Source organism: Streptomyces sp. NPDC059850 (genome assembly GCF_042731515.1).
Lineage (GTDB): Bacteria > Actinomycetota > Actinomycetes > Streptomycetales > Streptomycetaceae > Streptomyces.
The window spans coordinates 1-57,671 of record NZ_JBHWJI010000012.1 but is presented as its reverse complement, the minus strand read 5'-3'; the positions used below and the strand labels follow the sequence as shown (position 1 = coordinate 57,671).

The 57,671-nt window shown below is 71.2% G+C and carries 37 protein-coding genes and 1 pseudogene (1 of these 38 running past the window's edge); 20 read left to right on the top strand and 18 right to left on the bottom strand.

Annotation, left to right across the window (positions count from 1 at the left end):
- Window positions 1-1,295, top strand: partial view of an aldehyde dehydrogenase family protein gene (locus ACFV9T_RS12390; protein ID WP_385439096.1) — the 3' portion only. Its footprint begins 208 nt before the window's first position; only the last 1,295 of its 1,503 coding nucleotides appear in the window; its start codon lies off the left edge, out of view; its stop codon occupies window positions 1,293-1,295.
- Window positions 1,296-1,300: 5 nt separating this feature from the next.
- Window positions 1,301-2,098 carry an SDR family NAD(P)-dependent oxidoreductase gene (locus ACFV9T_RS12385; protein ID WP_385439092.1) on the top strand — a complete coding sequence of 266 codons (798 nt, stop codon included), beginning with the start codon at window positions 1,301-1,303 and terminating at the stop codon, window positions 2,096-2,098.
- A gap of 80 nt (window positions 2,099-2,178) precedes the next feature.
- On the opposite strand, the gene ACFV9T_RS12380 is transcribed toward ACFV9T_RS12385, so the two are convergent.
- From ACFV9T_RS12380 to ACFV9T_RS12370, 3 genes are all read right to left on the bottom strand, one after another.
- The gene (locus ACFV9T_RS12380) at window positions 2,179-3,756 is read right to left on the bottom strand and encodes an amidase (protein ID WP_385439089.1); all 1,578 of its coding nucleotides are present in this window, start codon (window positions 3,754-3,756) and stop codon (window positions 2,179-2,181) included.
- 48 nt (window positions 3,757-3,804) lie between these two features.
- Window positions 3,805-6,072, bottom strand: coding sequence for an arylsulfatase (locus ACFV9T_RS12375; RefSeq protein ID WP_385439086.1), 2,268 nt, complete (start codon window positions 6,070-6,072; stop codon window positions 3,805-3,807).
- A gap of 160 nt (window positions 6,073-6,232) precedes the next feature.
- Complete coding sequence (locus ACFV9T_RS12370; RefSeq protein WP_385439084.1) at window positions 6,233-7,216, bottom strand: formylglycine-generating enzyme family protein; 984 nt, start codon at window positions 7,214-7,216, stop codon at window positions 6,233-6,235.
- A 375-nt stretch (window positions 7,217-7,591) separates the two neighbouring features.
- On the opposite strand from ACFV9T_RS12370, the gene ACFV9T_RS12365 reads away from it, so the two are divergent.
- Entirely contained in the window at window positions 7,592-8,812 is a 1,221-nt protein-coding gene (locus tag ACFV9T_RS12365; RefSeq protein WP_385439081.1) for a metallophosphoesterase, read from the top strand.
- Between the two features lie 247 nt (window positions 8,813-9,059).
- Window positions 9,060-10,514 carry an NADP-dependent phosphogluconate dehydrogenase gene (gndA, locus tag ACFV9T_RS12360; RefSeq protein ID WP_385439079.1) on the top strand — a complete coding sequence of 485 codons (1,455 nt, stop codon included), beginning with the start codon at window positions 9,060-9,062 and terminating at the stop codon, window positions 10,512-10,514.
- Window positions 10,515-10,565: 51 nt separating this feature from the next.
- Here gndA and ACFV9T_RS12355 read toward each other — a convergent pair.
- Both ACFV9T_RS12355 and ACFV9T_RS12350 read right to left on the bottom strand, forming a co-directional pair.
- Window positions 10,566-11,906: pseudogene (locus ACFV9T_RS12355) on the bottom strand (MFS transporter).
- A 78-nt stretch (window positions 11,907-11,984) separates the two neighbouring features.
- Window positions 11,985-13,136 (bottom strand): XdhC family protein, encoded by a 1,152-nt coding sequence (locus ACFV9T_RS12350; protein WP_385439077.1) that lies wholly within the window; start codon window positions 13,134-13,136, stop codon window positions 11,985-11,987.
- Window positions 13,137-13,186: 50 nt separating this feature from the next.
- Here ACFV9T_RS12350 and ACFV9T_RS12345 point away from each other — a divergent pair, with 50 nt between their 5' ends.
- The 5 genes from ACFV9T_RS12345 (at window position 13,187) to ACFV9T_RS12325 (ending at window position 18,654) form a co-directional block, all read left to right on the top strand.
- Window positions 13,187-13,783 (top strand): (2Fe-2S)-binding protein, encoded by a 597-nt coding sequence (locus tag ACFV9T_RS12345; protein ID WP_385439073.1) that lies wholly within the window; start codon window positions 13,187-13,189, stop codon window positions 13,781-13,783.
- Window positions 13,780-14,781 carry an FAD binding domain-containing protein gene (locus ACFV9T_RS12340; RefSeq protein WP_385439070.1) on the top strand — a complete coding sequence of 334 codons (1,002 nt, stop codon included), beginning with the start codon at window positions 13,780-13,782 and terminating at the stop codon, window positions 14,779-14,781. The genes ACFV9T_RS12345 and ACFV9T_RS12340 overlap by 4 nt, the downstream gene beginning before the upstream one ends.
- Window positions 14,778-16,952: a xanthine dehydrogenase family protein molybdopterin-binding subunit gene (locus ACFV9T_RS12335; RefSeq protein ID WP_385439068.1), complete on the top strand. Its 2,175-nt coding sequence runs from the start codon at window positions 14,778-14,780 to the stop codon at window positions 16,950-16,952. The genes ACFV9T_RS12340 and ACFV9T_RS12335 overlap by 4 nt, the downstream gene beginning before the upstream one ends.
- A 10-nt stretch (window positions 16,953-16,962) precedes the next feature.
- Window positions 16,963-17,583 carry a TetR/AcrR family transcriptional regulator gene (locus ACFV9T_RS12330; protein WP_385439065.1) on the top strand — a complete coding sequence of 207 codons (621 nt, stop codon included), beginning with the start codon at window positions 16,963-16,965 and terminating at the stop codon, window positions 17,581-17,583.
- A 174-nt stretch (window positions 17,584-17,757) separates the two neighbouring features.
- Window positions 17,758-18,654 (top strand): lysozyme, encoded by an 897-nt coding sequence (locus tag ACFV9T_RS12325; protein WP_385439063.1) that lies wholly within the window; start codon window positions 17,758-17,760, stop codon window positions 18,652-18,654.
- A 46-nt stretch (window positions 18,655-18,700) separates the two neighbouring features.
- Here ACFV9T_RS12325 and ACFV9T_RS12320 read toward each other — a convergent pair whose 3' ends face one another.
- From ACFV9T_RS12320 to ACFV9T_RS12310, 3 genes are all read right to left on the bottom strand, one after another.
- Window positions 18,701-19,333 carry an extensin gene (locus ACFV9T_RS12320; RefSeq protein ID WP_385439060.1) on the bottom strand — a complete coding sequence of 211 codons (633 nt, stop codon included), beginning with the start codon at window positions 19,331-19,333 and terminating at the stop codon, window positions 18,701-18,703.
- Window positions 19,334-19,457: 124 nt separating this feature from the next.
- Window positions 19,458-20,708 (bottom strand): acyltransferase family protein, encoded by a 1,251-nt coding sequence (locus ACFV9T_RS12315; RefSeq protein ID WP_385439058.1) that lies wholly within the window; start codon window positions 20,706-20,708, stop codon window positions 19,458-19,460.
- On the bottom strand, window positions 20,705-23,077 hold the full coding sequence (locus tag ACFV9T_RS12310; RefSeq protein ID WP_385439055.1) for a glycosyltransferase: 2,373 nt from the start codon (window positions 23,075-23,077) through the stop codon (window positions 20,705-20,707). Before ACFV9T_RS12310 ends, ACFV9T_RS12315 begins: the two co-directional genes overlap by 4 nt.
- A 623-nt stretch (window positions 23,078-23,700) precedes the next feature.
- Here ACFV9T_RS12310 and ACFV9T_RS12305 point away from each other — a divergent pair.
- Window positions 23,701-24,876, top strand: a complete 1,176-nt coding sequence (locus ACFV9T_RS12305) for an FAD-dependent monooxygenase (RefSeq protein ID WP_385439052.1) — start codon at window positions 23,701-23,703, stop codon at window positions 24,874-24,876.
- A gap of 39 nt (window positions 24,877-24,915) precedes the next feature.
- On the opposite strand, the gene ACFV9T_RS12300 is transcribed toward ACFV9T_RS12305, so the two are convergent.
- Together ACFV9T_RS12300 and ACFV9T_RS12295 are read right to left on the bottom strand one after the other, a co-directional pair.
- Window positions 24,916-25,785, bottom strand: a complete 870-nt coding sequence (locus ACFV9T_RS12300; protein ID WP_385439049.1) for an ABC transporter permease — start codon at window positions 25,783-25,785, stop codon at window positions 24,916-24,918.
- Complete coding sequence (locus tag ACFV9T_RS12295; protein ID WP_385439046.1) at window positions 25,782-28,574, bottom strand: alpha/beta fold hydrolase; 2,793 nt, start codon at window positions 28,572-28,574, stop codon at window positions 25,782-25,784. Before ACFV9T_RS12295 ends, ACFV9T_RS12300 begins: the two co-directional genes overlap by 4 nt.
- A gap of 164 nt (window positions 28,575-28,738) precedes the next feature.
- Between ACFV9T_RS12295 and ACFV9T_RS12290 the strand changes: the two genes are divergently transcribed.
- On the top strand, window positions 28,739-31,846 hold the full coding sequence (locus ACFV9T_RS12290) for a CHAT domain-containing protein (RefSeq protein WP_385439044.1): 3,108 nt from the start codon (window positions 28,739-28,741) through the stop codon (window positions 31,844-31,846).
- Window positions 31,847-31,902: 56 nt separating this feature from the next.
- Here the strand turns inward: ACFV9T_RS12290 and ACFV9T_RS12285 are convergent, their stop codons facing one another.
- Window positions 31,903-32,433 carry a TerD family protein gene (locus ACFV9T_RS12285; protein WP_385439041.1) on the bottom strand — a complete coding sequence of 177 codons (531 nt, stop codon included), beginning with the start codon at window positions 32,431-32,433 and terminating at the stop codon, window positions 31,903-31,905.
- Between the two features lie 287 nt (window positions 32,434-32,720).
- Between ACFV9T_RS12285 and ACFV9T_RS12280 the strand changes: the two genes are divergently transcribed.
- Window positions 32,721-33,089, top strand: a complete 369-nt coding sequence (locus ACFV9T_RS12280) for a BlaI/MecI/CopY family transcriptional regulator (RefSeq protein WP_385439039.1) — start codon at window positions 32,721-32,723, stop codon at window positions 33,087-33,089.
- The gene (locus tag ACFV9T_RS12275; protein ID WP_385439036.1) at window positions 33,086-33,997 is read left to right on the top strand and encodes a M56 family metallopeptidase; all 912 of its coding nucleotides are present in this window, start codon (window positions 33,086-33,088) and stop codon (window positions 33,995-33,997) included. The genes ACFV9T_RS12280 and ACFV9T_RS12275 overlap by 4 nt, the downstream gene beginning before the upstream one ends.
- A gap of 21 nt (window positions 33,998-34,018) precedes the next feature.
- Here the strand turns inward: ACFV9T_RS12275 and ACFV9T_RS12270 are convergent, their stop codons facing one another.
- From ACFV9T_RS12270 to ACFV9T_RS12260, 3 genes are all read right to left on the bottom strand, one after another.
- Window positions 34,019-34,651, bottom strand: a complete 633-nt coding sequence (locus tag ACFV9T_RS12270; protein WP_385439034.1) for a DUF305 domain-containing protein — start codon at window positions 34,649-34,651, stop codon at window positions 34,019-34,021.
- A gap of 72 nt (window positions 34,652-34,723) precedes the next feature.
- Window positions 34,724-35,131 carry a DUF6153 family protein gene (locus ACFV9T_RS12265; protein ID WP_385439031.1) on the bottom strand — a complete coding sequence of 136 codons (408 nt, stop codon included), beginning with the start codon at window positions 35,129-35,131 and terminating at the stop codon, window positions 34,724-34,726.
- A 48-nt stretch (window positions 35,132-35,179) separates the two neighbouring features.
- Window positions 35,180-35,659, bottom strand: a complete 480-nt coding sequence (locus ACFV9T_RS12260) for a general stress protein (protein WP_385439029.1) — start codon at window positions 35,657-35,659, stop codon at window positions 35,180-35,182.
- A gap of 112 nt (window positions 35,660-35,771) precedes the next feature.
- On the opposite strand from ACFV9T_RS12260, the gene ACFV9T_RS12255 reads away from it, so the two are divergent.
- On the top strand, window positions 35,772-38,729 hold the full coding sequence (locus tag ACFV9T_RS12255; RefSeq protein WP_385439028.1) for a SpoIIE family protein phosphatase: 2,958 nt from the start codon (window positions 35,772-35,774) through the stop codon (window positions 38,727-38,729).
- 13 nt (window positions 38,730-38,742) lie between these two features.
- Here the strand turns inward: ACFV9T_RS12255 and ACFV9T_RS12250 are convergent, their stop codons facing one another.
- Complete coding sequence (locus ACFV9T_RS12250; RefSeq protein WP_385439026.1) at window positions 38,743-39,630, bottom strand: dihydrodipicolinate synthase family protein; 888 nt, start codon at window positions 39,628-39,630, stop codon at window positions 38,743-38,745.
- Between the two features lie 129 nt (window positions 39,631-39,759).
- Here ACFV9T_RS12250 and ACFV9T_RS12245 point away from each other — a divergent pair, with 129 nt between their 5' ends.
- Complete coding sequence (locus tag ACFV9T_RS12245) at window positions 39,760-40,752, top strand: 2-hydroxyacid dehydrogenase (protein ID WP_385439024.1); 993 nt, start codon at window positions 39,760-39,762, stop codon at window positions 40,750-40,752.
- Entirely contained in the window at window positions 40,749-42,092 is a 1,344-nt protein-coding gene (locus tag ACFV9T_RS12240; RefSeq protein WP_385439021.1) for an MFS transporter, read from the top strand. The genes ACFV9T_RS12245 and ACFV9T_RS12240 overlap by 4 nt, the downstream gene beginning before the upstream one ends.
- A gap of 77 nt (window positions 42,093-42,169) precedes the next feature.
- On the opposite strand, the gene ACFV9T_RS12235 is transcribed toward ACFV9T_RS12240, so the two are convergent.
- Complete coding sequence (locus ACFV9T_RS12235; protein WP_385439303.1) at window positions 42,170-42,454, bottom strand: hypothetical protein; 285 nt, start codon at window positions 42,452-42,454, stop codon at window positions 42,170-42,172.
- Window positions 42,455-42,591: 137 nt separating this feature from the next.
- Here ACFV9T_RS12235 and ACFV9T_RS12230 point away from each other — a divergent pair, with 137 nt between their 5' ends.
- Window positions 42,592-42,960 carry an arsenate reductase family protein gene (locus ACFV9T_RS12230; RefSeq protein WP_385439019.1) on the top strand — a complete coding sequence of 123 codons (369 nt, stop codon included), beginning with the start codon at window positions 42,592-42,594 and terminating at the stop codon, window positions 42,958-42,960.
- A gap of 90 nt (window positions 42,961-43,050) precedes the next feature.
- On the opposite strand, the gene ACFV9T_RS12225 is transcribed toward ACFV9T_RS12230, so the two are convergent.
- Complete coding sequence (locus ACFV9T_RS12225) at window positions 43,051-44,682, bottom strand: AMP-binding protein (RefSeq protein WP_385439016.1); 1,632 nt, start codon at window positions 44,680-44,682, stop codon at window positions 43,051-43,053.
- Window positions 44,683-45,004: 322 nt separating this feature from the next.
- Between ACFV9T_RS12225 and ACFV9T_RS12220 the strand changes: the two genes are divergently transcribed.
- A complete protein-coding gene (locus tag ACFV9T_RS12220) occupies window positions 45,005-47,017 on the top strand; it encodes a M6 family metalloprotease domain-containing protein (protein ID WP_385439013.1) in 2,013 nt (670 codons plus the stop codon).
- A gap of 72 nt (window positions 47,018-47,089) precedes the next feature.
- Here the strand turns inward: ACFV9T_RS12220 and ACFV9T_RS12215 are convergent, their stop codons facing one another.
- On the bottom strand, window positions 47,090-48,478 hold the full coding sequence (locus ACFV9T_RS12215; protein ID WP_385439010.1) for a M28 family metallopeptidase: 1,389 nt from the start codon (window positions 48,476-48,478) through the stop codon (window positions 47,090-47,092).
- A gap of 201 nt (window positions 48,479-48,679) precedes the next feature.
- Here ACFV9T_RS12215 and ACFV9T_RS12210 point away from each other — a divergent pair, with 201 nt between their 5' ends.
- Window positions 48,680-49,276 carry a hypothetical protein gene (locus ACFV9T_RS12210; protein ID WP_385439008.1) on the top strand — a complete coding sequence of 199 codons (597 nt, stop codon included), beginning with the start codon at window positions 48,680-48,682 and terminating at the stop codon, window positions 49,274-49,276.
- A 47-nt stretch (window positions 49,277-49,323) separates the two neighbouring features.
- Window positions 49,324-57,671: type I polyketide synthase (locus tag ACFV9T_RS12205; RefSeq protein ID WP_385439007.1), on the top strand; the 8,348-nt coding region annotated here is incomplete at its 3' end.

Below are 57,671 nucleotides of genomic sequence, written 5' to 3'. Positions count from 1 at the left end.
TCCGCGGGCAGGTCGGGCGGCTCCCCTCGCACACCCGCAGGGCCGCGCTGCTCGCGACCCATGAGGCGATCGCCTCCCGGCGCGCGGACTTCGAGCGGCTGCTGGTACTGGAAACCGGCAAGCCGCTGGTCGACTGCCGCGTCGAGGTGGACCGCACCCTGCTGACCCTGCTGACGGCGGCCGAGGAAGTGGCCCGGCTGCACGGGGAGACGGTGCCGCTGGACCTGCTGCCGTCGGGTGAGGGGCTGCTCGGCTTCTGGACCCGTAAGCCCATCGGCGTGGTCGTGGGCATCTCGGGCTTCAACTACCCGCTGCTGCTCGCCGCGCACAAGATCGCACCCTCGCTGGCCGCGGGCTGCCCGGTCATCGCCAAGCCCGCCCCGCAGACCCCGCTGGCCACCCTGTGGCTGGTGCACCTCCTCCGCGAGGCCCTGCGCGCCGAGGGCGCGCCGCAGGCCGCGGTGCAGCTGGTGACCGGGGGCCCCGAGGTGGGCGTCACGCTGACCACCGACCGCCGGATCGGGGCGGTGTCCTTCACCGGCTCCGCCGCCGTGGGCCACCAGATCGCCCGGGACGCGGCACCCACCAAGGTGCTGCTCGAACTCGGTTCCAACGCCGCCCTGGTGGTGGCCGCCGACGCCGACCTCGACGCCGCCGCCGACGCGGTCGTGCGCGGCGGCTTCTACGCGTCGGGCCAGGCGTGCATCAGCGTGCAGCGGGTCATCGTGGTGGACTCCGTACGGGAGGAGTTCGTGGCCCGCCTCACGGAGCGCGTACCCCAGGTGGCCGTGGGCGATCCCCGCGATCCGCTGACCCGCGTCTCGGCGCTCATCGACAAGCGGTCGACCGAGCGGGTGCGCGCGTGGCTGGCGGAGGCGGTGGAAGCGGGGGCGTCCCTGGCGGCCGGAGGCCGGGTCGTCGACGGGGTGATCGAGCCCACCGTGCTGCTCGACGTGGACCGCCCCGTCGCCGTCTGGGACGAGGAGGTGTTCGGGCCCGTGGTCGCGGTGCGCTCCGTGCCCGACCTGGATACGGCCTTCGACATCGTCAACGACTCGCGCTACGGACTGCACGCGAGTGTCTACACCAGCGCCCTGGACACGGCGTTCACCGCTCTCGACCGCCTGGAGGTGGGCGGAGTGGTCGTCAACGAGGTTCCCGGCTTCCGTTCCGACGTCATGCCCTACGGCGGCGTGAAGGACTCCGGGGCCGGAAGGGAGGGCCCGAGGTTCGCCATCGAAGAGCTGACCGTGACCCGTATGGCAGTGATCCGCCCGACGACAACGAAGCCGTGAGGACCATGCAAGCAAAGGACCGCAGCGATGCGGTGGAAGCGTACTCCCGCCTGTTCAGGCTCGACGGCCGCAAGGCCGTCGTGGTGGGCGCGGGCAGCGGAATCGGCCGCGAGAGCGCCCTGGCGCTGGCCGCGCACGGCGCCACCGTGGTGTGCGCCGACCGTGATCTGACGGCGGCCGAGGAGACGGCGTCGATGGGGCCGGGCCTCGTCGCGTACGCCCTCGATGTGCTCGACGGGGAGGCGGTCGCACGTGCCGCCAAGGAGCTCGAGGCCGTCGACGTGCTCGTCTTCACCGCCGCGACGAACGTACGCAAGAGCCTGCTCGACTACACCTCGGAGGAGTTCGAGCGGGTCGTGGCGCTGAATCTGCGCGCGTCCTTCGACCTGGTGCGGGCGTTCGGCCGTGGCATGGCCGAACGTGGCGGCGGAAGCATCATCGGCTTCAGCTCGATCCGCGCGGTGGCCGTCGAGCCGGGGCAGGGAGTGTACGCCGCCACGAAGGCCGGGCTCGTCCAGATGCTGCGGACCGCGGCCGCCGAGCTGGGCCCGTCGGGCGTGCGGGTGAACACCATCGCCCCGGGCATCGTGGACACACCACTGACCTCGCAGATCAGGGCCGTACCGGAATGGTCGGAGGCATACGCGACCAAGAGCGCCCTGGGCCGCTGGTCCCGGCCGGACGAACTGGCCGGCGCCGTCGTCTACCTCGCGTCGGACGCTTCATCCTTCGTCACGGGGAGCCAGCTCTTCGTGGACGGAGGGTGGACGGCGATCGACGGACGCTACACACCGCCCAACTGACCGAACGCACCGCCGCCGGCATCGCGATCACAGCGATGCCGGCGGCGGTGGCGTGTGGGTAAGCCGACGGATGCGCAGCGTCAGGCTCGGGCGGGCGGGGCGTCGGCGCCGTCTTCCGCTCGCCCGGACCGAACGTCCGGCAGACCGTGGTCCAGCTCCAGTGCGTGCGCCGCGCCGATGACCACCCCGTCATGACCGTGGCCGCCCACGAGCATCATGCCGACCGGTAGACCGTCGACCAGACCGGCGGGGACGTTCAACGCGGGGTGCCCGGTGTGGTTGAACGCACACGTGTTCGCGATGAGTCCGGGGTCGAGGGCCAGTTCGGTCAGCTCGACCGCCGAGGCGTCGGCATCGGGCAGCGGCGGCGCTGTGGTGCGGACGGTGGGCAGGACGAGGACGTCGACGTCCTCGAGCAACTGGTCGTACTGCTGGCGCAGGCGTATCGCCAGGTTCTGCGCCTTGGCGTAGTAGTGGCCGCCGTAGACATCCCACAGGTAACCGCCGACGGTCGCCGCGTATTTGACGCTGGCGAACAGCAGATCGGAGTGGAGCACCCGGCCGCGGGCCGCCGCCAACGCCACCTCGGCGTCGTAGAAACCCTTGCCGGGCAGCCCGATTCCGTTGCCCTTCAGCATGAACTGCGCCCCACCCTGGAGCAGCACCGAGGAGTGGATGTCCATCGCGTAGGAGTGCAGCGGTGCCGAGACGTCGACGATCTCGGCACCGAGCGAGGCCAGCAGCGCCACGCGCGCCCGTACGGTCTCATCAACGGCGCTCTGCGCCTCATCAGCGGTGAATCCCTCCGCGAGCACGCCCACCCGCAGCCCCCGCAGCGAATCCCCCAGCATTTCGCCGTATGCCGGTACGGTGGTCTGCGCCCGCTGGCGCGGGTCGAGGCCGCCGTCGAAACCCGCGATCACTTCGAGCAGCGCCGCGAGGTCCCGGGCGGTCCTCGCCATCGGCCCGACGTGGTCGACGCTGGGATCAATCGGCAAGCAGCCGGTGTACGGCACCAGACCGTAGGTGGGCTTCAGTCCGTAGATTCCGCACTGCGCCGCCGGGATCCGGATCGAACCGCCCTGGTCGGCGCCGATCGCGATGTCACAGGCACCGCTGGCGACCAGTGCCGCGACGCCGCTGGAGGAGCCTCCGGCGGATCGGGAGGTATCCCATGGGTTGCGGACGAACCCATCGACGGAGGAGACGCTCGCACCCGACAGGCACAGGTCTTCTGTCGTCCCGATCCCGGTGATCCGGCCGCCGGCGTCAAGTACCCGGGTGACGATGGTCGCGTCGTAGGAGGGTGTGTGTCCCCGCAGCAGCTGGGACCCACCGCCCATCGGAACGCCGGCCACCGGGATCATGTCCTTCAGCGCCACGGTCCGGCCCGCCAACCGCCCGGTGGCGGCTCCTCGCACATCGCAGCGGACCGCCCACGCGTTCAGCGGATTGTCCTCCGCGTCCGGCCGCTGCGAACCCGCCCTGGAGTAGCGGACCGGCGGTTGGTGGCCACTCACCTCATCCAGCCTCTCGCACGCCCGGAGCGCGCCCTGTCCGAGGGTGAGCATCATCCGAAGCTCGTCGTCGTCCATCGTGAGCCCGGCGTTCTCCGCGGCCCGCCTGACCGCGTCGAGGGAAAGCGGCGGAAGTGTCATCTCTGCTCCTTTGGGTGCGTGGGACGGGAGGAGGCGAGCGGGAGCGAATCAGTCGATTCGCTCGAAGGGTGCCTCGCTCTCTTCGTCCGGCGCGACCGTGAAGACGACCTTCTCGAACTTTCCGGTGAACGCGAATTCGCCGTCATAGCTCGGCGAGGAGGGCGACAGGGTGTCCCGGCCGACGTCGAGGCCCTGCCATCCGAAGAAGTGCGGAAGGACCCGCGGAATGTCCGCGGTACCCACCGGCCTTCCTGACACGTACAGGTGTCCGACCCCCTGCATGTCACCGGTCTTGACGAATTCGAAGGTCAGCTCCGCCGGGCCGGTCGGGAGTTCTTCCTCCGAGGTCACCGTGTACCGGGTGCCGAGGAAGTTGTACTCGTAGACCAGCCGGTTGTCCTTGACGTACAGGACGTATCCGCTGCTGATGTTGCCCAGGGACACCAGGACACCCTCGTCCGACGCGGTGGCCCGGTCGACGAACGCGGTGATGCGGTGCGCGCGGTTCATCACCGGTGGCACCGCGGCACCGGGCAGATGGGCCATGCCGGGGTAGTAGGTGAAGGTGGTGCGCTTGCGCGGAGAGCCGGGACGCGGAATCTTCGCCCGGGGAGCGAATCCTTGGTCGTCCAGCGGCAGCACATCGTATTTTCCTGCTTCCACCCAGAAGCGGGAGATCATCTTCTGTAGTTGTTCGGGCCGCGCCTGCGCCAGATCCTTGCATTCCGAGAAGTCGGTGTCGTGGTGGTACAGCTCCCACTGGTCCGCGTCGAAAGAGGATCCGCGTTCGTGGTAGGCGACGGCCTTCCAGCCGTCGTGCCAGATCGCGCGGTGCCCGAACATCTCGAAGTGCTGGGCTTCCTTGCGCGTGGGCGCGGTCGGCGAGTCGAAGGTGTAGCCCATGCTGACACCGTGGATCGGCATTTGCGGGATGCCGTTGTAGACCTCGGGAGCTTCCAGGCCGAGCAGTTCGAAAAGGGTCGGCGCGATGTCGCTGACATGGTGGAACTGCTGCCTGACCTCGCCGGTGCGCGGCAGCCCCCGGGGCCACTGCACGATGAGCGGGCAGCGGACGCCGCCTTCGTGGGTGTTCTGCTTGTAGCGCTTGAACGGCGTGTTGCCCGCCTGCGCCCAGCCCCAGGGGTAGTTGGCATGGGCGCGCGTGGTGCCGATCTCGTCGATCCGCGCGAGCATCTCCTCGAAGTCCTCGGGCAAACCGTTCTGATAGGCGGTGGGGTTGATCGAACCCTGCTGCCCGCCTTCCTGGCTGGCCCCGTTGTCCGAGAGCAGGATGGTGATGGTGTTCTCCATCCGCCCTATCTGCTCCAGGAACTCCATGAACCGGCCGATGTGATGGTCGGTGTGGTCGACCATGGCCGCGTAGGCCTCCTGGAGGCGTGCGGCCAGCTTCTTCTCGTCGTCCGGCAGCTCGTCCCAGGGAAGGACCCCGGGGTTGTGCGGCGCCAGTTCGGTGCCCTCCGGCAGGATGCCCCGTTCGATCTGGCGGGCGTGCCGGGTGGCGCGCTCGGCGTCCCAGCCGTGGTCGAACCGACCCCGGTACTTCTCCAGGTATTCCTGGGGGGCCTGGTGCGGGGCGTGCGCCGCACCGAAAGCCATGTACATGAAAAAAGGCTTCTCCGGAGTGACCGACGTCTGGTCGCGCACGAATTCGATCGCCCGGTCGGCGATGTCCTCACTGAGGTGATAGCCGTCTTCCGGGGTCTTCGGCGGGTCCACGGCGTGGTTGTCGTAGAACAGCTCCGGATAGAAGCTGTCCGTCTCGGCTTCCAGGAATCCGTAGTAGCGCTCGAACCCGCGGGACAGCGGCCACTGGGTGTACGGCCCGGACGCGGTGGTCTGCTCCATCGGCGCCAGATGCCACTTGCCCACGGCCATGGTGTTGAAGCCGTTGTCACGCAGCACCTCGGGCAGTATCGCCGCGGCCTTGGTGATCTGTCCGCGCCCGCTGGGGAAGCCGGTGTCGAAGTTGGACAGCATCCGCATACCGACGGAGTGGTGGTTCCGGCCGGTCAGCAGGGAGGCACGGGTCGGCGAACACAGCGTGGTGGTGTGGAAGTTCGCGTAGCGCAAGCCGCCGGTGGCGAGGGCGTCCATGGCCGGGGTGTCGATGTCCGAGCCGAAGCAGCCGAGGTCGGAGAAGCCGACGTCGTCGAGCACGATGACCACAACATTGGGCGTGCCCTCGGGAGGCGTTTGTTGCTCGGGCCACCACGGAGTCGACTCCTCGTACGTGGTACCGATCTTGCCTGGGAAGGTCCCGCTCGCGGACGGCGGGGGCGGAGAGGCGTTGGTCATCCAGAACGCTCCTTTGCGCGGCCGGCAGGCCCCTGGAGACTCCGGGACGGCGCCCAGGTTAACTGGCCTTACCAGTAATATGCGCGTCAGTCTCACCCGCTCCCGTTGCCTGTGTCAACCACCGTGCCCCCCTGCCGGGGGCCGGAGGAGCGTGTGTTTGTCAGCCGGTTCCGGACAGGTCCGCGGCGCAGCGGAATCCCATGTGTCCGGTGCTGCTGTCGGGTGTGTTGGAGGTGCGGGCGGCGACGCGGTAGCGGTTGCAGTACGACGCGTGGCACAGATAGGAGCCGCCGCGGATCACCTTCGCCTCCCCGGCGGGAGGCCCGGCCGGGTCCTCGCGGGTCTCCGGGCAGTCGGCCGCGTGCCAGGTGGTGCTCCACCAGTCGGAACACCACTCCCACACGTTGCCCGAGGTGTTGTACAGGCCGAAGTTGTTGGCCCGGTAGGACTTGACCGGCGCGGTCCCCAGATATCCGTCCTCACCCGTGTTGACCTGCGGGAACTTCCCCTGCCAGATGTTGCAGCGATGCTGTCCCCGGGGCAGCAGCTCGTCCCCCCAGGGGTAGCGGGACCGCTCCAGCCCGCCACGCGCCGCCCTCTCCCACTCCGCCTCCGTGGGCAGACGCTTACCCGCCCAGGCCGCGTACGCGGACGCGTCGCGCCAGGAGACGTGGACCACGGGGTGGTTCGCCAGCTCGGTCCATGACGACCCCGGCCCGTAGGGAGCCCGCCAGCACGCCCCGTCCACCGCGAGCCACCAGGGCGCCTGCGCCACCGTGGCGTCGCGCACCATGCGCCGGGCGTCGGGGTGGACGGCCGCGTAGAACACGAAGGACCAGCCGTGGCGCTCGGCGTCGGTCTGGTAGCCGCTGCCGCGCACGAACGCCGCGAACTGCCGGTTGGTGACGGTGGTCGCGTCGATGAGGAACGGCGACAGCCGCACCTCCCGGACCGGGCCCTCCCCGTCCTCGGGAAACGCGTCGGCGTCCTCGCCGCCCATCAGATACGTGCCTCCGGGGATGCGCAGCATGGCGCGCAGGGCTTGCGCCCGGTCCCGCTCCGGGGCCCGGAGCCCCGGAGCGATGGGCGGCTCGGGGTTCTCGTGGTCGCCCCCTGACGTGGGAGCGCAACATGCGCCTGACATCGTTCCTCCAACTGCGGCCGCGGTTCCGTGGGCTCGAGCGTACGACCCCGGTCACCGCACCCAGGCGGGTGTCCAGGCCCCGGCGCCGGAGTGGCCGAACCGTCCGGAGCCAAAGTGATCGCGGAGGGCGGCCAGGGCCGTCGATGGTGAGCTTCGCTCCCCGCGCGGTGCGGGTGAACAGCCGCATCCCGAGGATCGGCGCTGGCCGCCGCGGGGCGGGCCGTGGGCCCGGTGACGACTGTCGTGGCCGATCGAGGTCGGCCAGCTGGACTTGCTCCGCGACGGAGACACCGCCTACGTCACCAAACTCAGCCGCCCGACCCGAGGCCACCGGATACAGTGCGCGAGACGGCAGCCCGGCCAGGGAGGGGAAGCGTGACCGACACCAGCAGCACCCGGTCCGCCGGGGGCGAAGCACAAGCGCCGCGGCAGAGCCGACTGCACCGCCTGATGCGCTACATCCCCCTGATCGCCCCCGTCCTGCTGTGGGCCGTGCCCTGCTGGGTGCTCCTGCACACCAGCCAGCACTGGCCGCTGCCCGTCACGCTGGTCGGCACCGCCCTGTTCGCCCTCGGTCTCATCGGTATGCCGCTCGCGATGGTGCGCGGCCACGGCCGGCGCCAGCAGGATCGGGCGGCGATCATCGGCGACACCCTGCTGGGCACGAGCTGGACTCTGTTCACCTGGTCCGTTCTGCTCGGCGTCCCCTTGCGGCTCGCCCTGACCGTGGCCGATGTCGGCGAGAGCCAGGACCGGGCCCGTATCGCCACGTGGGCCGTCCTCGGCATAACCGCCGTACTGCTCGGCTGGGGGTACGCCGAGGCCCGCCGCGTGCCACGCGTGCGCCAACTCGACGTGCGACTCCCCCGGCTGGGACCCGGGTTGGACGGCATCCGCGTCGCCCTCATCACCGACACCCACTACGGCCCGCTCGATCGCACGCGCTGGTCGGCGCGGGTATGCGAGACGGTGAACACTCTGGAAGCCGACCTGGTCTGCCACACCGGCGACATCGCGGACGGCACGGCCGAACGCCGCCGCGCCCAGGCCGCCCCGCTCGGTACCGTGCGGGCCACCCGGGCCCGTGTGTACGTCACCGGCAACCACGAGTACTACAGCGAGGCCCAGGGCTGGGTCGACCTGATGGACGAGTTGGGCTGGGAGCCGCTGCGCAACCGCCATCTGCTGCTCGAACGCGGAGGCGACACCCTCGTGGTCGCCGGCGTGGATGACGTCACCGCCGAGTCCTCCGGCCTGGCAGGCCACCGCGCCCACCTCGCCGGAGCCTTGAACGGCGCCGACCCCGACCTACCCGTTCTGCTCTTGGCACACCAGCCCAAGTTCATCGACCGGGCAGCAGCGGTCGGCATCGACCTCCAGCTCTCCGGCCACACCCACGGCGGCCAGATCTGGCCCTTCCACCACCTCGTCCGCATCGACCAGCCCGCCCTCGCCGGCCTCAGCCACCATGGCCCCCGCACCCTCCTCTACACCAGCCGCGGCACCGGCTTCTGGGGCCCGCCGTTCCGTGTCTTCGCCCCCAGCGAGATCACCCTGCTCGTGCTCCGCTCCCCGCACCTGCCCACCTCGATATAGCACGCGGCACTGCCCACAGCACGCCTCAGCGTCGCCTTGTGGATATCCCACAAATCCGGCGCATGCCCGGGCAGGAGAAGAGGTGACACACTCCGGCCGCTTTCTCCGGACACACATCCCGGCGTCGAGCACATCGTGTAACTATGACCGGGCGACGCCGGGACGACCGGGAGGGAAGATCCCCAGCCCTCTCGTCGCTGCCGCCTCGCGCAAGTTCTCGATGCGTGCGACAGGAGTGGAACACCGTATGCCCAGCCCTTCCGCCACCCAGCCCACCGCCCAGATCGGCGTCACCGGGCTCGCCGTCATGGGCAGCAACCTCGCCCGCAACTTCGCCCGCCACGGGCACACCGTCGCCGTGCACAACCGCTCGTCCGCCAAGACCAAGGCGCTGATCGAGGAGCACGGCCACGAGGGGAGCTTCGTCGCGGCCGAGACCGCCGCCGAGTTCGTCGCCGCCCTGCAGCGGCCGCGGCGGCTCGTCATCATGGTCAAGGCCGGGGCGCCCACCGACGCCGTCATCGAGGAGTTCGCACCGCTCCTCGAAGAGGGCGACGTGATCATCGACGGGGGCAACGCACACTTCGAGGACACCCGGCGGCGGGAGGCGGCGCTGCGCGAGCGCGGGCTGCACTTCGTCGGCAGCGGCATCTCCGGTGGCGAGGAGGGCGCGCTCAACGGGCCCAGCATCATGCCCGGCGGATCGGTGGAATCCTACAAGTCCCTCGGGCCGCTGCTGGAGAGCATCTCCGCCAAGGTGGACGGCACCCCGTGCTGCACCCACATCGGCCCGGACGGTGCCGGCCACTTCGTCAAGATGGTGCACAACGGCATCGAGTACGCGGACATGCAGCTCATCGCCGAGTCGTACGACCTGCTGCGGCGCGCGCTGGGGCTCACGCCGGGCGAGATCGCGGAGGTGTTCCGCACCTGGAACGGCGGCCGCCTGGAGTCGTACCTGATCGAGATCACCGCCGAGGTGCTGGCGCACACCGACGCCGCGACCGGCAAGCCGTTCGTGGACGTGGTGCTGGACCAGGCCGAGCAGAAGGGCACCGGCCGCTGGACCGTGCAGACCGCGCTGGACCTGGGCGTTCCGGTGAGCGGCATCGCCGAGGCGGTGTTCGCCCGCTCGCTGTCGGGCCACGCCGATGTGCGGGACGCCGGGCAGGGGCTGCCCGGGCCCGTCGCCGAGCAGCTCACGGGCGAGGCGGCGGAGCGGTTCGCCGACGAGGTCGAGCAGGCGCTGTACGCGTCGAAGATCGTGGCGTACGCGCAGGGCATCCACCAGATCGAGGCGGGCAGCCAGGAGTACGGCTGGGACATCGACCCCGGCGCGGTGGCCCGGATCTGGCGTGGCGGCTGCATCATCCGGGCCCGCTTCCTGAACCGGATCACCGAGGCCTACGGCAAGGAGCGGAAGCCGGTCACGCTGCTGACCGACGACTACTTCGCGCAGGCGCTCGGCGAGGCGCAGAACGCCTGGCGGCGGGTGGTGGCCATTTCCGTCGAGCTGGGCGTGCCCGCGCCCGGTTTCTCGGCGGCGCTGGCGTACTACGACGCGCTGCGCTCGGAGCGGCTGCCCGCGGCGCTGGTCCAGGGGCAGCGGGACTTCTTCGGCGCGCACACCTACCGGCGCACCGACCGCGACGGCTCGTTCCACACCTTCTGGGGTCAGGACCGCAGCGAGCGCGAAGCCTGAGCCCTGCTGCCCGTGCGCGCGCCCGCATACGGGTGCGCGCACGGGCGGCCGTCAGGCCGTGTAGCGCCGGAAGTCGGGCACCGCGACAGCCAGGCCGAGCATCAGCACGGCGACCAGCACCCCGCCCGCGGCGACCGCCGTGCGGGGCCCGAGCAGCGAGCCCGCCGTGCCGTGCAGCAGATCGGCGACCCGCGGGCCGCCCGCCACCACCACCGTGAACACGCCCTGCATCCGGCCGCGCATCTCGTCGGTGGCCGCGGACTGGAGGATCGCGCCACGGAACACCATGGACACCATGTCGGCCACACCGGCGGCGGCGAGGAACGCGGCGGCCCACCACAGGCTGGCGCTGAGGCCGACGCCGCTGATGGCCACACCCCAGGCCACCACCGCGCCGCTGACCATCAGGCCGTGGCGGCGGGCCCGGGAGAAGGTGCCCGAGAGCAGTCCGCCCGCCACCGCGCCGAGCGGGATCGCGGCGAAGAGCAGACCGAGCGCGAAGCCCTCGCCCCAGGGCGCGTAGGTGTGAGAGGCGAGCTGCGGGAAGAGCGCCCGTGGCATGCCGAAGACCATGGCGATGATGTCCGCGAGGAACGACAGCAGCAGCACGCGGTGGGCGGTGATGTAGCGGAAGCCGTCGGTCACGTCCCGCCATCCGGCCCGTTTCCTGCCACCCGCGCCGTCCGACGACGGCAGGGGCGGCAGCGCGGGAAGCCGCCAGACGGCCCACAGGGTGACGCAGAGCGCGATGGCGTCGGCCAGATAGAGGGCGGGCAGGCCGACGACGGGTATCAGCGCGCCCGCCAGCAGCGGGCCGACGATCATGCCGGTCTGGGCGACGGTGGACTGCAGGGCGCCCGCGGCGGGCAGCTCATGGGCGGGGACGAGCCGGGCGACGGAGGCGTTGCGGGCCGGGGAGTTCATGCCGAAGAACCCCTGCTGGGCGGCGAGCAGCACGATCAGCAGCGGCACCGAGTCGAGACCGGCGAAGGCCTGCGCCCAGAACAGCACCGAGGTGACGGCGATGCCCGCGTTGGTGACCAGCATCAGGGTGCGCCGGTCCATCCGGTCGGCCACCACACCGCCCCACAGCGCGAACACCACGAGCGGCAGGAGTCCCGCGAAGCTCGCGTAGCCGACTCAGGCCGAGGAGCCGGTGATGTCGTAGATCTGCTTGGGCACGGCGACGGCGGTCAGCTGGCTGCCCACGGCGGTGACCGTGGTGGACGTCCACAGCCGGCGGAAGGGGCGGTGGCGCAGTGGCCGGGTGTCCATGACCCAGCGGCGCCAGCCGGTCTTCGGCGGTGCGGCCGTGCCGCCAGCCGGAGCGGCGGTCCGGTCGTCCTGACGTGGTTCACCGGCGTCGTCGTCGGTGTTGCGCGCGGTCTCCACGGCTGTTGTGGTCCCCTCCTGTGCCCGCTTCGGTCGGGGACCATGATGGCGGTCCGCGGCCGGGACCGGGGTCCCGTCTCAGCCCTCGGCCGCCGGGCGCACCGCGTCGGGCCGGTGGATACGGCCGGTGAGCGAGGTCAGTCGGGCGCCGCTACCGTCCCAGCGGTCGGCGATGATCTCGGCGGCGATGCTGACCGCGGTCTCCTCGGGGGTGCGGGCGCCGAGGTCCAGGCCGATCGGGGAGGCGAGCCGGGCCAGCCGGTTCTCGTCGATACCGGTGTCGCGCAGTCTGCGCAGCCGGTCCTCGTGGGTGCGGCGGGAGCCCATGGCGCCGACGTACGCGAGCGGCAGCCCCAGCGCCTCCTCCAGCAGCGGCACGTCGAACTTGGGGTCGTGGGTGAGGACGCAGACCACGGTCCGCTCGTCCACCCGGCCCGCCTCGGCCTCGGTGCGCAGATAGCGGTGCGGCCAGTCGGCCACCACCTCGTGGGCCTCGGGGAAGCGGCGCTTGGTGGCGAAGACGGGCCGCGCGTCGCAGACGGTGACGTGGTAGCCGAGGTACGTGCCGATACGGGCCATGGCCGCCGCGAAGTCCACGGCGCCGAAGACCAGCATCCGGGGCGGTGCGGCGTGCACCGACACGAACAGGGTCAGTTCCTCGTCGGTGCGGGTGCCGTCGTAGCCGTAGCGCAGGGTGCCGGTGCGCCCACCGGCCAGCAGGCCGCGCGCGTCCTCGGCGACCGCCGCGTCCAGCCGCTCCGAGCCGAGGGAGCCGGTGGCGGTGTCCGGCCGGACCACCAGCCGTCGGCCGAGGCGTCCTGCCGGGTCGGGGCCGTCGACCGCCACGCAGATGACCTCGGCCACCGGTTCGCCCGCGCGCACCGCCGCGGCCACGTCGTCGTATTCGGGGAAGGCGGTGCGGTCGATGCGCTCGACGAACACATCGATGACTCCCCCGCAGGTCAGGCCGACCGCGAACGCCTCGTCATCGCTGACCCCGTAGCGCTCCAGGACCGGGGTGCCGCTTTCGGTGACCTCCTGGGCCAGTTCGTAGACCGCGCCCTCGACACAGCCTCCGGAGACGCTGCCGACGGCCGAGCCGTCCGGCCCGACCAGCATGCTCGTGCCCGGTGGCAGCGGTGAGGAGTGCCAGGTGGCGACGACCGTGGCCCGGGCGAAGGGCTGCCCGTCGCGCCACCATCGGTGCATCTCCGCTTCGACGTCTCGCATGGAACTCCATTCCCCTCGCCACGAATGTAAGAGGTTGATACATTCAATGTATGAGCCTCTCACATCGCTCTCCGAGTAGCGACATCCGCTTGCGGATCAATGGCACGACCCACCCCCTGACCATCGACAACCGGACGACGCTGCTCGATGTGCTGCGCGAGCGGGTTGGCCTCACGGGCACCAAGAAGGGCTGTGACCACGGGCAATGCGGCGCCTGCACGGTGCTGATGGACGGCGAGCGGGTGAACAGCTGCCTGATGTTCGCGGTGGCGGCCGAGGGGCGGGAGATCGTCTCGATCGAGGGCGTGGCGGAGCTGGCGGATACCGAGGGGCTGCACCCGGTGCAGCAGGCGTTCCTCGACCATGACGGCCTTCAGTGCGGCTACTGCACCCCGGGCCAGATCTGTTCGGCGATCGGTGCGCTCGGCGAGGCGCGGCGCGGCTGGCCGAGCCATGTCACCGAGGACACCGCGGCCGGTGTGCCGGGCGCGGCGGAGCTGGACGAGTCGGAGGTGCGCGAGCGCATGAGCGGCAATCTGTGCCGCTGCGGCGCCTACGGCGGGATCGTGGACGCCGTCATGGAGGCGGCCGGTGCCGAGGGCGCCGAGGACACCCGGTCCGCGAGCACCGCCGGAGGTGTGCGGTGAAGGAGTTCGCCTACGCCCGCGCGGGCGACGCGGCCGAGGCCTCCGCGCTGATGGCCGAGCGGCCCGACGCCACGTATCTGGGCGGCGGGACCAACCTGGTGGACCTGATGAAGCTCGGGGTGACGGACCCGGGGCTGCTCATCGACGTGTCCCGGCTGCCGTACGACCGGATCGAGCACCGCGACGACGGTTCGGTGCTGATCGGCGCCACCGTGCGCAACGGCGCTCTGGCGGGCGACCCGGGTATCCGGGAGCGCTTCCCGCTGCTGGCGCAGGCGCTGCTGGCGGGCGCGTCCGGGCAGCTGCGCACGGTGGCCACGGTGGGCGGCAACCTGCTGCAGCGCACCCGCTGTGTGTACTTCCAGGATGTGTCCAAGCCCTGCAACAAGCGTGAGCCGGGGTCGGGTTGTCCGGCCATCGGGGGCGCGCACCGCGATCTGGCCGTGCTGGGCACCTCCGACCACTGCGTGGCGTCCCACCCCTCCGACATGGCGGTGGCGCTCGTCGCGCTGGACGCGGTGGCGCATCTGCGGTCGGTGGACGGCGCGACGCGCACCGTCCCGGTGGCCGAGCTGTACCGGCTGCCCGGCGACACTCCGCACCAGGAGACCGTGCTCGGCCACGGTGACCTCATCACCGCCGTCGAGCTGCCCGCGCCGCCGGCCGGCGCGGGCATGCGGTACCGCAAGGTGCGCGACCGCTGGTCGTACGCGTTCGCGCTGGTGAGCGTGGCGGCCTCGGTGTCGGTCGCGGACGACGGCACGCTCGCGGACGTACGGATCGCACTCGGCGGAGTGGCGCCGCGCCCGTGGCGCGCCGGGGCCGCCGAGGAGCGGCTGCGCGGCCATCGGCCGGACGAGGAGACGCTGCGGGACGCGGCGCGCGCCGAACTGGCGCCCGCGCGCCCGCTGCCGGACAACGCGTTCAAGGTGGACCTGGCCACCGATCTCATCGTCGCGGTCATCCGCGATCTCGTCGTGAGGAAGGACCGCGCATGACCACCGCCACCACCACCCGGCCGACCGTCGGCACGCCGATGACCCGCGTCGACGGCCTCGACAAGGTGACCGGCGCGGCGACCTACGCGTATGAGTTCCCGACGCCGGACGTCGGCTATGTCTGGCCGGTGCAGGCCACCATCGCCCGCGGTCGGGTGACGGAGGTCGACGGCGCCCCGGCGCTGGCCCGGCCCGGTGTGCTGGCGGTGCTGGACTCCGGCAACGCGCCGCGGCTGAACACGGAGGCACCGGCGAGCCCCGATCTGTTCGTACTCCAGTCCCCCGAGGTGGCGTACCACGGCCAGATCGTGGCCGCGGTGGTGGCCACGTCGCTGGAGGCGGCGCGCGAGGGCGCGGCGGCGGTGCGGGTGAGCTACGAGCGGGAGCCGCACGATGTGGTGCTGCGCTTCGACGACGAGCGGGCCAAGGTCGCCGAGACGGTGACCGACGGCAGCCCCGGGTTCGTCGAACACGGCGACACCGAGGGCGCGCTGGCGGCCGCTCCGGTGCGGACCGAGGCCATGTACACCACCCCCGTCGAGCACACCAGCCCGATGGAGCCGCACGCCACCATCGCCGCCTGGGACGAGGACCGGCTGACGCTGTACAACTCCGACCAGGGCCCGTTCATGTCCTCCCAGCTGCTGGCGGCGGTGTTCGGGCTCGAAGAGGGCGCGGTGGAAGTCATCGCGGAGTACATCGGCGGCGGTTTCGGCTCCAAGGGCATTCCGCGCTCCCCCACCGTGCTGGCGGCGCTCGCCGCGAAGCACCTCGGGCGGCCGGTGAAAATCGCGCTGACCCGGCAGCAGATGTTCCAGCTGATCCCGTACCGGGCCCCCACCATCCAGCGGATCCGGCTCGGCGCCGAGCGCGACGGCAAGCTGACCGCGATCGACCACGAGGTGGTGCAGCAGCGCTCCGCGATGGTGGAGTTCGCGGACCAGACGGGGGCGTCGACGCGGGTGATGTACGCGGCGCCCAACATCCGTACGACGGTGAAGACGGCGCCGCTCGATGTGCTGACCCCGGCGTGGTTCCGCGCGCCCGGCCACACACCGGGCATGTTCGCGCTGGAGTCGGCCATGGACGAGCTGGCAACCGAGCTGGAGATCGACCCCGTCGAGCTGCGGATCCGCAATGACACCGGCGTCGACCCCGACAGCGGCAAGGCCTTCAGCAGCCGCGGGCTGGTGGCGTGTCTGCGGGAGGGCGCCGCGCGCTTCGACTGGGCGCTGCGCGACCCGAAGCCCGGCATCCGGCGCGAGGGGCGCTGGCTGGTGGGCACCGGAGTCGCCTCCGCGCACCACCCGGACTATGTGTTCCCCTCGTCGGCGACGGCGCGTGCCGAGGCCGACGGGACGTTCACGGTGCGCGTTGGCGCCGTCGACATCGGGACCGGCGGGCGCACCGCGCTGACCCAGCTGGCGGCGGACGCCCTCGGTGTGCCGATCGAGCGGCTGCGGCTGGAGATCGGGCGCGCCTCGCTCGGCCCGGCGCCGTTCGCGGGCGGCTCGCTGGGGACGGCCTCCTGGGGCTGGGCGGTGGACAAGGCGTGCCGTGCGCTGCTGGCGGAGCTGGACACGTACGGGGGCGCCGTGCCGGACGGGGGCCTGGAGGTGCGGGCGGACACCACCGAGGACGTGGAGCTGCGGGCGTCGTTCTCCCGCCACTCCTTCGGCGCCCACTTCGCACAGGTCCGGGTGGACACCGACACCGGCGAGATCCGGGTCGACCGGATGCTGGGCGTGTTCGCCGCCGGGCGGATCGTCAATCCGAAGACGGCCCGTTCGCAGTTCCTGGGCGCCATGACGATGGGTCTGTCGATGGCGCTGCTGGAGATCGGCGAGGTCGATCCGGTCTTCGGCGACTTCGCCAACCACGACTTCGCGGGCTACCACGTGGCGGCCAACGCGGACGTCCCGAAGCTGGAGGCGGTCTGGCTGGACGAGCGGGACGACAACCCCAACCCGGTGCGCGGCAAGGGCATCGGGGAGCTGGGCATCGTGGGCGCGGCGGCGGCGATCACCAACGCGTTCCACCATGCGACCGGGCAGCGGGTGCGCGATCTGCCGATCCGCGTCGAGCGCTCGCGCGAGGCCCTGCGTGCTGCGGACGCCGAGGCCCAGAAGCGCGGGCCGGGCGCGGCGGAGCAGGGGAAAACGGTCGGGTAAGGTCGCCCGGATGGCACCCACCTGCAAGGGGCGCGCCACGTACCACCACGGCGATCTCGCCGCCGCGCTGGTGCGGGCGACGCTGGAGATCGTCGACGAGGTAGGGGTGCGCGGTTTCTCCGTCGCGGAGGCCGCGCGCCGCACCCGCGTCAGCCCCGCCGCGCCCTACCGCCATTTCGCCGACCGGGACGCGCTGCTGGCGGCCGCCGCGCTGGACGTCTCGCGGCGACTGCGGGCCATCTATCTGGAGGCGGTGGCCACGGTCGAGTCGCCGCAGGAGCGGCTGGCCACCATGGCGGGCAGCGTCGTGCGCGCGGCCGCCCGTATCCGGGGCGGATGCGAACTGCTCTACGCCCCCGGTGTACGCACCGCCCATCCCGAGGTGCTGACCGCCAAGCGGGAGTTCGTGGACCTGCTGCTGCCGAGCGCCTTCGAGGTGGTGCCGGAGGAGCGGACGGCGGCGGTGGCGCTGCTGGAGGCGCTGCAGGCGCTGGCCCGCGGGTACGCCACCCTGCTGCTCGACGGCGTGTTCGGGGATCCCGACGAGGTGGTGGAGGAGGTCGCCACGCGGGCGACGCGGTCGGCGCGGGCCATGGTGGCGGGGTATGCCGCCGCGCCCGCGGAGGACTGATTTCCCGGGAAATTCAAGGCTTTCCACTTTATCGCCACTCATATCGCCAACGTGTCGGTGGTGAAACGGAGTTGGACCCAAGGAATTTCCAAAATCTCTTCCGCGCGTTTCATCTACGCGCGTACCTTCAGTGCGGACTGCTCTCCCCACGGAGCACCAATTCCGGAGGAACAGATGTCCTTAAAGGCCGGAAAGGGCGCACACCGGGCCCCCTCGCGCTGGCGCTCGCCGTATGCCATCGGCGGTTTGGGGGCCGCGGTCGGCGCCGCCGTCCTCGCCACTCTCGTACCGGCGATGGCGTCGACGACCGATTCCGACACCGACTCCGCCGCCGGCCCCGCCCCGTCCTCGTCCGTCCCGCACCCCGAGCGCGACTGGATGGGCTCGACCCTCTCCACGCACGAGGCGGCCCCGAAGGCGGCCCCGGCGGCCACCCCGCGCGCCGGGACGGTGGAGGGCGTCGACGTCAGCAACCACCAGGGCTCGGTCAACTGGACATCCCTTTGGAACAAGAACGTCCGGTTCGCCTACGTCAAGGCCACCGAGAGCACGACGTACAAGAACCCGTCCTTCTCCTCCCAATACAACGGCGCCTTCCAGAAAGGCATGATCCGCGGCGCGTATCACTTCGCCCTGCCGAACAAGTCCGGTGGCGCCGCGCAGGCGGACTTCTTCGTACGCAACGGGGGTGCCTGGTCGGACGACGGCAAGACGCTGCCGCCCGTGCTGGACATGGAGTACAACCCGTACGGCACGCCCTGCTTCGGCAAGACGAAGGCGCAGATGGTCAGCTGGATCAAGGACTTCAGCGACCGGGTGAAATCGCGGACCGGCCGCGATCCGGTGATCTACACGACCACCAGCTGGTGGCGGTCCTGCACGGGGAACAGCGGCGCCTTCGCCTCGAAGAACCCGCTGTGGGTGGCGCGCTACGCGGCCACGCCGGGGGCACTGCCGTCCGGCTGGAAGACCCACACCTTCTGGCAGTACACGTCGACCGGACCGGTGGTGGGTGACCACAACCGGTTCAACGGCAGCCTGGCCGCGCTGAAGGCGCTGGCCAAGGGATAGACCCCACAGTCCACCCCGCCCCGGTCCGGGGCGGGGTGGCGAGCGGTCAGCCGCCGAGTGCGCCGGTCAGGCCGCCGACCACACCGTCCAGAGTGTCGCCGAGGCCGTCCACGACACCGCCGACCACGCCCCCGTTGCCGCTGCCGTTCCCCGGCTGCGGCGACTGACTGGGCTGCCCGCTCGGGGTGCCGGGAGCGGTCGGGTCGTCGCTGGGCGTCCCGGCGGGCGACGAGGGGTCGGTGGGGGTCTGGTCGGCACGCTGGGCCGGCGAGGTGACCACATCGGTGTGCGCGGGCGCGGAGGGTGTGGACGGGTCCGCGCTCGGCGTCTGCGAAGGGGTGGCCGCCGCGGCGGGCTCCGTACCGCCACCGCCCGAACCGCCGCCGTCCGCACCGCTCGTGCTGTCGGTGTGGTCCGTCCGGTCCGCGATCGGCCGGGGCTTCGCAGACTGGGAGGGCGAAATATGGCTGCCCGTGGGCTTGTCATCGGCCGTGGGCTCGATGTCCGGTGCCTGCTCCTGCGCCGCGTGGACATCGGAGCGGGCCTCGGTGGACTTGTCGCCCCCGACCGACGAGTGAAGGCCGAAGGCTATGGTCCCGGCCACGCCGAGGGCTGCGGCCGCCTTGAGGGATGTGGCTCGGGCCTGCTGGGCAGGAGTGGGGCGGCTGTGTCGGCCCATATCGCTGATGTCTCCCCGTTATCACGTCAAGAACAAGCCAGATCATAGTCATGGGGCCCCGGTGTGCGAAGAGCCGCACACCGGGGACAACTCATGACACACCGGCACTTACGGTGGCACCTCGCTAGCGCGCCACTTCGGGATAGAAGTCCCGCGGCCGCCCCTTGGCGTCCTTCAGCCGCCCGAGCAGGCTGGCCGGGTACTCGATGACCCAGTAGCTCAGCAGCGCCGCGGGCACCGCCACCACCAGCACGGTCAGTACGGCGAGCGGGAAGCCCTCCTGGCCCGCGGAGGGCAGCACTCCGGCCTCGTAGAGGCCGAGCATGATGGGCTCGTGCCACACGAAGAGGCTGTAGCTGGCGAGCCCGATCGCGGTGAGCCACCGGGCCGACAGCCACGCCTCCAGCCGCCCCTGCTTCCGCACATGGAGCGTGGTGAACAGCAGCACGGTCCACATCAGACCCGAGAGCGGGTGGTAGAAGGTGGTGGCGAAGTCCTCCGGGTCCGCGCTGACCAGCGACAGCACGTACAGCGCCACCAGCGGCGCCACCCGCAGCGGGATCGCCACCTTCGGGCCGAGCCGTCCGCGCTCGCCGAGGGCGACGGTCAGCACCGCGAGAGCCATGCCCGCCGCGAACCCGCCGAAGCGGGCCTGCGGCCCGAAGTACACCGGCCATTCGGTGTGCGGCACCTCGAACCCGTAGTGCGCGACGGCGATCCAGACCATCGGCCCGATGTACAGCAGCGCGCATCCGGCGGCGCACACCGCCACCCGCGCACCCCGGCTGCTCAGCCGTCGGCAGATCCGGGCGGCAAGCGGGCCGAGCCCGACCAGCGCCAGATAGAACATGATCTCCAGCGACAGCGACCAGGTCGGGCCGATAGTGTAGAAGATCTGTTCCTTGTCGAAGACCTGGGTGAAGGTGAGATGCCGGAGCAGGTCGCCCCAGTCCCCGGGCAGGGACGGATTGCGGGTCGCCCAGATGAACGTGATGGCGAGGAAGTACAGCGGCACGATGCGGATGGCGCGCCGGAAGAGGAACACCCGGGCGGGCTTGGTCGAGCCGCCGTCGATCGCGGCCCGCGCGTACGACAGGGTCAGCAGATACGCGGACAGGACGAAGAAGAAGTCGATGACCTCGAGCGAGACGAGCGCGTTCGCGTAGGGGTTGGCCACCGGCGGATGGGAGCCGTCCGCGTCATACGTGAAGTACTGCTGCCACACGTGATAGACGACCGTGGCCATCGCGGCCAGCCCCCGGTAGCCCTGGATCTCGGCGTTGCGGCGGCGGGCGGTCGTAGCCTTCGCGGACTTCACGGCGGTGGCCGCGGCGGGGTGGCCGTGGTGGTTGTTGACGGTGGACAGGGTGCTCATGCGCCGGGCACCGCCTTGTCGCCGCCGGAGCGCGGGGTGACCCGCCACTGGTGGTCCCGCAGCACCTCCTTGAGAAGCGCCTGACGGGCCACGATGTTCTTGAAGTGGCTGTAGAAGAACGTCGACACGAGGAGATACCGCCAGAACCACGCCTTGCGGCGGCGCAGTTCGGGTATCGCCAGCCGCCAGGCGAACAGCGCCTGCACCACTCCGGCGGAGAGGGTGAACAGGGTGGCCAGCAGGCAGATCGGCACCGCCCAGTCGAGTTCGCCGGGGCCGCCCGAGCGCCACGCCGCGTACAGCAGGACGGGCAGGATCTGCAGGGTCAGCCACGGCTGCACCTCACGCCAGCCGAGGAGCACGAACAGCCCGGCCTTCTGGCGGAAGGTGAAGTCCGGTGAACGCATCGCACGCCACAGGTACGTGAGCGAGACCTGCAGCCAGCCCTGCGCCCAGCGCGACCGCTGGTTCCACAGCGCCTTGACGGTGGTGGGGGCCAGCTCGCGGGAGACGAGGGTGCGGTCGGTGGCGATTTTGGCGCCCTCGTGGAGCGCGCGCATCGTGGCGTCGATGTCCTCCGTGAGCATCGAGCCGTGCATCCGGGTGCGGGCGAGCAGATCGGTGCGCCAGAAGCCGTTGGAGCCGCCGAAGACACCGAAGGTGTAGAGCCGGGTGCGGCCGGGGTGGCTGACGGCGTAGATGGCCTCGAACTCCACGCCCACCAGCTTGGCGACCCAGGAGCTGTCACCATTACGGATCACGCAGTGGCCCTGGACCACGTCGTAGCCGTGGGACAGCCAGTGCCAGGCGTGCCGGAAGGCGTCGGGGGCCGGGTGGTGGTCGGCGTCGAAGATGCCGACCATGTCGCCGCGCACCCGGGTGACCGCGGCGTTGATGTTCTGCGCCTTGGAGGTGGAACCCGCCACCGGCAGCAGCACCAGCCGCGGATCGCGGCGGGCCATGTCCCGGAGGGTGTCCTCGACGGGCATGGGATGCGGGGTGTTGTAGGCGAGCACGATTTCGAGCTCGTTGGGGTAGTCCAGCCGCAGAAACGATTCGACAGTGTCGACGATGGTCGCGGCCTCATTGGGGAGATAGGCGGCGATGACGGCGCTGGCCGGTGGGTACGGCTGTGCGGGCCGCTCGGGGCGGGACTTCGCGTCGAGGGAGAAGAGGCATTCCAGCACGATGAGCACCGCGGAGACGATGAGGCCCCCGACCACCACCCAGTAGGCGGCCGATCCGACGTCCCAGCCCAGTTCGTACATCTGCTGGTAGAACACGAAGGGGATGGCGACGCCGAGTACGAGGACGAATAAGGGCGAGAGCGCCGAGAGCAGGGCCTGCACCGCCATGGTGAAACGGCGCCGCCCACGGGGCGTACCGCGCATCCAGGCCGCGTACTTGACCGGGCGCAGATCCCGGTGGCGGATCGACTCGGCCACCGCGTCCCGGGCCTGGTCCACGGCCTGGTGGCGGTCGGGGCAGTCGGCGAGCGGGGTCCAGCCGATGGCCGGGGTCAGCCGGACGTTCTCGTCGGCGACGACGAAGCGGGTCCCGGCCACGGTGTTCGCGAACTTCCGCAGGCCGCGGAGCGCGGTGTCCTCGTCGACGCCGGGCATCAGCATCAGCAGCCGCCCGTCCTCGTCCCAGCCGAGCCGGTCGCACACCCCGCCCAGCTTCTCCGCCACACCGGCCAGCCGCTCGGCGACCTCGCGGCGCACCCGGGGTCCCAGCCGGGCCTCCAGCGCGGCCATCTCGGCGACGCCGACCATGGCCACGACGCCGCCGCTGCGGCTGTCGTCGGCGCGCTTCAGCTCCCGGTCGAGTTCGCCGAGGAAGTGCGGCTGGGAGTAGAGGCCGGTCCGCGGGTCCAGCAGCAGGTTCTCGACCGGCACCGGGACCCGGCGCAGCTTGGCCTCGATGCGGGCGGACAGTTCGACGGGGTCGGAGGTGTCCGGTACGCAGTCGTCGGCGCCACCGCGCAGCATGTCGGCGACGCCGGTGGGCGCGGGGTCCGTGGCGACCATGAGCAGGGGCAGTGCCCGCCCGGCGGGGGCGGCGCGGACCTCGCGGATCACTTCCAGCCCGTCGTGGCCGCCGTCGAGGGCGACGATCGCGTCGGGCGGGGTCTGCCGGAGCCGCTGGTCGACTTCGCCGGGCCGGGCGTGGCTCACCTCATGGCCCGCGGACACCAGGGTCCGGGTCAGCCGGTCGATTCCCGGGCCGGGCGCGCCGACCGCCAGCACATGTCCGCTCGGGCCGTCGGCTGTGGCCTGGGGCGGCGTACCGGACTCGCCGGTTTCGGACGATCCTTCGGGCGGTTCTCCGGATGATTCGAGTGACCGCGGATGGTGCGAAATGAGCACCTGAGGAGTTCCTTCCTTGCCAGGTCGTGCGTCACCGAACGGGACACCTGGGCACGGTGCCGGGCACGCGGACATCCCGTCCGCGCGGGGCATGCCGAGCGTGGCCGTCTCTCTGCCCGAGGGGGCTCGTGGAATGGCGAATCGCCGTTGGTGAGGCTTCGCGTGAGGGATTTTCTAGGGTGCTACGCGCGAGGCTGCTACGCGGAAGCCGTGGCCGGTCCGCTGCTGCGGAAGCAGGGTCTCCGGCGCCGCCCGGGACAGGCGCTTACCGCTCTTGCCGGGCCGCGGGACACGCGAGCGTGCTCCAGCGAAGTGTGCATGGGTCCCATCCTTGTTCGGATCGTGGGGGGAGGACCGAACGTCACCAGTGCGAACCAACCGGCTTTTTGTACGGGCCAGTCGGAAGCCCCAGTCTCTTCGATGACAACAGAACCGCACAACACCATCAGGTAACACTCTCATTAATCGATCACTGCGCTCTGGTGGTTCGCGCGGTGTTCGGCCTTGTCGGCGACCTGTCGGTGCCGCGTAGGCGGTGCGTCGGTGGAGCGTCGGTGCGATGTCGGTGGCTTCGCTCACTCTTACGAGAAGAAGCGATTCGGGGGAACGAAAGGGAGTTCGCGATGCGGAATATGAGAGTCCTGATTTCCGGGGCCAGTGTGGGCGGACCGGCTCTGGCGTACTGGCTGAACCGCTACGGTTTTGAGGTCACCGTGGTGGAGCGGTACGCGGGGCTGCGGCCCGGCGGGCAGGCCATCGACGTCCGGGGCACGGCGCTGGAGGTGTGTGAGCGCATGGGGGTCCTGGCGGAGATCCGGGCCCACAGCACCGGTCTGCGCGGTATGTCGACGGTGGACGGCGACGGAAAGGAACTCTCCAGCACCACCGAATGGACCGCGAGCGGCGGTCGGCTCGACCGCTCCGACGTCGAGATTCTCCGCGACGATCTGGCGACGGTTCTCGTGGGCGCGGGCGGCACGGACGGAAAGGGCGTCGAATATCTCTTCGATGACTCGATCGCCGCACTCGCCCAGAGCACCGGCGAAGTGGCCGTCACCTTCCGCAGCGGTCTGTCGCGCACCTTCGATCTCGTGGTGGCCGCCGACGGAGTGCACTCCAGCACCCGTCGGCTCGTGTTCGGCCCGGAGGAGAACTTCCTCCGTCCGCTGGGGGGTTATCTGGCGGTGTGGACCGTGCCGAACTATCTCGGTCTCGACCGCTGGCAGATGGCCTACCTGATGGAGGGCGACGGCCCGTGGGGCGCGATGGTGATGAGCGTCCGCGACAACGCCGAGGCCCGGGTCTACGTCGGGTTCGACTCGGACGAGCCGCCCGCGCGGGTGCTGGGCGACCGGACCGTCTCGGAGCACAAGCGGCTGGTGGCCGAGGTGTACGCGGACGCGCGCTGGGAGATGCCACGGCTGCTGGAGTACATGTGGGGCGCCCCCGACTTCCACTTCGACGCGATCGCCCAGATCCACATGGACTCCTGGTCCCGTGGCCGGGTGGCACTGCTCGGCGACGCGGGCTACTGCGGCTCCCCCGCCTCCGGCCAGGGCACCTCGATGGCCCTGATCGGGGCGTATGTCCTGGCGGGCGAGCTGAAGGCCGCGGGTGGTGACCACACCACGGCCTTCGCCGCCTACGAGCGCGAGCTGCGCGACTTCGTGACCGCCAACCAGAACCTGGCCCTGACCAACCGGGAGCGGATGGAGGCCGAGGTCAGCGAGGGCGACCAGGACGCGTACACCGACGACTTCTACCAGGTGGTCAACTCGCTGGCCCTCAAGGACTACTGACCGGGGTGTCGGTCACGGCGGTGTCCGCCACAGTCCGGGCTAGGACACCACGTCCTTCCGCCCGAAACCGCGGAAGGCCAGGGCGAAGAGCACCAGGGCGAACGTCACCGACACCGCCGTCCCCTTCAGCATTCCGCCCCACTCCAGCTGGGGCTGGAGTGCGTCGGCCCAGGCGAACTGCCAGTGCGCGGGCAGGAACTCACGCCAGGAGCCCAGCGCCGTGACGGCGTCCAGCACATTGCCCACGATGGTCAGCCCGACCGCGCCGCCCACCGCACCCAGCGGTGCGTCGGTGACGGTCGACAGCCAGAACGCGAGGGCGGCGGTGACCAGCTGGGACAGGAAGATGTACGTGACCACCAGGGCGAGCCGGACGAGCGCGTCACCCGTCCCCAGCTCGCCCCCGGTGGGCAGCCGCAGCGGCCCCCAGCCGTACGCCACCGTGCCCACCAGCAGCGCGACGAGCGGCAGCAGCACCATCGCGGCCGCGCTGAACGCCAGCGCCACGGCCAGCTTTCCGGCCAGCAGCCGGGCCCGGGGCACGGGCGCGGCCAGCAGATAGCGCAGCGAGGACCAGTTGGCCTCCGAGGCGACGGTGTCACCGCAGAACAGCGCCACGGGCACGACCAGCAGGAAGGCCGCCGAGACGAAGAGCGCGGTGGCCGCGAGGTTGGCGGCCGAGGAGGTGGCGGTCTCCATCAGAGTGACCCGGTCGTCCCGCCCCTCCGGCGTGCCGCCGATCGCGAACGCGGCGACGAGGACGAGCGGCAGCCCGGCCAGCACCACGCCCATCACGAGGGTGCGGCGCCTGCGCAGCTGCCGTACCGCCTCGCCCCGCAGGGGCAGGGTGTGGCGCGCCCGGTAGCCGGGCGCCGCCTCCGTCACGGGCCGCGCCACAGGCGTGCTCATGCGGATCCTCCTTCGATCAGCGTCAGAAACGCGTCCTCCAGGCGCCGGTTGGGCCCGAAGCTGGTCACCGGGATCTCCAGCCGCACCAGCTCGGCGAGCAGCCGCGCCGGGGTGGCGCCGTCGACCAGGACGAGCAGCCCGGCGTCGGTGCGCGCGGCGGAGGTGATGCCGGGCAGGGCGCTCACCTTGTCGACCAGGGCGTCGCTCAGCTCGCCCTCGTGGCCGACCAGCAGGCTCTCCCCGGTGCCGGTGATCTCGCCCACCGGGCCCGCCTGCACCAGTCGCCCTCGGTCCATGACGACCAGATGGGTGCAGGACTGTTCGACCTCGGCCAGGAGATGGCTGGAGACGATCACCGTGCGCCCTGCGGCCGCGTACCGGATCATCACCTCGCGCATCTCGCGGATCTGGGGCGGGTCGAGGCCGTTGGTCGGCTCGTCCAGGATGAGCAGATCCGGCAGGCCCAGCATGGCCTGGGCGATGGCCAGCCGCTGCCGCATGCCCTGGGAGTACGTACGTACCGCGCGCTCCAGCGCGTCGCCGAGCCCGGCGATCTCCAGCGCCTCCTCCAGGTGCGCGTCCTCGGCGGGCCGTCCGGTGGCGCGCCAGTACAGCTCCAGGTTGGCGCGTCCGGTCAGATGCGGCAGGAAGCCCGATCCCTCGACGAAGGCGCCCACCCGGGACAGGACGGGCGCGCCGGGCCTGATGGCCTGGCCGAAGACGCGGATCTCGCCGCCGTCCGGGCCGATGAGCCCCATCAGCATGCGCAGCGTGGTGGTCTTTCCGGCGCCGTTCGGCCCGAGCAGCCCGAGCACCTGCCCCTTCTCGACGCGGAAGGAGAGGTCGCGTACGGCGTACCGGTCGGCGGACTTGGCGTAGCGCTTGCTCAGATCGGTGATCTGCAGGGGTACGTCGGCGAGTTCGGGGTCGGCCGGCGGCGCGGACGTCGGCCGCCTGCCGGTCAGCAGCAGGGCCAGCGCCACCACGGCGCCGCCCAGCGGCAGCCCCCACACCCACCACGGCAGCGAGGCGGGCTCGGTGTGCACCCCGGGGGCGGTCGGCACGGTGAGGCCGTCGTCCTCCAGCGCGACGCGGTACGTGGCGGGCTGGTCCGGGGAGGCGTAGCCGAGGTCGGTGGAGGCGAGCACGAGCCGCAGCGAGTGGCCCGCGATCACCTCGTGGTCGACGGCGGGCAGCCGGAGCGTGACGGTCTTCCCCTGCTTCGCGCCGGTCACGCGGACGGGGGTGACGAGCTGGGAGGGCAGTGTTTGCTGGCCGTCCGGCCCGACGTCGTACACCTTGGCGAACAGCACGGCGTCGTCGCTGTCCGCCCGCACCCGGACCTTCACCTCAGGCGTCCCGGTGATCCGCAGGGACTGCTTCAGCGGTGCGGAGTCGAAGCGGGCGAACTGGCCGGGGATGTCGAGGGAGACGCCGATGCCGAAGGAGGACGCCTGGGACAGCGCGGCGATGCCCGGCACCGCGGAGACCGAGGGCGGTCCGCCGCCGGGCGGGTTCGCGAACGACTGCTCGCGGCCGCGCAGCGCCACGGTCTGCTGTCCGTCCTCCAGGCCGGGGTAGCGCTCCCCGGTGGCGCCGCGCATCTGGAGGGTGCCGTCGGTGGAGTCGACACCGCCGGTGCGGGTGACGCGGAAGGCGGGCCCGGTGTCGGTGCCCCGGTCGCCCTTGAGGTAGCGGTCGAACCAGTCGCGGGTGCGGGACTGGACGCGCCCGGTCTCGCGGTCGCCGCCGTCGTGGCCCCCGTCGGTCCAGTCGACGTCGACCGGGGCGCCGTTGGCCTTGACCGCCTTCGCCATCTCATCGGCCTGGCCGAGCGGGAAGAGGGAGTCGGACTGGCCCTGGAAGATCAGCGTCGGGACCTTGATCCGGTCGGCCACGGCGGAGGGGCTGCGCTCCTCCAGCATGCCCCGGGCGGCGTCGTCCGGCTTTCCGGCGACCGCGACGCGCTCGTACATCGCGCACAGCTGCTTCTCGAAGCGTCCGCAGCCCTGGTCGCGGCCGCCCGCGGCGGGCGGGGCGCCCGGAGCGGCCTGGCCGCCCCCGCTCCCCTGGCCGCCTCCGCCGCCCTGCGGTCCGGGCGCGCCCCCGGAGCCCTGGCCCTCCTGGTCTCCCTGCTGGCCTGCTGGCTGTCCTCCTTGCTGGCCTCCGAGATCGGCCGAGCCGGTGGTGAAGAAGAGCCCGGCCCACAGCTTCTTGAAGACGCCGTTCGGGAAGAGCGCGTCGGCCAGGTTCCAGTAGGTGATCTCGGGCGCGATGGCGTCCACCCGCCGGTCGTACCCCGCGGCGAGCAGCGACAGCGCGCCGCCGTACGAGGCACCGGCGACGCCCACGCGCGGATCGCCCCGGGCGTCGAGCCGTACCTCGGGCCGCTTCGCCAGCCAGTCGATCAGCCGCCGGGCGTCGGCCACCTCGTGCTCCGGGTCGTTGAGCCCGATCTTGCCGGTCGTTTTACCGAAGCCGCGCGCCGACCAGGTCAGTACGGCGTAACCGTCCCGGGCCAGCTGCTCGGCCTGCTCCCGTACGTCCTCCTTGCTGCCCCCGAAGCCATGGGCGAGCAGCACCGCGGGGCGGCGGCCCTGACCCGCGGTGAAGTACGAGGTGTCGAGGCGCGTCCCCGGCATGTCCAGCACCCGGTCCGCACGGTGCACGGCCGGCCCATCGTCGGCGGTTGCGGCGGCCGCCCAGGTGCCCGCGCCCGCGAGAACGGCGACGGCGGCCACCGTCGCGAGCAGCCGACGCCCGCGCAGCCGGGTCTTTCGGAGATCCATGAAAGAACCCTAGGCATGAGATACCGACGCCGGAGCTGACATCAGACGGATTCCGTCCCCCTTCTCAGGGTGTATCCGGCGACGCGACGTACACCCGGTGCGGTACGCGGCGGATCACCCTGTTCCGCCCACGCGCGGCGGCGAGGCACGTCACAATGACGCCCATGGGGGACTATCTGGACGAAAATGTACGCCGCATGATCCGCGAGGCGATGGCCGATCCGGACCGTAAGCTCCTGTTCTCCGGCGACAGCCGGGAGTCGGTGCTGTCTCCGGAGACCCTGCGCAATATGGCCGGGATCGTCGACCGCGCCCGGGACCGTTTGACGCCCGAGCGGGCCGGGGCGGCCTCGGTGGACATCGAGGCGGTCTATCTGGCGGCCTGCTTCCACCTGGCGCGCGCTCCGCTCGCCCCCGAGTGCGAGGCCGCGGAGGACCGTCTCGCGTCGGGCTTCCTCTTCTCGGTCGTGCACGCGCTGCGGCCCGCCGCCCTCCCCCGGCCGCTCAGAGTGGGGCTGGCCGGTACGGCCCCGCAGGTGGCACCGGCCTGGAAGATGCTGCACGCGATCGCCGTCGTGCTGTTACGGCGCGGCGCGTCCGCCCGGGACGAGGCCGGGCTGTGGCGGGCCGCCGAGATGTTCCATCACACGCGGGAGATGGCGCCCGGGAAGGACATGCCGGGGATCCTTTTCAACGAGGGCTCCACGCTGGCCACGCTCTTCGATCTGACCGGCGATCAGGCGCTGCTCACCGCGGCGGTCGCGCTGATGCGGCAGGCGGTGGCGGCGTTCCCCGACGACGCGCCGCCGCCTGCCGAGGCGCTGGCCGCGCTGGCGGAGGCGCAGGCCAAACTGGCCGAGGCGCAGGCCGAGACGGCGCCACCCGGCCCCACGGCCCACGATGTCACGCCGGGCGGGCGCATGGTCCGGTACAGCGTGGCGGGGGCGCCGGGCGACCTGGAGACCTCCATCGCCGACGTGCGGAAGGAACTGGCCGCCACGGCCGACGGCGCCCCCGCGCGCGAAGGCCACCGGATCAGCCTGGGCAATCTGTTGCGCATGCGCTTCGAGGCCACCGGCCACCTCGGCGACCTCACCGAGGCGATCGGCGTCCTGCGGGTGGCCGTACGGGCGACGACCGACGACGACGCGCTGCGGTGCCCGGCGTACTCCCTGCTCGGGCTCGCCCTCCTCGACCAGTTCGTCACCACGCACGAAGCAGCCGACCTCGACGCCGCGACCGAGGCCGCCCGCAACTCGATGGCGGGCAGCGCACCCCTGTCACCCCACTACGGCCAGACGCTCACCAATCTGGCCGCCGTGCTGTACGCACGCTTCGAGACATACGGAGACTTCGCCGAACTGGCCGAGGCCATCCGCCACTTGGAGCACGCGGTGGCCGCCACCCCGCCCCATCAGCACGACCACCCGGTGATGCGGATCAAGCTGGCGGTCGCCCTCGGAGCGCGCGGAAAGCACACCGGGCGGATCACCGACGTCGACCGTGGCACCGAGCTGCTGCGGTCGGTCCTCGACACGGTTCAGGCCACCAGCCCGCACTGGCAGGTGGCGAGCCTGGAGCTGGGGGCGCTTCTGACGGCCCGTTCGAACATGACACGCGCCCCGGGGGACCTGCTCGCCGCCATGGGACAGTTCCGCGCCACCGCGCTCGCCCCGGGCGAGGACATCCGCTCCCGGCTGAGGGCGGCCTTTCTGTGGGGGCTGAACGGCGCGTACAGCGGCGATCTGCCCACGGCCACGGAGGCGTTCGGGCTCGCGCTGGACGATCTGCTGCCCAAGCTCACCGGCCGGGCGCTGGACCGGCGCTCGCGGGAGGTGCGGCTGCGTGAGCTGCCGTCGCTGGCGTGTGTCGCCGCCGCCGTCGAGATCACCGCGGGCCGTCCCGAGGAGGCGCTGGTACGGCTGGAACGGGGCCGTGGGGTGTTGCTCGCCCAGGCGCTGCGGCTGCGCGGCCGCCACGGTGAGCTGGCCGAGGCGGCTCCGGAGCTTGCCGGACGGTTCGAGCGGGTCTGTGACGCGCTGATCGAGGAGCGCGGCACCGCCGAGCAACGGGCCGCCCTCACCGCGGAGTTCGACGCCCTGCTGGCCGAGATCCGGGGGCTCGGCGGCTTCGAGCGGTTCCACCGGCCGCTCGGCTGGGCGCGGCTGCGCACGGTGGCCGCGCAGGGGCCGGTCGTGGTGCTCAACGTCTCCGAGCTGCGCTGCGACGCCCTGCTGCTGCACACCGAAGCCGAGGGTGGGAATGGGGTCGAGGTGCTTCCGCTCGCCGGGGTCACCCGGGCCGAGGTCAGCCGCCGCGCCGAGGGCTTCCACGCCGCGGTCGCGGCGCTGTCCTCGGCCGCGGCCCTGACCGATGGGGACACTCACCAGCAGGCCATGGAGGAAACCCTGGAGTGGCTGTGGAAGCACATCGCCGGGCCCGTGCTCACCCGGCTCGGGCTGGACCGTCCGGTGAGTCCGGAGGCCGAGGAGCGGGAGTGGCCACGGCTGTGGTGGTGTCCCACCGGCCCTCTGGCCCTGCTGCCGCTGCACGCGGCGCGCTGCCGCTCGGACGGCAGCCATGTGCAGGACCGGGTGGTGTCCTCGTACACCCCCACGCTGGCTGCCCTGCTGCACGCCCGGGAGCGGGCGGCAGGGCCAAGCGGGCCACCGACACTGGCCGCCGTGGGCGTGTCCGCGCCACCGCCCGGCGCGGACGGGGCCGCCCTTCCGCCGCTGCCCGCGGTCGGCGCCGAGCTGGCCGCCGTGGCCGGGCTGCCGGTCGGGCAGTCCCGGCTGCAGGACGCGGATGCCACTCCCGGGGCCGTACTCGCCGCGCTGCGCACCCATCCGTACGCGCATCTGGCGTGCCACGGTTCGTACGACCCCGAGAATCCGTCGGCCGGTGGGCTGGTGCTGCACGGTGGCGAGCTGACGGTGCACGATCTGACCACCGAGCGGATGGGCGAGGCGGAGTTCGCCTGTCTGTCCGCCTGCCACACCGCCGCGCCCGGCACCGCGCTGGTCGACGAGGTGATCACGCTCGCCTCGGCGTTCCAGCTGTGCGGCTACCGCCACGTGATCGGCAGCCTGTGGACACTGAAGGACGCGGTCACACCCGCGCTCGCCCGGGACCTCTACGGGGCGCTGGGCGCGGCGCGGTCGACGGCGGGCTCGGCCCGCGCGCTGCACCGGGCGGTCCAGCGGCTGCGTGCTGAACGGCGCTACGCGAGACCGCTGTTCTGGGCGTCAATGATTCACATCGGCCCGTAGCGAGGTGCGCCCGGGCAACGACGAAAGCACGCAGCCACGGTCAGGAACAAGGATGGTCAGGAATAGTCCTTACCCATCACAGACGTAAAGTCCTCCGGGTCGACCGTGAATCCGCGGATGGCGCTGTGGATTCCCCATTCCCCCGATTCGTCCCGGGTGAACTCCGCTACCGTGGCTGCTGTGGCTCCGGAGACACCGGTGAAATCGCCTTCCATCAGCTCGGTATATCCCTCGACAATCCGGACGCTGGTGTTCCGGACATCGCCGAAGGTCTTCCGCCCGCTGTTCTGCTGGATGGCCACACCCACCACGACGCGGGAGTACTCCTCGGACAGCCGCTCGAACTCCAGGGTCATCGCCTCGTCGGTGCCCAGCCCCTGGCCGGTGCGGCTGTCCCGGTTGAGGTAGATGACGCCATCGGGCGACCGGCTGTCGAAATGCACCAGATACGCGGGTTCCCCGTACGGATCGGTCGCCCGGTAGGTCCCGGCGACGATGTCGAGGTCATTGGCCGCCTCACCGCTGGGGCTGGGGTCCCACTTGAGCGCCACCTCGATTTTCCCGAGTCCCTTGCTCAGACCACTCATCCAGACTTCCCTTTCGCCTTACCCGGGTTGAATACGCGTCCGGTCAATCCTATCGTGCGCAAGGCCAGTTGAGGCTTTGGCCAGGGGCGGAGCACCCGGCGCTCCGCATGATCGGCGGCCTCTCGGCGCCCTGTCGACGATCTCCTCGGCGATCTCCTCGGGGATCTCCTCGGGGATCTTCTGTGGCCGCCCGGCATTCCCCCCGCTGTCCCTCCCCGGAGGACGGCTCTCTACTATGGGCCTCCGTACTAACGGAGGTAAGCGTCTGACGGCGGAAGGAAGCGTCCATGCGGCGGCTGGGGGATCTCGAGGCGGAGATCATGGACCGTCTGTGGACGTGGCGGCGCCCGGCGACGGTCCGGGAGATCGTCGACGACATCAACACACAGCGTCCGGTCGCTTACACCACGGTGATGACCGTGGCCACCATCCTCTACAACAAGGGCTGGCTGCAGCGCGGCAAAGAGGGCCGCGCCTGGCTGTACTCTCCGGTACGCAGCCGTGAGGAGTACTCCGCCGCGCTGATGGAGGACGCGCTGGGCACCAGCCAGGACCGGCCCGCGGCACTCGCCCATTTCGTCGAGCAGATGGGGCCCGACGAGGTCAGCGCGCTGCGCAAGGCGCTGCGCGCGGCCGGGCGGCGGACCCAGGAGTGATCCCGGCGCTCGCCCTGGCCTGCTACGCGGCCGCGGTCGGCACCCTGGCCCCGCGGGCCCTGCTGCGCAGCGCCTGGCCGCACCGCTCCCCCGCGCTCGCCGTGGCCGCCTGGCAGGGGCTGGCCGTGTCGTTCACGGTCGCGCTGGCCCTGGCCGCGTACCACCTCGCCATTCCGACCGGACACCTTGACGCGGGAATGTCCGGCTTAGTCCACTTCTGCGGGCTGACCTGGCACGCCCGCATCCCGGTCCCCGGCCCCTTCGGTGTCCCGGCCGCCGTGCTGCCACTCCTCGTTGCGCTGCTCGCGCTCGCCCGCGTCGGCCACGAGGTGCTGCGGGCGCGGCGGGCCCGCTCCCGCCACCTGGGCGTCCTGGACCTGGTCGGCCGGCGCTCGGCGCGGCTGCGCGCCACCGTCCTGGACCATGAGCTGCCCGCCGTGTACTGCCTGCCGGGGCGCTGCCCGCGCGTGGTGGTCAGCACGGGTGCGCTGCGTACGCTGTCCGGCGCCCAGCTCGACGCCGTACTGGACCACGAGCGCGCGCACATCGCGGGCCGCCACCATCTGGTGCTGGCCGCCGCCGAGGCGTTCGCCCGGGCCTTCCGGTGGCTGCCACTGGCGCGCGCCGCCCGGGAGCAGACGGCGATGCTGCTGGAGATGGCGGCGGACGACCGCGCGCTGCGCCGCCACTCCCGCGAGACGCTCGCCACGGCGCTGTACGAGATGGCGGCGGGCCGTACCCCCGTGGGGGCCTTCGCGGCCGGTGGCCCGGGCGCCCTGGTCCGGCTGCGCCGCATGCTGGGCCCGCACCGCCGCCCGCATCCCGCGCTCCGGCTCGCGGTGGCCACGGCCGCCACGGCCCTCCCGGTGCTTCCCGTGGTGATCGGCTGCGCCCCGGGGATGATGTAGACACCCCCGGGGCGCTGCTACTCAGAGCCGGTCGAGGATCTTCCGCAGGGTGGTCACCTCGGCGGACTGGTTCTTGATGACGTCCTCGGCGAGCTTCTTGGCCTTGGCATCGCGGCCGCTCTTCCGCTCGTCCTCGGCCATGGTGATCGCGCCCTTGTGGTGGTCGATCATCATCTGCGCGAAGGCGCGGTCGAAGTCGGCACCCTTGGCGGTCTTCAGCCGGTCCATGTCCTTCTTGGACATCATGCCGTCCATGCCGCCCGAACCGTGATCCATGCCGGGCATGCTCTCCGAGGAGGGCGAGACCGGCTTACCCCAGGCCTTCAGCCACGACTTCATGGTCGTGATCTCGGGGTCCTGGGCCTTTTCGATCTTCCCGGCCAGGGAGGCGATCTGCCGGTCCCCGGCCCGGCCGTCCGCCAGCTTCGCCATTTCCAGCGCCTGCTGGTGGTGCGGGATCATCATCTGCGCGAAGGAGACGTCCGCGTCGTTGAAGCCACCCTTCGTCGCGGAGGCGGAGGGCGAGTCCTTGCTTCCGTGGTCCATGCCCTTCATGTCGTCGTTCCCACCGCAGGCGGTGAGCAGCAGTGCGCCGGTGGCGACGATGCCCGCCACCGCCAGGCGGCGGCGCGGTGCGTGCGTGTGATTGGTCATGCCGATGTACCTCATGCCGTGTGTGATGTCGGTGTTCGTGTTCCGTGTTCTGCGGAGTGGCCGGGGTACGGCCTATATCCGCAGGACCGACAGGGTCGTGAGGTCATGAACCGGCGAGGGAGGGACGGGCCGCGGCACGGCGGCCACCGGGGCGCGCCGGGGCGGGGGCGGGCCACGGCGCCGTACGAGGGCGGCCCGCAGCACGGCCGTGAGCACCCACGCACCGAGCACCGCCACGCACAGCGAGGCCATGTCCATCCCCGCCATGGGCGCGGTCGGAGTGTCTTCGTGCGCGGTCGCGGCGGGCGGCATGGCCTGGTGTATCCCACCGGCCGCGTGGGAGGAGGCGTGTACGGAGGTGCCCGAGCCCATGCCGGAGCCGCCGTCAGGGTGCCCCATGGAATGCATCATCAGCACACCGAGCGCGAGCGCGACGACGAACAGGACACCGCCCACACGTCCGCGCCCGTTCTCGTTCATACCGATCACTCTACTGCTAAGGGAATTAGTACACGACAGCGACCCCGGTCAGCCTTCCGGCCAATCCAGTTTGATCAGCATGTTCTTCGCCTCCTCGGCGACCTCGGCGTCGGCGACCACGTCATAGCGGGCGGCCACGATCTGGCTCCGGGAGGAGAAGTCGTGGCGTCCACCGGTCATGGCGTGTCCGACGAAGCCGGCGATGGCGCCGAAGACCGCTCCGTAGACGATGCCGCTCAGGATCAGCACGAGCACACTGTGGGACCCCTGTGCGAACACCGACAGCAGCAGGCCGATCAGCAGCCCGAACCAGGCGCCGGTGCCCATCCCGGCGAGCGCGGCCCGGCCACGGGTGAGCCGCCCGAGCACCGTCTCGACCATGCGCAGGTCGGATCCGATGATCGCGGTGTGCTCGACGGGGAACTTGTTGTCGGACAGGAAGTCGACCGCGCGCTGGGCGGCGGCGTAGGTCGCGTACGAGCCGACGACCGGACGGTCGACCACCGTCGACGGCAGTTGCTGGGTCATCGCAGATCTCCCTCCGCGGCGAAATGGATGTCGCCACAGAGGGTGAAACGCTTGAAAATGCGGACATATTCTTATAGAGAGACTGACCCGGCGAGCAGGTGATCGCGTGGGTGTGAACGAACGATACGGCCCGGCCCGGGAGGCGGAGCGGGCCCGGCTGAGCCTGCTCGAAACCGCGAGTGGCGGCCTGGGCGACGCGGAGCTGTTGCGTCTGGCGCTCGACCATCTGGTGGCCGGACTGCAGGGCCTGGGCGGCATGGCGCATCTGCGCAGGCCGGACGGGCTGGGGCTGCGGCTGGTGGCCACCAGCGGCCTCAGCGGTCCGCTGCTCAGGGCGTGGCAGACCCTCGAGTGGGGCGAGCCGGTCGCCCCGATGACCGCCTTCCACGGTGGCGCCGCCCTGTGGGCCGACGACCCGGCCGACCGTGGCTCCCTCGCCCGGAGCATCCCGGCCGGTGTGTGCATGGCGGCCATCCCGGTGCCGATGAACTCCGGTCCGCCGCTCGCGGTGCTGTCGGTGCTGACGTCCACGCCACGGGCGGGGGACCCGGCCCAGCGCGACCTGGCCCGCACGGTCACCGGCTGGCTGGCCCAGCGGCTGCGGCTGCTGGCGACGGCCACACCGGACTCCGGCCGGGACCAGCTGCCGAAGGAGCCCCGGTCCAGCCCCTGGCTCCAGCAGGCGCTGCGTACGGCGCGGATCGGCGCCTGGGAGTGGGACCTCCACGGCGCCACGCTGACCTGCGACGATCAGGCGCAGACCCTGCTGGGGTTCGCGCCCGGCACCTTCGACGGCCAGGTCAACACCTGGCTGGGCGCCATCCACCCCGAGGACATGCCCTGGGTGCAGGCGGTGTCCAGCGCCGAGTCGCTGCGCGGCCGCAACGAGTACAGCGTCGAATACCGGGTGCGGCAGCCCGGCGGGGCGTATCGCTGGGTGCAGGCCCGTGGGACGGTGGCCGCCCGGACGGACGGTGTTGCGGACCGGGTGGTCGGCACGCTGTGGGACATCACCGAGACCCGCCGCTCGCGGGACGCCTTCAGCCGCGCCCTCCAGTACATGGGCGACGGGTTCCTGGTGGTCGACGAGGACGGGCGGATCACGTTCGGCAACGTCGAGGCCGAGCGTTTCCTCGGGGCCTCCGGGGAGCTGCGCGGCCGGGTGCTGTGGGAGCTGCCACGGGCGCGGGCGATCGGCGTGGAGCCCCGGTTCCGGCGGGCGGCGGCGGCCAGGGCGCCCATCGACTTCCATGCCCGCTGGCCGCGCAGCAACCGCTGGTACCACATCCGGCTGGTCCCGGTGCCCGACGGGATGACGGTGCACATCACGGACGTCACCGACCGCCGGGCGCTGGACGCCGAGCGCTCGGCCGCCGCCCATGCCGCCACCGAGCGCGCCACCCGGATCGCCGAGCTGACCAGCGCGTTCGCCGAGGCCCTGACCACGCGGGACGTGGTGAAGGCGGTGGCCGACCGGGTGCTGCCACCGTTCGGGGCGACCGGGCTGATCTGCCAGCTCATCGAGGACAAGCGACTGCGGGTGGTGGGCTCCACCGGCTACTCGGACACGTTCCTGAGCTTCCTCGACAACGTTCCCGTGCCGCCGGACGCCCCCGTCAACTCGCCCGTCACCCAGGTCCTCGGGTCCCGCAGCCCGCTCTTCATCTCCTCCCCCGAGGACTACGCGAAGCGCTTCCCCGAGGTGGTCGGCTATCTGCCACTGAGCGAGAAGAAGGCCTGGGCGTTCCTCCCCCTGATCGCCTCCGACCACCGGGCGGGCTACTGCGTGGTCTCCTTCGACCGGCCGCGCCACTTCGGCGAGGAGGAACGCACGCTGCTGACCGCGATCAGCGGGCTGGTCGCCCAGGCGCTGGAGCGGGCCCGGCTGTACGACGCCGAGCACACCCGCGCCCAGGAGCTGCAGCGCGGGCTGCTTCCCCGTACTCTGCCCGCGCTGCCCGCCGTCACCGCCGCCGCGCGCTATCTGCCCGCCGGGGAGGGCATGGAGGTGGGTGGCGACTGGTACGACCTGATCCCGCTGTCCGGGGAGCGGGTGGCGCTGGTCATCGGCGACGTCATGGGGCATGGGCTGTCGGAGGCAGCCACCATGGGGCGGCTGCGCACCGCCGTGCACACGCTGGCCGATCTGGAGCTGCCGCCCGATGAGCTGCTGACCCACCTCAACGATCTCGTGGGGGCGCTCGGCGATGACTTCTACGCCACGTGTCTGTACGCCATCTACGACCCGACCACCAGCGTCTGCGCCTTCGCATGTGCGGGGCATGTGCCGCCCGCCATCATCCACCCCGACGGCACGGTGCACTCGCCCGGTTTCTCGCCCGACCCGCCGCTCGGCGCCGCGACCCCGCCGTTCGAGACCATCGAGGTGCAGCTGCCGGAGGACAGCATCCTGGTGCTGTGCACGGACGGGCTGATCGAGTCGGCGACGCGCGACATCGACCACGGCATGGCGTACCTCTCCCGCACCCTGTCCGACGCACTGGCCAGGACGCCGGACCTGCTGCCGCGTACGGGCGCCACCGGTGGCGGTCCGGAGGTGGACGGGGAGGACGGACGTGTCCTCGGCCATCTCGACCGGCTGTGCGACACCCTCGTCGCCGCCCTGCTGCCCGAGCAGTCGCGCACCCAGGACGACGCGGCGCTGCTGGTGGCCCGGACGCATTCGATGACCGCGGACAACATCGTGTCGTGGCGGCTGCCGGACGCGCCGATCGCCGCCGGGGAGGCCCGCCACCATGTGCGCGACCAGCTCGGGGCGTGGCAGCTGGACGAGCTGGCCATGACCACCGAGCTGCTGGTCAGCGAGCTGGTGGGCAATGTGGTCCGGCATGCCAAGGGCCCGATCAGGCTGCGCCTGCTGCGCAGCCGCAGCCTGATCTGCGAGGTGTCGGACGGCAGCCCCACCACGCCACGGATCCGCCGCGCCTCCGACACCGACGAGGGCGGTCGGGGCCTCCAGCTGGTGTCCGCGCTCTCCCACCGCTGGGGCACCCGCTTCACCCCCACGGGCAAGTGCATCTGGGCGGAGCAGTCGCTGCCCGCGAACTGACCGGCGAGGCGACTCAGGCGGCCGGGCGGCCGGACACCTCGTGGGCCAGCGCCTCGATGTCGGCGGCGGTGGTCCGGTCCGGGTCGCCCACGGTCATCCGGGAGGCCCCGGCGGGCAGTCCACGGGCCGTCTGGGCGTGCTTGATCCGGCCGATGCTGGGGCCGAGGAGACCGACGGTACGGTCCACCCGGTCCTGGAGAGCGGCGAGCCGGGCCGGGTCGGTGGTGTCGTCACGCAGCGCCTCGGCCAGGTCGAGGAACGGTTCGGGGAAGGCGGCCGAGCAGCCGGAGACCACCCCGGCGCCACCGGCGGCCAGGACATCGGCGAGCCGCTGGTCGTTGCCCGAGTAGACCTCGAAGCCCTCGGGGAGTTCGGCACGGTACGCGGCCACCTCGGTCGAGGGCGTGCCGCTGAGCTTGACCCCGGCCAGCCCGCAGGAGGCGGCCAGCTTCCCGAACTCCACCGGCCCGACCGTCAGCCCGCTGCGCTCGGGGAAGAGGTACGCGTACAGCTGGGCGTCGGGGGCGGCGAGCCGGATGCGGCCGAAGTACGTCTCGAGTTCGTCGGCGCTCGCGGGCAGGTAGTACGGAGTGAGCGCGGCGATGCGGCGGACACCGGCCGCGACGGCGGCCCGGGTGAGCCGGACGGCGGTGTGCGCGTCGGCGGCGCCGATGTGCGCGATCACGCCGTCGGCGCCCGCTTCCTGCAGGGCGGTCTCGACCAGCAGCAGCCGTTCGCCCTCGCTCAGCGCGGGGAACTCTCCGGTGGTTCCGGCCACGAGCAGCTGTCCGGTGGTGCGGGCGGCGAAGCCGTACTGGGCGCGTGCCGCGTCCAGGTCGAGATCCCCACTCGGGGTGAACGGCGTGGTGAGCGCGGTGACGACGGTGCGCTGGTGGTCCATGGGCCTGACTCCTCACTCGGAAAACCGTTATCCGTTTTCGGTTAACCGTTGACAGCGATCGTAACCGTGGCGAAAACTCATGCCACCCCCCAGGGCCCCACAACCACATCACTCCAGGAGCCGCATGTGATGTCCGAACATCTCGTGACCCTGTACCACCTGAACGATCTCGGCGCCGACGAGCTGCGTCGGCTGCTGCCCGGCCACCCCGATCTGCGCATCACCGAGATCGGGCCGGACGAGGATCCGCACGACCACCGGGACGCGCTCGCCGACGCCACCGTGGTGCTCGCCCCGCTGGAGAAGGAGCGCAGGATCTCCGCGGAGCTGCTCGACGGGATGCGGCGCTGCCGCCTCGTGCAGTCGGTGGCCGTCGGATTCGACGGTGTCGACCACCACGCCGCCGCCGAGCGCTCCATACCGGTCGCGAACCTCCCCGGCTTCAACACCGACGCCGTGGCCGACTGGACCGTGGGCGCCCTGCTCTCCCTCCTGCGCCGCTACGCGGCCGGTCACGCGAAGATCGAGGACGGTGGCTGGGGGCCCGAGGGGTTGCGGGGGCGCGATCTGTCCGCCCTCACCGTGGGCATCGCCGGGTTCGGCAGCATCGGCCGCGCCGTCGCGCGCCGCCTCGACGGGTTCGGCAGCGACGTCCTGGTGCACGACCCGGTGCCGTCCGAGCCGGACCGTACGTATGTGAGCCTGGCCGACCTCGCCGCCCGCTCCCATGTGCTGACCCTGCACATGCCGCTGAACGAGGCCACCCGTGGTGTCGTCGGGGAGGATCTGCTGTCCCGGATGCCCCGCGGCGGCTATGTCCTCAACGCCGGACGTGGCGGTGTGCTGGACGAGGACGCGCTGGTCAGGGCGCTGGACTCGGGGCAGCTCGCGGGTGCCGCGCTCGATGTGTTCGCCGAGGAGCCACTGCCCGCCGACTCCCCGCTGCGCGGCCGGTCCGATGTGCTGCTCACCCCGCACACGGCCGGGGTGACGGTCGAGGCGTACCACGCCATCCGGGCGCGGCTGGTGGAGAGCGTGGACCGGGTGCTGTCGGGCGAGGCCCCGCGCAACGTGGTCAACGGTGTCATCAGCGGCGGCGTCCGGCCGCCCGCGGGGGTATGAGCACCATGGCTCTCGGCAAGACCTCGGTGGAGGCCCCCGTCACCGCCGCACCGCAGAGACCGGGGGGACGCGTCGGCAAGGTCCGCTTCGTCGTCCTCGGGCTGCTGTTCGCGGGCATCACCATCAACTACATCGACCGCGCCACGCTCAGCGTCGCGCTGCCGCACATCACCGATGACCTCGGGCTGTCCGACGGGGTCGGCGGACTGCTGCTGTCGGCGTTCTTCTGGACGTACGCCTTCGGGCAGATGCCCGGCGGCTGGCTCGCCGACAAGGTCGGCCCGCGCATCATGCTCGCGGTCGCCAGCCTGTGGTGGGGGCTGGCCACCGCCGCCATGGGCATGGCCCGCGGCGTGGCGTCCCTGGTGGGGCTGCGCGCCCTGCTCGGCCTCGGCGAGGCCCCCAGCTTCCCGTCCAGCGCCAAGGTGGTCTCCCGCTGGTTCCCGGCCTCCGAGCGCAGCTTCGCCTCGGCGACCTTCAACAACGGGAACGCGGTCGGCGGTGCCCTGTCCATTCCGCTGGTCACCCTGGTGGTCACCGGTCTCGGCTGGCGCTGGGCGTTCGCCATCGCGGGCGGTCTCGGTGTGCTGTGGGCGCTGGGCTGGTGGCTCTACTACCGCGACCCGGAGGAACACCGGAGCCTCGGCGCCGCGGAGCGGGAGTACATCGAGTCGGGGCAGGAGCAGGAGACGGCCGAGGAGGCCGCGGCGAGCGCCCGGATCGGCTGGCGGGACCTGTTCCGCTTCCGGATGATCTGGGCGATGATGCTCGGCTTCTTCTGCGTCAACTTCGTCGCGTACTTCTTCATCACCTGGTTCCCGACGTATCTGGTGGACGAATACCACCTCGACGCGCTGTCCTTCGGGTTCCTCGGCATGATTCCCGGCATCGCGTCCATGCTGGGCGGCTGGAGCGGCGGACTGTTCTCCGACTGGCTGGTGCGGCGTGGCACCGAGCGGACGAAGGCGCGGAAGATCCCGCTGGTCGGCGGGTTGCTGGGCACCTCGGTGATCGCACTCGCGGTCATCTCGCCGGGTGTCGGCACGGCGCTGACCGCGCTGTCGGTCTCCTACTTCTGTTCCACCTTCGCGGCGGCGAGCGTCTGGGCGCTGCCCGCCGACGTGGCTCCGACGGCCGCACACGTCGGCTCGATCGCCGGGATCCAGAACACGGCGGCCAACATCGCCGGAATCCTCTCCCCGCTGCTGCTCGGTGTGCTCAAGGGCATCACCCACTCGTTCATGCTGCCGCTGACCCTGGCGGGGGGTGTGGCCCTGCTCGGCGCCGCCACCTACGCGTTCCTGCTGCCGAAGGTCGAGCGCCTGAAGATGGCGGAGTGAGGAGCGCGTCGGAGTGAGGGGGACGGGGAGCCCCCGCCGCGCCCCGGTGAAGGGGGCGCGGCGGGGACCCGGATCGGTCAGCGCTCGTTCTCGTGGAGGAGTGAACGCACCATGCGGCACGTGGCGTTGGACGGCGGGTGCACACCGATCCGGACCGCGGTGGCACGTATCTTGCGGTTACGCGCCTGCTCGGGGCGGTACACACCGGAGTTGAGCAGGGCGATGGCCAGGCGCATGGCCTTCAGCCGGCGGTTGTGGGTCTCGTACCACTCGCGCGGACGCCCGGCGGGCATGCGCTTCTTCGGCAGGGTCGTAAAGCTCGGCAGGTCCGGAAGAGGGGTTACGGCAGCGGCCATCGGCATCCTCCTGGGACGGTCGGTCACGCTCTCTTTCAATGCCTCCATTCTACGCTGGAGCACTGACAAAGGCCCCTGGTCAGGCGCCACGTGACCGGGATTCGACGGGCGTGGCGGGAGGGGTCTCGCGGTACGGTTGCGCCATGGAGATCTGGATCAATCCGGCGTGCTCGAAGTGCCGCAGCGCGCTCAGTGTGCTCGACGCCGAGGGGGCCGGTTACACCGTCCGCCGCTACCTCGACGACGTGCCGAGCCAGGACGAGATCCGCGGCGTACTGGCCCGGCTCGGACTCGAACCGTGGGACATCACGCGGACGCAGGAAGCCGAGGCGAAGGAGCTGGGGCTGAAGGACTGGCCGCGCGACGAGAGCGCGCGCGACCGCTGGATCGCGGCGCTGGCCGAACACCCCAAGCTGATCCAGCGGCCGATCATCACCGCCGACGACGGTTCCGCGGTGGTGGGCCGTACGGAGGAGGCGGTGCGGGACGCGCTGTCCCGCTCTGCGGGGTGACGGCCGTATCCCACAAACCCCTTGGGCCCTGGCCCCGTGCCGCACACGGGGACCAGGGCCCAAGGCTGTGAGTTCGCGGGTTACGGAGCGTCAGCGGCCCCGGCCGGTGGTCGGCTGCGGGCGCAGCAGGAACCGCTGCGTCTTGCCACTGGACGTCTTGGGCAGCTCGTCCACGAAGTGGATCCGCCGCGGGTACGCGTGCTTGGCGAACCGGTCCCGGACGATCTGCTGCAGCTCGGTGGCGAGCGCCTCGCCGGGCGTGGCGCCGGGACGCAGGACGACGAAGGCCTCGATGACCTCGCCGTACTCGTCGTGCGGGATGCCCACCGCGGCGGCCTCCGCCACGGCGTCGTGCTCCTGCAGCACGCTCTCCACCTCGAAGGGCCCGATGCGGTAGCCCGCCATCAGGATGATGTCGTCGCCGCGCCCAGAGAAGAACAGGTCGCCCTCCTCGTCCTGTGCCGCGGTGTCGCCGGTGTAGAACCACCGCCCGTCGGGGCTGAACTTCTCGGCCGTGCGCTCCGGAGCGCCGAGGTAGCCCCTGAACCACATCAGCGGGCTGCCCGCGACGTCGATCGCCACCCGGCCGGGGACACCCGTCGCCGCCTCGGCGGAGTTGGTGTCCTCGCGCAGGATCTTCACCGACCAGCCGGGCATGGGACGGCCCATGGAGCCGGTCTTGAGGTCGGTGCGCAGCGTCTGATGCCAGGCGTGGGTGATGACCATGCCGGTCTCGGTCAGGCCGTAGTGGTCGCGTACGGGGACGCCGAGCGTCTCCCGCGCCCAGTCCACGACGTCCGTGGGCAGCGGTTCACCGGCCGCGGAGCAGCAGCGCAGCCGCAGGTCGCCGGGGGCGCCACCGGACGCACGCAGCTTGCGGTAGACGGTGGGCCCGGCGGTGAAGTTGGTGACGCCGTAGCGGGAGAGCACGTTCCAGGTGTCCTCGGCGGAGAACAGGCTGCTGAACAGCAGGCTGCGGCGGCCGAGGGCGAGCGGCCCGATGATGGCGTAGTACAGGCCGTACGCCCATCCCGGGTCGGCGGCGTTCCAGAACACGTCGGTGGGCTGGTGGTCCAGGCCGAACTCCTGGTACATCGCGAAGCCCGCGACGGCGTTCAGCGGAATCGGCACGGCCTTCGGGGAGCCCGCCGTGCCGGAGGTGAACAGCTCCACGATGGTGGCGTCGCCACCCACCGCCACCGGTTCGGGCTGCGGGTCGTGCGACTCCAGCAGCTCGGAGAAGGCGAGGTCGGTGCCGGTGGCCGGGCCGGTCGTGATGATCTGCCAGGGCCGCTCGCCGGGGAAACCGGCTTCCGGGTCCAGCTTCGGGCGCTGGTCGGCGTCGGTGATCACAGCCTTGGTGCCGTTGCCGGTGGTGCGCAGCGCGATGGCGGGCGGGGCGAACGCGGTGAACAGCGGCACCTGGACGGCCCCGAGCCGCCAGACGGCGAGGGACACGATGAGCAGCTCGGCGGACTTGCCCATCAGGGTGGCGACCCGGTCACCGGCCCCGACCCCCAGGGCGGCCAGGGCACTCGCCATGCGCGACGAGCGGTCGCGGAGCTGGCCGAACGTCATGTCATGGCTGGTCAGGTCCTTGCTCACCACGGTGAACGCCACGGCGTCGGCCGGATGCCGGTCGCACAGCAGGTACGCGGTGCACGCCGCTGGCTCACCGAAGGTCTTGAGCAGGTCAGCCATGCGCTGTTCTGGGCTGGTCAAGAGGGCTCCTTGGACTGGTTTCCACACGTCGCGCCATACAGGAGGCGGCGGCAGCCTTCCCGTTGGCCTGTACACGCTATCGCGCTTTTCGGCGTGGCTCCGCAGCCGTGTGCGGTGGGATTCCGGCTCGTCAACGGCTCGTCAGCGGCTCCTCAACGACTCATCGGCGGCTCATCGGCGCAGTGTGCACACGCGGGTTTCCTTCGCGGACGCCACAACGGCACTCTGGCGTCACCTCGGGCCCCGGCCTACCGTGGCAGCGGTAGTCATACCTCGCACGGCTGGTCATTCTGAGCAAAACTTCCCGGACAAGAGGTGAGCCTTGTTCCTCCGCCGAAGACGAGTCCGTCGATTAACGGTCGTCGCCACGCTTTTCGCCGCCCTGGCCGCCGTCGCCGCCGGGCCCGCGGGGGCCATCCCCGACCGTACGCCGAGCGCCCGACCGCCCCTCGTCGAGCCGATCGACCCGCAGCGCTGGCGCAACCCCGACGACATGACGTGGGCCGACTACCGCGCGGTCCCCGGCACCCGCTGGGCCGACCCCGATGTCGAGCCCACCCAGCGCACCTTCAAGGGCGCGCTGGTGCTCCTCGACTACCCGGACGAGGAGTTCACGGTCAGCCAGCCCGCGGGATCGACGCTGTTCGGCAACCCGCAGCCGTCCGCCTCCGGGATACCGCGCGACCGCCTGCCCCAGTTCTACGAGGACTTCCTCAACAAGCCCGGCACGCTCAACAACGGCCACACCATCAACGAGTACTGGATGGAGGACTCCGGTGGCCGCATCGGCGTCGACCTGACGGCCTTCGGCGTGTACCGCATGCCGTCGAAGTCCTACCAGTACGGGGTGGAGGACTCGATGAACCCGGGCGCCTGCCCGACCGGGGACACCTGTGGCAAGGACATCCGGGCCGACGCGAAGGCGGCCTGGACCGCCGACGCGGGCGCCGAGGAGACCGGGAAGTTCGACTTCGTCTTCTACCTCGCCGCCGGGCAGGACGAGTCGTCCACCTGGCAGGAGTTCGGGCAGATGAAGTTCGCCGACCGGCAGGACGTACCGGCCGTATGGGGCCCGCCGGTTCCCATCGGGAGCGGGAGCAACGCGGCGGCGACCCGCTACGTACCGTGGACGTCGTGGCAGGCTGCGGCCCGTATCTGGCCCAACGCGACGGACGGCTCATCGCTCCAGACCGAAAGCTCCGGCATGGCCGTGTACGCCCATGAACTCAGCCACATCCTGGGCATAGGCGACAACTACAACAACCCCTACGGCACTCCCCTCAGCCGCGCCTACACCGGCATCTGGGGCATGCTCTCCCGTGGCACGTTCAACGGCCCCGGCGGCCCGCACACCCGGTGGCAGATACCCGCCACCGCCGGGGGCTCGATGGGCGCCCAGCATGTGCTGCGCGACAAGCTGAAGCTGGGCATCGTGGACGAGAAGAACGTCCTGCGCCTGGACCGGGACACGCTGAAGGACTCCGGACTCGCCGTCGCCCGGGTCACGGCACGCTCCGCACCACCGGGCGAGAAGGGGCTCGCGGGCGTCAACATCACCCTGGGCAGCGACCTCTCGCCGTCCTGCGACCGGAAGACCGACCCGCTGTGCGACGGCGGTGGCTACGACAACTACACCGTCGAGGTCGTGGACCGCATGGGCATGGACTCGTTCACCCCGGACAACGGCGTGCTGATCAGCAAGACGAAGAACAAGGATCAGGCCCCGTTCGCCTGGGTGATCGACGCCCACCCCGAGGACATCGACATGGTGGACTTCCAGCGCCCCGACGGCACCACGCAGAAGATCACCATGGGCGACTACCGGCAGCTCAGCGACGCGCTCTTCCACGCCGGGGCCGACTCGGGCAGCCAGTACGAGTACACCGACAAGGCCAACCGGCTGCACTTCTACGTCCTCGACCTGAAGCGCGACCGGTCCGGGGTGCTCTCGTACACCATCGCCATCCGCTCCCTGGACGGCTCCGGGCCGCAGCGGCGCGGCGTCGACCTGGACCGTGGCGTGGTGCGGGGCAACCCCTCGAAGGGCCGTGCCACCTGCACCTTCGACCTCGCCAACACCGGCCGCGCCGGAAACGCCGGTGCCCGTCTGGGCTCGGACGTCTACCGGCTGTCGGCCTCGGCCACCGGCCGTGGCTGGTCCGCGTGGCTGCCCAACCAGCTCGCCACCGCCAAGGCCGGAACCTCGGTCGACGTGGGCGTGGCCGTGACCGCGAAGAGCGGGGCCGACCGGCACGGCAAGGTCGTCCTCACCGCCCGCTCCGAGAGCGACCCGCGCAAGACGGCCAAGGCCACGTGCGCGCTGCGCACCCGCTGATGACGGCACCATGAGGGCGGCCCGCCGGGAAGACCGGCGGGCCGCTCCCGTACGGACGTCAGCCGTCAGCCGTCAGGCGGACTCGATCGGCACTCGCAGGGTGTCCGGGTCACAGCCGTGCGTCCCGGCGATGATCCGCGCCGCGCCCATGGTCAGCGGCACCAGGCTCTGCTGGTCCACCTTGTCGGGGGTGTCCCTCGGGTCGAAGATGTACATCGGCGTGGTGATCAGCTGCACCAGCGGCACACCCGTGTAGTAGAAGTACGCGCCGTCGGTGGCCGGGTTCGGTGCGAAGGCGGTCGGTGACAGGATCCATGAACGACGCAGATCCTCGGCCGCGATCGAATCGGCCACCAGCCGCTCCAGCGCGGGCGCCTGCGTGGTGAACCACCAGCGCACCTCCGGATCGTCGGTGGGCACGACCTCGCCGTCGACCAAGACGGCCTGGCGCGCCGCGTGTTCCAGATGCATTTCGAGGACGACCTGCGGGAACAGCTCCGGATGCGCCGCGATGAACGCCTGGGTGCCCGCGGCCCCGGCCATATGGCCCGACGTCAGCAGGAACAGCATGTTGTGCGGGCGCAGCTCCTGCGGCACCGACGCCCAGAACCTGGCCTGCGCCAGGACGAGCGCCACGCCTGACGCGTCCTCCACCGCCGAGGCCCACGGTCCGTCGTGGTGCGACCCGACGATCACCCAGTGGTCCGAGGCGCCGGGCAGGGTGCCCACCACATTGTGGGTGGTCTCCTCGGTGAGAGTGGCATCGGAGATGATCCGGCCCTCGCAGGCGCCGGAAGCCATCAGCTCGCGGACCCGTTCACCGTCGCTGCCGCTCAGCCAGATGCCAGGGATCGAGCGCGGCTCGGCGTCATAGGGCCAGTAGAAGTCGCTGGTCTCCCAGGGCACACCGGTGAGCAGCCCGACGTAGGCGGTCGCCCCGTCCTTGATGGCGATGTCGAAGTCCAGCACATGCGGAAGGTCGAACGGCACGGTCTGGACCAGGTCGGGGAAGACGCCCTCGGGGTCGTAGGCATCGGTGGCCCGGGCCTGCACCTCCGTCTGCGGCAGCTGGGTGAAGCCGATCTCCTGGACGGCGATGCCACCGCCCACCTCCCCGTCCTCCATCCGCACCAGCCGCCCTTCGGTGCCCTCGGTGGGGGTGGTGTACGGCAGGGCGAGTCCGGTGAAGCGGGTGACCTCCCCGGGGCGGTCGGCGGGCCAGATCTCGAAGGCGGCGGACCTCGGCCGCCACACCGGCGTATCCAGCGGCTCCAGCCGGACGTCCTCAAGACCGGTTTCCCGGAACTGTTCGGCGGCCCACTCCTCGGTCCAGCTGTCGGCGGAATAGCCCGCCCGGCGAATACCTTGGCTGACGATCAGTTCGATCCAGCCCATCATCTCCTTCGAGGTGGGTGCCTGATCGACGTATTTCTCCAGCGCCTGCCAGCCGCTCATCGCCATCCTCATCCTCCTTCGTCCCGGCGTCCGGCTTCATGCTCGGCGGCCGGTCTAAAGCTGGGCTAATGAGGCGCGGCGCCAAGCCACGCGTTAGAGCACCTTTAGGGACGGCGCAAATGATGGTCGCCGTATCCGCTCAGGGCTTGCAGGTGACTCAGCCGCAGGTCAGCGCCCGATCAACCCGATGACCGATGGGAGTTGCGTATGCGTATCCGGAAGGCAGTGCACACAGGTCTTGTCGCCGTGGGTCTCGTGGCGTTCGCCGTCACTCCGGTGAGCGCCGTGCCCGACGCGGGCGACGCGGGCGACAAGCCGTCGCGTCCCGCGAACCCGCTGCCCGCACCGCCCCAGATGCGCGCGCTGGACTTCCTCCTCGGGTCCTACACCTGCGAATACACACCTCCACCGGGCAGTAAGGCCGCGGTGATGCACCTGACCACGAAGCGGGTCATGGGCGGGCATTACTACTACACCGACGCGACCATGGAACCCGGCCAGCTGATCGGCCGGTCGTCGTTCGGCTGGGATCCCGTGGACGGAAAGTTCATCGTCCAGTACCACGACAACTGGGGATCCTCCGCGAATTACTCCTCGCCCGGCTGGCGGAACGGCCACCTGGTGTTCAAGGGGCCGCTCAGCCAGGTGGTCACGCCCAGCGCCACCGGCAAGACCGAAGGCGTGAACATGGACGTGGTGGACGATTACCAGGTGCTCGGTCCGGGACATTTCAAGGACGCCACCAGCTTCACCTTCTCCGACGGAACAACGCTGCGGGGCAGTTACGACTGCCGTCGCCGCTAGCGGTTCGATGTCGCGGGTTCTCGCCGAGGGAAGTGGGTGCGCCGACAATGGCGAACAATGAAGAGAAGCTTCTCGACTATCTGAAGCGTGTGACGGCGGACCTGCGTCAGACACAGCGCCGTCTGAAGGATGTCGAGTCGGCCGGACACGAACCGGTCGCCATCGTGGGCATGTCGTGCCGTTTCCCGGGCGGAGTGCGCTCCCCGGACGAGCTGTGGCAGCTGGTCGCCACCGGGCGGGACGCCATCACGGAACTGCCCACGGACCGCGACTGGGATCTGGACGCCCTCTTCCACCCCGACCCGGAGCACCCGGGCACCAGCTACTGCCGCGAGGGCGGCTTCCTGGACGACCCCGCGGGATTCGACGCCGCGTTCTTCGGCATCAGCCCGCGCGAGGCCCTGGGCATGGCACCGCAGCAGCGGCTCGCCCTGGAGGCGTCGTGGGAGGCCATCGAGCACGCGGGCATCGATCCGGAATCGCTGCGGTCCAGCCTCACCGGCACCTTCATCGGCTGCGACCACCTCGACTACTGCACGGACGCCTCCCAGGTGCCCGAAGGCTCGGCCGGGTACTTCACCATCGGCAACTCCGCGAGCGTGGTGTCCGGGCGGGTCGCGTACACCCTGGGCCTGGAGGGGGCCGCGGTGACGGTGGACACCGCGTGCTCGTCGTCGCTGGTCGCCCTGCATCTCGCCTGCCAGTCGATCCGGCAGGGCGAATGCGATATGGCGCTGGCGGGCGGGGTCGCCGTGATGTCCTCGACGGCCGGTCTCATCGGCTTCAGCGAGCTGCGGGGGCTCGCCCCGGACGGCAGGTCCAAGGCGTTCTCCGCGAACAGCGACGGTATGACCATGTCCGAGGGCGTCGGTGTCCTGCTGCTGGAGCGGCTGTCCGACGCGCGGCGCAACGGCCACCGGGTGATGGCACTCGTACGGGGCTCTGCGGTCAACCAGGACGGTGCCAGCAACGGTCTGACGGCGCCGAACGGACCGTCCCAGCAGCGGGTCATCCGGCAGGCGCTCGCCAACGCCCGCCTGACGCCGTCCGAGGTGGACGCGGTCGAGGCGCACGGCACCGGGACCACGCTCGGAGACCCGATCGAGGCGCAGGCGCTGCTGGCCACCTACGGGCAGGACCGGCCGGAGGGCCGACCGCTGTGGCTCGGCTCCATCAAGTCCAACATCGGCCACGCGCAGATGGCGGCGGGTGCCGCGGGTGTGATCAAGATGGTGATGGCGATGCGGCACGGGCTGCTGCCCGCCTCGCTGCACATCGATGAGCCGACCCCGCATGTGGACTGGACGGCTGGTGAGGTGCGGCTGCTGACCGAGGCGGCGGAGTGGTCTCGGGGCGAGCATCCACGCCGGGCAGGTGTGTCGTCGTTCGGCATCTCGGGTACGAACGCCCATCTGATCCTGGAACAGGCCCCGGAAGACGCGGCGGAGTCCGCACCGCCGGTCGCCGAGGCGGGCGGTGTGGTGCCGTGGATGGTGTCGGCACGGAGTACGGAGGCGCTGCGCGGCCAGGCGGGCGCCCTGCTCGACCGGGTGACCGCCGACGATGACGTATCGCCGGTCGAGGTCGGCTGGTCACTGTTGAAGACCCGCTCGCTCTTCGACCACCGAGCCGTCATCGTCGGGGACAGCCACGAGGAACTGGCGGCGGGCTTGCAGGCCCTGGCGAACGGTGCGCCCCACCCGACCGTCGTACATCCCGGAGGCGCCGCGAGCGCTGCGGGCCAGACCGTTTTCCTGTTCAGCGGGCAGGGCAGCCAACGGTCGGGAATGGGCGCGGGGTTGTACGACCGGTTCCCGGTCTTCGCCGAAGCCTTCGACGAGGTCTGCGCCCTCCTGGACCCCCACCTGGAACACCCGCTTCGCGATGTCGTGTTCAACCAGCAGCACGCGCAGCTGCTGGATCACACCACCTACGCCCAAGCTGGACTCTTCGCCCTCCACATCGCTCTTGCCCGGCTCCTGGCATCCACCGGCATCCACCCCGATGCCGTCATCGGCCACTCCATCGGCGAAATCGCCGCCGCCCACATCGCAGGCGTCTTCGACCTGCCGGACGCCTGCCGCCTGGTGGCCGCCCGCGCCACCCTCATGGGCAAGCTCCCGGAAGGCGGCGGCATGGCCACCATCGCCGCCACCCCCGACGAACTAGCCGACGATCTCACCGCCACCGACGGCCAGGTCAGCATCGCCGCCCTCAACACCCCCGGCAACACCGTCATCTCCGGCCCCAGCGAACTGGTCGCCCAGATCAGCGCCGCCTGGGCCGACAAGGGCCGCAAGACCAAGACCCTGACCGTCAGCCACGCCTTCCACTCCCCCCTGATGGACCCCATCCTGGAACCCTTCACCCAGGCCATCACGGACCTGACCTACCACCGGCCCACCCTCCCGCTGCTCAGCAACCTCACCGGAGATCTAGCCGACGAGCGCATCGCCACCCCCGGCTACTGGGCCGAACACATCCGCCAGCCCGTCCACTTCCACCCCGCCATCACCCGCATCGCCCCCGAGACAGGCGCCTTCCTGGAACTGGGACCGGACCCAGTCCTCGCCACCGCCACACAACACACCCTCGCCCACGCGACTACGGACACCAACCCACTGGTCGCCGCCACGCTCACCCGTAAGCAGCCCGACGTACGCGCCTTCGGCCACACCCTCGCACGGCTCCACACCGCCGGGGTCGACGTGGACTGGACCAGCTGGTTCCCGACCGACCCCACGCCACGAACGGTGGCCCTGCCGACGTACGCCTTCCAGCACCAGCGGTTCTGGCTCGCCCGCCCCGATGCCCGTATCAGCGGCGCCGCTGCGGGGACGGACCCGGCCGAGGCGCAGCTGTGGCATGCCATCGAAGAGCTGGATGTCGATGCCCTCACGAGCACACTGCAGCTGGAGAAGGACAGCCCCGGTATCGACGCGCTGCTGCCCGCGCTCCCCGTCCTGTCGGCCTGGCGGCGTCAGCACCGCGAGCAGGCCGTCATCAACTCCTGGCGCTACCGGGCCACCTGGGAGCAGCTGCCCGACGCCGCCACGGCGGCCCTGAGCGGTACGTGGCTGGTGGTCGTCTCCGTCGGTCAGGAGGACCACGCCACGGTCCAGACCGTCGTCCAGGCGCTTCAGGCTCATGGTGGCACCGCGTCCATCCAGGTGCTCCCTGCAGAGCGCCGTGGCACCCTCACCGAGCGGCTGACCCGGCTGGTCGAGGATGCCCCGGTCTCAGGTGTGCTCAGTCTGCTCGCCCTCGACACCACGGCGCATCCCGAACACTCCGCCGTCCCTGCCGGGCTCCTCGGCACCGTCACCCTGATCCAAGCCCTGGGCGACGCCGGTGTCACCGCTCCCCTGTGGTGCCTCACGCAAGGTGCGGTCGCCACCAGCCGTACGGATCTGCTCCCCCACCCGGTGCAGGCCCAGGTCTGGGGGCTGGGCCGGGTCGCCGCCCTCGAACACCCGCAACGGTGGGGTGGGCTCATCGATATGCCCGCCACCGTGACCCACCACACCGCCGCCCGGCTGGCCGCCCTGCTGGTCCCCGGGCAGCCCGAGGACCAGGCCGCGATCCGTACCGCTGGCACGTACGCCCGGCGCCTCGGCCACGCCACTCCCGCATCGTCCGCGAATCCCGTTCCCTGGCGGCCGACCGGTACGACACTCATCACCGGCGGCACGGGCGGGCTCGGCGCCCACATCGCGCGCTGGCTCGCCCGCAACGGCGCGCCGCGTCTCCATCTCATCAGCCGGTCCGGCCCCGACGCGCCCGGAGCTGCCCAACTCAGCGAAGAACTCATCGCCTTGGGTGCCTCGGTCACCATCACCGCGTGCGACGTCTCGAACCGCGCCGCGCTGCAGCACCTCATCGACTACGTCCCCGCCGAACACCCCCTGACCACCGTCATCCACACCGCCGGAACCATGGACCTCGGCCCGATCGCCGAGCTGGCTCCCGAGCGGCTGCAGTACGTACTGCACTCCAAGGCGCTGGCCGCCGCTCATCTGCATGAGATCACCCGGGACCTCGACCTCGACGCGTTCGTGCTCTTCTCGTCCAACGCCGCGACCTGGGGTAGCGGGCAGCAGGCCGCGTACGCGGCGGCGAACGCGTACCTCGACGCCCTCGCCGAACACCGCCGTTCCCAAGGGCTCCCCGCCACCAGCATCGCCTGGGGACCGTGGAGCGAGGCGGGCATGGCCGCCGACGAGAACACGCTCTCTCATCTCAGGCGGCGCGGTCTCTCCCCGCTGACCACCGATCTCGCCATCAAGTCCCTGCACCACGCCCTGACGCACGACGACGCCACGGTCACGGTGGCCGATGTCGACTGGGAGAGGTTCGGCGGCGCCTTCACGACGCAGCGCCCGAGCCCGTTCCTCACTCCCGTGATGGCACCCGCGATGGAGGACACGGCCCCCGCAGCACCCGCCGCCGCGGCCACTCCGCTGCGGCAGCAGCTCGCCGCCGCCACGGCGGACCAGCGACAGCCGCTCCTGGTGCGCCACATTCAGACCCTTGCCGCAACCATCCTCGGCCATCCCGACCTCGACGCGGTACCGGCCACGCAGCCCTTCCAGGAACTCGGCTTCGACTCGCTCACCGCCGTCGAACTGCGCAATCAGCTCGCCACGACCACCGGTCTGGAACTCGCTCCCGCCCTCGTCTTCGACCATCCCACGCCGAGCGCGCTCGCCACCTATCTGCGCGCCGAACTCACCGGTCAGCAGGCCGCTGTCAGCAGCCATGTGTCCTCCATGGCCGCCGATGACGAGCCCATCGCGATCATCGGCATGGCCTGCCGCTACCCCGGCGGAGTGCGCTCCCCGGAGGAGCTGTGGAAGCTGGTCGCCGAGGGCCGGGACGCCGTCGCGGCGATGCCCACCGACCGGCACTGGGACCTGGACACGCTCTTCGATCCCGATCCGGAGCGCCTGGGCACCAGCTATGCGCGGGAGGGCGGTTTCCTGTACGACGCGGCCGCGTTCGACGCGGCGTTCTTCAGCATCAGCCCGCGCGAGGCGCTCGCCATGGACCCCCAGCAGCGGCTGCTCCTCGAAACCGCGTGGGAGACGTTCGAAAGTGCCGGGCTCGACCGCGACACGCTCAGCGGCAGCAACACCGGCGTCTTCGCGGGCGGCACCTACCAGGGCTATGGCGCGGGCGGGAGTTCTTCGGCCCAGGAGGTCGAGGGCTATCTCCTGGCGGGCGGCACTCCGAGCGTGATGTCCGGGCGGGTGGCGTACACCTTCGGTCTGGAGGGACCGGCGGTGACGGTGGACACCGCGTGTTCGTCGTCGCTGGTCGCGATGCATCTGGCAGCACAGGCGCTGCGGCAGGGCGAATGCACCCTCGCCCTGGCAGGCGGGGTCACCGTGATGGCCACGCCGACCACCTTCATCGAGTTCTCCCGCCAGCGCGGTCTGGCGGTCGACGGGCGCTGCAAGCCCTTCGCCTCGGCGGCCGACGGCACGGGCTGGGGTGAAGGAGCCGGGCTACTGCTGCTGGAGCGGCTGTCGGACGCGCGGCGCAACGGCCACCGGGTGCTGGCGCTCGTACGGGGCTCAGCCGTCAATCAGGACGGCACCAGCAACGGCCTGACGGCGCCGAACGGACCGTCCCAGCAACGGGTCATCGGCCAGGCGCTCGCCAACGCCCGTCTCTCGCCCGCCGAGGTCGATGTGGTGGAGGGGCATGGGACGGGGACCACCCTCGGCGACCCGATCGAGGCCCAGGCCCTGCTGGCCACCTACGGACAGGACCGCCCGCACGATCGACCGCTGTGGCTCGGCTCCATCAAATCCAACATCGGCCACACCCAGGCCGCCGCAGGTGTGGCCGGGGTCATCAAGATGGTGATGGCGATGCGACAGGAGCTGCTGCCCGCCTCGCTGCACATCGACGAGCCGAGTGTGAACGTGGACTGGACGGCTGGCGAGGTACGGCTGCTGGCCGAGCCCGTGCCGTGGTCCCGGGGTGAGCATCCACGCCGAGCAGGCGTGTCGTCGTTCGGCATCAGCGGCACCAACGCCCACGTGATCGTGGAGCAGGCCCCGGAAGACGCGGCGGAGTCCGCACTGCCGGTCGCCGAGGCGGGCGGGGTCGTGCCGTGGGTGGTGTCGGCACGGAGTACGGAGGCGTTGCGCGGCCAGGCGAGCGCCCTGCTCGACCGGGTGACCGCCGACGATGACGTCTCGCCGGTGGAGGTCGGCTGGTCGTTGTTGAAGACCCGCTCGCTCTTCGACCACCGAGCCGTCGTCGTCGGGGACAGCCGCGAGGAACTGGCGGCGGGTTTGGAGGCCCTGGCGACCGGTGCACCACATGCCGGGGCTACACACTCCGAGGACACCCTCACCGTGCCGGGTCAGACGGTGTTCCTGTTCAGCGGACAGGGCAGCCAACGGACCGGCATGGGCGCGGGGTTGTACGACCGGTTCCCCGTCTTCGCCGAAGCCTTCGACGAGGTCTGCACCCTCCTGGACCCCCACCTGGAACGCCCCCTCCGCGACGTCGTGTTCAACCAGGAGCACGCGCAGCTGCTGGACCACACCACCTACGCCCAGGCAGGGCTGTTCGCGCTGCACATCGCCCTGGCCCGGCTGCTGGCCTCCACTGGCGTCCGCCCGGACGCCGTCATCGGCCACTCCATCGGCGAAATCGCCGCCGCCCATGTGGCCGGTGTCTTCGACCTGCCGGACGCCTGCCGACTCGTCGCCGCCCGCGCCACGTTGATGGGTGGACTCCCGGAAGGCGGCGGCATGGCCACCATCACCGCCACCCCTGACGAGCTGAGCGAAGACCTCGCCGCGACCGACGGACAGGTCAGCGTCGCCGCCCTCAACACCCCCACCAACACCGTGATCTCGGGCCCCATCAGGCTCGTCCAGCAGATCAGCACCGCCTGGGCCGAACGCGGCCGTAAGACGCGGATGCTCACCGTCAGCCACGCCTTCCACTCACCGCTGATGGACCCCATCCCCGAACCCTTCACCCAGGCCATCAGCAATCTCACGTACCACCCGCCCGCCATCCCCCTCCTCAGCAACCTCACCGGGCTACCCGCCGACCAGGACATCACCACCCCCGCGTACTGGGCCCAGCACATCCGCCAGCCCGTCCACTTCCACCAAGCCATCACCCACACCGCGCCTCATACCGGTACGTACCTCGAACTCGGCCCGGACCCCGCCCTGACCACCGCCACCCAACACACCCTCCACCACCACAACCACCCCACACCCCTTCTCGCTTCCACCCTCACCCGCAAACAACCCGAAACCCAAGCCTTCGCCAACGCCCTCGCACGACTCCACACCGCCGGGATCGACGTCGACTGGACACCCTGGTTCCCCGCCGTTCCGACGCCACGCACCGTCGCACTCCCCACCTACGCCTTCCAGCGCCAGCACTTCTGGCTCGCCTCCTCCGAGACGGCTACGCCCGTCACCGAGACCGCGCAAGCGGACCGGGCGTTCTGGGACGCCGTGGAGCGCGAGGATCTGGAGTCTCTCGCCGCGACCCTCGACTCTCCGGCCGATCAGCAGCCCATGCTGAGCGCCGTGTTGCCGACTCTCTCGGCGTGGCGGCGGCAGCATCGCGAGCAAGCGGTCATCGACTCTTGGCGCTACCGGACGACGTGGAAGCAACTCTCCGCGCCCGCCGCACCTGCCACGCTTTCCGGCACTTGGCTGCTCCTTATCCCGTCCGACCAGGCCGACCACCCCGCCGTGGCGACCGTCGTACAGGCCCTCACCGCGCATGGCGCCACTCCCCTCCCCCACACGCTCGACACCCGGCAGGCCCATCGCGCGGATCTGGCGGAAGAACTCACCCGACTCACCGCTGACGGCGAGCCGATGGGAATCGTGAGCCTGCTCGCGCTCGCCCAGGAGCCGCATCCGGCTCACATCGCCGTGCCCTCCGGACTCGTGGCCACCACCGCCCTCGTCCAGGCTCTCGGGGACGCCGAGGTCGCCGCACCGCTGTGGTGTCTCACCCAGGGTGCCGTCGCCATCCACCCCGCCGATCCGCTGCCCAGCCCGCGCCAGGCGCAGACCTGGGGGCTCGGCCGCTCGGCCGCGCTGGAACACGCCCGTCGCTGGGGTGGGCTGATCGACCTCCCGACCGTCATCGATCACCACACCTCCGACCGTCTCGCGGCGCTGCTCGCGCCCGGGCAGCCCGAGGACCAGGCCGCGATCCGCGCCACCGGTACGTACGCCCGCCGCCTCGGCCACGCCGCTCCCACACCGTCCGCGAACCGCCTTCCGTGGCAGCCGACCGGCACGACGCTCATCACCGGCGGCACCGGCGGGCTCGGCGCCCACCTCGCACGCTGGCTCGCCCGCAACGGCGCACCCCATCTCCACCTCACCAGCCGCAC

Excerpts from the sequence above, each read along its gene's own strand:
- ACFV9T_RS12385 (WP_385439092.1), top strand. The coding sequence starts at position 1,301 with ATGCAAGCAAAGGACCGCAGCGATGCGGTGGAAGCGTACTCCCGCCTG.
- ACFV9T_RS12380 (WP_385439089.1), bottom strand. The coding sequence starts at position 3,756 with ATGACACTTCCGCCGCTTTCCCTCGACGCGGTCAGGCGGGCCGCGGAG.
- ACFV9T_RS12375 (WP_385439086.1), bottom strand. The coding sequence starts at position 6,072 with ATGACCAACGCCTCTCCGCCCCCGCCGTCCGCGAGCGGGACCTTCCCA.
- ACFV9T_RS12370 (WP_385439084.1), bottom strand. The coding sequence starts at position 7,216 with ATGTCAGGCGCATGTTGCGCTCCCACGTCAGGGGGCGACCACGAGAAC.
- gndA (WP_385439079.1), top strand. The coding sequence starts at position 9,060 with ATGCCCAGCCCTTCCGCCACCCAGCCCACCGCCCAGATCGGCGTCACC.
- ACFV9T_RS12350 (WP_385439077.1), bottom strand. The coding sequence starts at position 13,136 with ATGCGAGACGTCGAAGCGGAGATGCACCGATGGTGGCGCGACGGGCAG.
- ACFV9T_RS12345 (WP_385439073.1), top strand. The coding sequence starts at position 13,187 with ATGAGCCTCTCACATCGCTCTCCGAGTAGCGACATCCGCTTGCGGATC.
- ACFV9T_RS12335 (WP_385439068.1), top strand. The coding sequence starts at position 14,778 with ATGACCACCGCCACCACCACCCGGCCGACCGTCGGCACGCCGATGACC.
- ACFV9T_RS12330 (WP_385439065.1), top strand. The coding sequence starts at position 16,963 with ATGGCACCCACCTGCAAGGGGCGCGCCACGTACCACCACGGCGATCTC.
- ACFV9T_RS12325 (WP_385439063.1), top strand. The coding sequence starts at position 17,758 with ATGTCCTTAAAGGCCGGAAAGGGCGCACACCGGGCCCCCTCGCGCTGG.
- ACFV9T_RS12320 (WP_385439060.1), bottom strand. The coding sequence starts at position 19,333 with ATGGGCCGACACAGCCGCCCCACTCCTGCCCAGCAGGCCCGAGCCACA.
- ACFV9T_RS12315 (WP_385439058.1), bottom strand. The coding sequence starts at position 20,708 with ATGAGCACCCTGTCCACCGTCAACAACCACCACGGCCACCCCGCCGCG.
- ACFV9T_RS12305 (WP_385439052.1), top strand. The coding sequence starts at position 23,701 with ATGCGGAATATGAGAGTCCTGATTTCCGGGGCCAGTGTGGGCGGACCG.
- ACFV9T_RS12300 (WP_385439049.1), bottom strand. The coding sequence starts at position 25,785 with ATGAGCACGCCTGTGGCGCGGCCCGTGACGGAGGCGGCGCCCGGCTAC.
- ACFV9T_RS12295 (WP_385439046.1), bottom strand. The coding sequence starts at position 28,574 with ATGGATCTCCGAAAGACCCGGCTGCGCGGGCGTCGGCTGCTCGCGACG.
- ACFV9T_RS12290 (WP_385439044.1), top strand. The coding sequence starts at position 28,739 with ATGGGGGACTATCTGGACGAAAATGTACGCCGCATGATCCGCGAGGCG.
- ACFV9T_RS12285 (WP_385439041.1), bottom strand. The coding sequence starts at position 32,433 with ATGAGTGGTCTGAGCAAGGGACTCGGGAAAATCGAGGTGGCGCTCAAG.
- ACFV9T_RS12280 (WP_385439039.1), top strand. The coding sequence starts at position 32,721 with ATGCGGCGGCTGGGGGATCTCGAGGCGGAGATCATGGACCGTCTGTGG.
- ACFV9T_RS12270 (WP_385439034.1), bottom strand. The coding sequence starts at position 34,651 with ATGACCAATCACACGCACGCACCGCGCCGCCGCCTGGCGGTGGCGGGC.
- ACFV9T_RS12265 (WP_385439031.1), bottom strand. The coding sequence starts at position 35,131 with ATGAACGAGAACGGGCGCGGACGTGTGGGCGGTGTCCTGTTCGTCGTC.
- ACFV9T_RS12260 (WP_385439029.1), bottom strand. The coding sequence starts at position 35,659 with ATGACCCAGCAACTGCCGTCGACGGTGGTCGACCGTCCGGTCGTCGGC.
- ACFV9T_RS12250 (WP_385439026.1), bottom strand. The coding sequence starts at position 39,630 with ATGGACCACCAGCGCACCGTCGTCACCGCGCTCACCACGCCGTTCACC.
- ACFV9T_RS12245 (WP_385439024.1), top strand. The coding sequence starts at position 39,760 with ATGTCCGAACATCTCGTGACCCTGTACCACCTGAACGATCTCGGCGCC.
- ACFV9T_RS12240 (WP_385439021.1), top strand. The coding sequence starts at position 40,749 with ATGAGCACCATGGCTCTCGGCAAGACCTCGGTGGAGGCCCCCGTCACC.
- ACFV9T_RS12235 (WP_385439303.1), bottom strand. The coding sequence starts at position 42,454 with ATGCCGATGGCCGCTGCCGTAACCCCTCTTCCGGACCTGCCGAGCTTT.
- ACFV9T_RS12230 (WP_385439019.1), top strand. The coding sequence starts at position 42,592 with ATGGAGATCTGGATCAATCCGGCGTGCTCGAAGTGCCGCAGCGCGCTC.
- ACFV9T_RS12215 (WP_385439010.1), bottom strand. The coding sequence starts at position 48,478 with ATGGCGATGAGCGGCTGGCAGGCGCTGGAGAAATACGTCGATCAGGCA.
- ACFV9T_RS12210 (WP_385439008.1), top strand. The coding sequence starts at position 48,680 with ATGCGTATCCGGAAGGCAGTGCACACAGGTCTTGTCGCCGTGGGTCTC.